The sequence below is a fragment of the Pseudomonas sp. B21-021 genome (genome assembly GCF_024749205.1).
GTDB classification, from domain to species: domain Bacteria; phylum Pseudomonadota; class Gammaproteobacteria; order Pseudomonadales; family Pseudomonadaceae; genus Aquipseudomonas; species Aquipseudomonas paraglycinae.
The window spans coordinates 757,663-812,500 of record NZ_CP087192.1; the positions used below are offsets into that span (position 1 = coordinate 757,663).

Genomic DNA, 54,838 nt, shown 5'->3' on the forward strand with positions numbered 1-54,838 from the left:
GCCGCGGATACGGGATGTACAACACGGTGCCGATCGTTCGTACCTACCAGGAACAGGTCGTGGTGGTGCGGGTCGATCTGTTCGACGCCGGCAGTGGCCAGCCGGTCTGGAGCGCCAGCGCCGAAACCGGCACCCAGGGCAAACAAGGTGATCGCACCGATGCGATTCGCGAGGCTGTCGAAAAGGCCATGTCGGCGTATCCTCCCAGTTAGCTTCCTGCAATTGAGAAGCTCCCTCAGGTTCATGTCTTCCACCGGAGAAAAACCATGTTCCGCCGTCTCGCTTTACTGGCCGTGGCCGCACTGCTCAGTGCCTGCGCCGCCAACCAGGTCAATCATGATTTCGACGCCAGCCGCGACTTTGCAGCCTATCGCAGCTGGAGCTGGAAAGACCCCGCCCTGCAATACCGCCCCGACGATCCACGGATCAAGAGCGACCTGACCGAACAACGCATCCGTCAGGCGGTCGCCGACCAACTGGATCAGCGTGGTCTGCGCCCGGCCGCTTCGGGTGCCCGAGGCGATCTGTTTGTGCAGACCTACCTGATCGTCGAGGACCGGCAGCAACAGGTGACCACCAACTACGGCGGCGGTTGGGGTGGCCCGTGGAACGGTTTTTGGGGTGCGCCGATGTACAACGAAACCCGCAACATTACCTACAAGGTGGCGACCATCCAGGTCGATCTGCTCGACGGCAAGGACGGCAAACTGGTGTGGCGCGGCAGCGACGAGCAAATGCTCAGCCGCACGCCGAACCCGGCGGATCGCAGCAACGCTATCCGCGAGACGGTGGCGCGGATCCTGTCGAATTACCCTCCGCGCTGAGCCTGTGCAAAAAAACGGGAGCCCATGGCTCCCGTTTTTTATGGGCGGATGAAACTGGCGCCTTGCCAGCAGTGTCGGTGCAGCGCGTCTACACTCAAATCCATCAATGGAGGTTGCGCCCGGCAGTGCGCCGGCAAAGGAGTGCGCCATGTCGCGTCATCCGCAGTGCGGCGGGCCAGCCCGGCAGCGCGGGGCCATCGGCCTGATGGCGGCCGCCACCCTCAGCCTGGCGCTGGTGTTGATGCTGCTGGTCGTGGACAGCGGCCGCCTGTACATGGAACAACGCAAACTGCAGCGCCTGGTGGACACCGTCGCCCTCGAAGCCGTCAGCCGTGGCGGCAATTGCCTGCCGGGCCTCACCGCCGCCAGTTACGCGGGGCAAAGTGCGACGCGCAACGGCTTTGTTGCCAACGCCACCAACGTTCTTGTGATCGATTGCGGAAAGTTGGCGACAGCCGCTACCGGCCTGCGCACGTTTACGGTGGACGCAACGCAATCAGAGGCGGTCAAGGTCGCGGCCAATCGTACCGTCACCACCAGTTTTGCCGGTGGCGTGCAGGCGTTGTTCAGTGGCACACCGGTCAATCTCAACACGGTACTTTATGCTTCGGCGGTGGCGGCCAAACCCAAGCCGACCGTCGCCCAATTGAACATCCGCAGTAACCTGGCCAGCATCAACACCGCCCAATCGAACATCCTCAATCCGCTGTTCTCGGGGCTGCTCGGGGGCAACGTCAACCTGACGGCCCTGGGCTGGAACGGTCTGCTTAACACCGACATCAATCTGCTCAGCTACCTGAATCAACTGGCGATCAACCTCAACGTCGCCGCCGGCAATTACACCCAGCTGCTCAATACCCAGGCCACGGTGACCCAATTGATCCAGGCCGCGATTACGGCGGTGCAGCTCAATGGCGCCACCGCTGAAGTGATTACCGCGCTGGGCCAGCTGCAAGTGGCGGCGATCAATGCCGCACCGGTAAAACTCGGCGACATCCTGCAATTGCAGACCGGCACCACGGCCGCGGGGCTGGATGCCAATCTGCAGTTGTTGCAACTGGTCCAGGGCGTGATTCAGCTGGCCAACAGCAAGAGCGCGGTGGCCGCGACCCTGCCGATCAGCGTGCTGGGACTGGCGAATGTCACAGTGCGGGTCAAGGTCATCGAGCCGCCGCAGTTTTCGGCGATTGGCGATCCGGCGCTGGCGAAGGCCAACCCCACCGGGCCAAACCGGATTTATGTGCGCACTGCGCAGATTCGCACGCTGCTTTCGGTAAATCTGCCGGTGTTGTCCGGGGTGACCGGGCTGGCCAATGCGGTACTAGGGTTGGTTGGCACGCTGACGCCGACGCTCAATGCGCTGTTGAGCCTCAATCTGGTCGCCACATTGAACTCGGTCGGTTGCCTGCTCGGTGCCGGTTGTGAACAACTGGACCCGAAGCTGTTGCCCTCGCCGCAAATCGACATCAGTCTGGATGCCGGCGGCGCCATCAGTTACGTCACCGACTACAGTTGCCCGACCGGCAACACCGGTACCAAAAGCCTGACGGCCCGCACCATCACCTCGATTGCCGATCTCAAGCTGGGCAAGATCGACCCGACCAACGCTTTTTCATCTGCCGCAGAACCCACCGTCACACCCTTGCCGCTGGTGGACCTGGGCACGGTGACCTGCCACAAGATTCTGGGGATCGGCAGCTGTGACCCGAGCACTCATGTGCCATACGGCGCCGGCGGCATCGCGATCATGGTCAACACCAGCGTGGCGCAGAACACCCAGAATCTGGTGTTTTCCAGTGGTACACCGTTCGCCACACCGCCCAACCTGAAACTGCCGCCGAGCGTGATTGCCGCCGCGCCCTCAACCAACATCGTCAGCAGCCTGGCAAGCACCCTCGCCGGGATCAATCTGATCGTCTACAAACCCCAGGGCAGCAACCCGCTGGGGGCGATCGTCACCGGCGTCGCCAGCCTGATCAGCGATGTCACGACGATCCTGCAACCGCTGATCACCAACCTGGTGAGCCCGCTGCTGGATCCGCTGCTCAACAATTTGCTCAAGGGGCTGGGGATCAATCTGATGGATGTCGACGTTGGCGCCAACATGACCTGTGGCCAGACCGGCAAGGCGTATCTGGTGATCTAGTCGTCGGGGGCGATCGGCAGTTCGATGCAGAACCGTGCACCGTCCGCCGAGTTGCGCACGCTCAAGTGGCCGCCCATGTTCTCGATGATCCCGTAACTCACCGACAACCCCAGACCGGTGCCGACGCCTATCGGTTTGGTGGTGAAGAACGGTTCGAAAATCCGCTCCAGCAGCCGCGGGTCAATACCGCCGCCGTTGTCCTCGACCCACAGCCGCACCTTCTGCTCGTCGCGCTCGGCGTAGATCGAAATCCACGGCTTGAACGTTGGGTCGCACTCGCGTTTGCCCAGCAGCGCATCCCGGGCGTTGACCATCAGGTTGATCAACACCTGTTCAAGCTGATCGACGTACCCGCGCACCTGAACCTCGAACGCGGTTTCACTGATGCGCAAATCCACGCCTTTGCCGCGCATGCCTTCGGCCAGCAGCGACAGCGTGCCTTCGATGGCGCTGGCCGGGTTGAACAGCTGCTGCTCGATTTCCGAGCGGCGACCGAACACCCGCATGTGGTCCACCACTTTCGCGGCGCGCTGCACCTGAGCGTCGATGCGATTGAGTTTGTCGGTCAGGTAATCGATCTGCACATCGCCGTTGCTCAGGCGCTTCTGCACGTTGACGATGGCCATGCGCATGACGTTCAGCGGCTGATTGATTTCGTGGGCCAGACCGGTGGCCATTTCGCCAAGGGTGGCCATTTTGGCGCTTTGCGTGAGTTGCTGCTGGGAGCGGCGGACTTCGGTGTTGTCGCGGCCAACGGCTTGGACTTCGATCAGTTTGCCGTGCTCATCGAACACGCCGCGATCCGACCACACCCACCACGCATGTTCGCGCCCCGGCAATTGCAGGTTGATTTCGGCGGTGCTGACAGGAGATTGCGGGGTCAACTGCGCCAGGCGCTCAACGAAGGCCGCGCGCTGAACGTCGGACATCCAGCTGCCCAGATCGACCCCCGCCAAGTCTTCGGGAGCACATTCCAGATAGGTCGCCAGCGGCCGGTTGCCGAACGTCAGGATCAGGTCCGGGCGGTAGCGGCAGATCATCGCCGGCGAGTCCTCCACCAGAATCCGGTAGCGTTCCTCGCTCTGTCTGACCTGCTCGGCGGCCAGCGTCGCTTCGGTGACGTCCAGCCACAAACCGACGGCCTCCACCGGCAGGCCGAGGTCATTGCGCAACAGCCGGGCTTCGTCGAGCAGCCAGTGGTAATCGCCGTGACTGTCGCGCAGGCGATAGCGGGCGCGCACCGACCCTTCGCGCAGCAGTTGCCGGGTGCGCTCGAAATACAGGGCGCGATCATCCGGGTGAATCCGCTCTGCCAGCGCACTGGCGTCACAGTCCTCCAGGCTCCAGCCCAGCAGCGGTTGCAGACTGGCGCTGAAAAACGCCGGCAGCAAGGCGCCTTCGACGTAGTGCTGGACGTAAATCACCGCCGGCGAACTGGCGATCAGGTTGTCCAGCCGCGCATGGGCGGCGGCGGCCAGTTGCTGCTGGTTCTTGATGTCGCTGATGTCGAGCATGAAACCCACCAGCCGCCGATGCTCGCCGGTGCCGGTGACCTGCCCCTGAAGGCGATACCACACCGGCGTCTGGCTGGCGTCGCGAGCATGCAGGCGCACGCACAGGTCGAGAATTTCCCCGTGCATTTGCAAGGCTTGCAGGCGACTGCGGACTTCTTCGCGATCGGCGGGATGGATCAGCGTCAGCCAGGTGTCGAGCATCAGCGTCGAGCCGTCCTGTTGCAGAGTGGCGGCCAGCGTCGGGGCCAGTTGAATCTGCTCGCTGGTGCTGATTTCCCACCAGCCTGTGCCGAGCAGCGACTGCAACGACTCCAGCCGTTCCAGTTGCAGTTGATGCTGTTGTTCGCGCAAGCGCCCGAGCAGTGGGCCGGCCAGTGCGCCCGCCAGCATCAGCCAGTCGCGGTCGGTCAGATACGGCGCGGTCTTGTCCACCGCGTAAAAACCGCAGAGCAGCCACGCCATCACGCCTCGATCATCGCTATAAGGCACGGCGAAGCCTTCGGCATTGCCGAACAGGCCCTGAACCCGCGAGTGTTCATACTGGCCGTAATGCTCACCCAAACGTTGCGGGCCGGTGCCGTTGAGACTGTCGAGCGGCGTGCCCAGACGCTGGCCGTCGTGCCACAGCGCCGGGGCGTCATGAGCGTGGAATTGTTGATGGATCTGCCAGCCTTGTTCCTGTTCATCGAGCAGGGCGAGCGCCAGGCACGGGATCTGCCAGCGCTGGGCGATCACCTGCAATTGTTCGCTGACAAGCATCGGTAACCGGCCCAGGCTGCAGCTGCGCAACTGCTTGCTGATCTGCTCGGCGATCATGTGGCACGCCTCGCGCTGATGCGCTTGCTGGCGTTCGGAAAGCAGGTCGGCGATGTCGATCAGTTGCAGCAGCCAGCCGTTGCCCAGCGGCTGGACCCAGCCGCGCAGGTGCAAGGTCTGGTCGCCGAGGCCGGGAAAGTCCAGATCCAGCAGTTGGCCTTGCCAGTCCTGCGGCCGGCCCTCGATGGCCAGCGTGCTGTGTGCCAGCAGGTAGTCGTGCAACGGCAACGGTTTGTCACGGGGCGTCTGTTGCGCCAGCAGCAAGCGCAGCGGGCCGGCCATTTGCAATACGCCGCCGTCGTTGTCGAGGTGGATGTGCAGGCCCGTCAGCGGGGTGCCGAGCACGTCCGGCAAATCGCTGGCGACCATGCTTCGCTTGAGCAGGCGGCCGAGCAGGTTGTCACCCGGAGTCAAAATTTAAGGCTCGAAATGGCGGTCAGGTTGGTGGGCAGGCTGGGGACAGCGCCAATGCCCGGCAACACCAGAAACGGGATGACCCGATTGAGTTTGCTCACCGGGTAATTGACGCTGACGGTGAGCGTGCCCTGAGTCGGGTCGTAGACCGTTGTCGTATCCGTGCCGACCACCACGTTCAGCGACGACGGCAGCACCGACAATTGCTGGGTCAACGCGGTATTCGCGGTGCTGACCAGCACGCTGGAATAGTTGGGAATCGCGGGATCGACCGCCACGGCGCGGCGGATGGCTTCGGCGGTGACCTGGTTGAACGTCTGCATCAGCACGAACGGCAGGCTGTAGCTGACCAGGCCATAAAACACCGCGAAAAAGATCACGAACACCAGGGCGAACTCGATCGCCACCGCACCTTTTTGCGCCTTCCGAGAGCCGGTTTTCATCCGTGCGTCTACCCTGACAGTCAATGCGTAGTATCAGCATAGAATCATTCAGCAAAAACGGACGGTTTTTACCGCATGCAAAGCCTTGTCCTTCTGATCTGGTTGACGGCGTGCGCGGCTCAGGATGCCCGGCAACGAAGGATTGCCAACGTTCTGACGCTGGGTGCCGCCGCTCTCGCGCTGGTCTATCTGCTGTCTTTCGGCACCACCTGGATGGGCGCCGAAGCCGGGCAGGGCGGCTGGGCCTGTGTCGTGGCGCTGGCGTTCACGCTGCCGGGGTATTTCATGGGGCGAATGGGCGCCGGCGATGTGAAATTAATGACAGCTCTCGGTCTTTCGACGGACGGCCTGTCGCTGCTCGGGATATTCATCGGCGCCGGTGCGGCGAGCCTGCTCTGGATTCTTCTGGCGCCAAGACTCTGGCTGCATATGAGTCAAGGGCTTAGGCATCGTCTTCGATATATGGCGCCATCCATGTCAAAAAAGCTGCCATTTGCGCCGTTCGTGCTGATCGGTTTTGTGCTTGCGCTACCTTGGATCCATTAGTCGCCGAACGCCACTAGTCTTATGTACATAGTCGGAAAGTGGGTCTACTTTCAAAGGTAATGGTTATACAGCCGACGGCTGACAGTACAGGAATGGTCAGCTTTGGCCTGGGCATGGAGTGGCACGTGAACAAGCTTACATCTGCGGTAAAAGTCCTCGTTGTCGACGATCAGCCTCTGATCGTCGAAGAACTCTGCGAATTTCTCGAGAGCAGCGGCTACCGCTGTGTGCCGTGCGAGTCCAGTAAAGAGGCGATCGAGCGTTTTTCGGACGACCTCGCGATCGGACTGGTGCTGTGCGATCTGCACATGCCGGACATGGACGGCATTCAACTGGTGCAGGAACTGCAACGGCTGGCCGGCAAACACCGGGCGTTCGAAGCGATCATGCTCACCGGCCGCGCCGACAAGCAGGACGTGATCAAGGCCTTGCGCGCCGGGATTGCCGACTACTACCAGAAACCGGTCAATCTCGATGAATTGCTCGAAGGCCTGCAACGCCAGGAAACGGTGCTGCAGGAGCGGCAGAAAACCCTGCAACTGGGCCATCTGAACCAGAAGCTTCAGGACCTGTCTTCGTCCATCGACGATCTTTATCAGGATCTGGACAAGGTGCGTCGAGGGCCGGCGCCGGTCAGCGACGAAACCGCCCGCGAGACCGGTGAACTGGAGATCCCGGCGATCTTCAATCAGCTGTCGCCGCGGCAACTGGACGTGGCGCGTCTGGTGGGCAAGGGGCAGACCAATTATCAGATTGCCTGTGAGCTGGGCATCACCGAAAACACCGTGAAGCTCTATGTTTCGCAGGTGTTGCGCCTGACCCACATGCATAACCGCACGCAGTTGGCGCTGGCGTTATCACCGGGCAATTCCGGTTTGCGTCAGCGGGTAACTGCCCACTGAAACGGACTGCCGGGCATTCTCTTTACCCGGCATTCACCTTTGGCTTGGGAAACAGGTTGTCGAGGGTTTCCAGCAGCCGCACGTGATAGATCGGCTTGCGGAACAGGTCCAGCACCTGCAACCGCAGCATGTCGCTCACGTCTTCCATGTCCGCATGTCCCGACGTCACGATCACCGGCAGATGCTGGCGCGAGGTGTGCTCGCGCAAGCGCTTGATCAGCGACATGCCGCTCTCTTCCGGCATGCGCAGATCGGTGATCACCAGGGCGATATCGGGATGGCGGGTCAGGTGATGCAGGGCGAGTTTGACCGATGTGGCGGTATGACAGATGAAGCCTTCGCCTTCCAGCAACTCCGCCAGCTCCAGCAACGCGTCCTCTTCGTCGTCAACCAGAAGCAACTGTTGGCGTGGGGAAGAAGACACGTTCATGGGCAGTACCTGAAAGCTGAATGGAAGATCGAGTGTAGCCCGACATCAGCAAGGTGCTGGCGCAACTTCGATTACGGAGTTGGCCGGGTTTGCGCAGTGCCGCCCAGCGACACCAGGACGTTGTTGAAGATCGCCAGCATACGATCACCCAGCGGAGTGACGAAAACGACAACCACCACGGCGACCATGGCCACGACGATGGCGTATTCGATCGCCGAAGCACCGTCTTCACGTTTGTACAACAGCAGGGCTTTGGCCATTAAATAATCAACGATCATTCGAAACATGTGCCCACTCCTTTGCGCTCCTGGCGCCGATGTAACGGCAGCGGCAAAGCGTTCGCCGTGCCATTTGAGCATTGTCAACAAACCCCCTCCCAACAACTGTAAGAACGGATTAGTCATAAAGGATTAGTCGCTTCGTCCCTCCCGGTATTTCGACTGCTAATTGGCCAACACCCATACTTTCGTGGGTTATTTGCCTGTCAGTAATGGCGTTTTGGCTTGTTTCAGCTAGCGTGGAAATAGCGAAATAGTTGGATGTTCATAGCTGCCTGATTGCGATGTTCCCTTGGTAGGAAGTGCGGGCTGGTAGTGCAGCAGGAAAGGGAGAGCCGTCATGAACAGTCGTGTGACCATGGGCCTTGCAGCGGTGCTTTTACTGGGCGCCATCGTTGTCGGATATTGGGGCCTGGTGCTCAGCCGCCAACCCGCTCCGGTGGCCGAGGCTCCCGCGCCGACGGTGGTCACCGTCGAAAAAACCGTCGCTGCCGCCGAAGACCAGACCCGTCAACCTGTCGTGGTGCTGGTGCGTGACGTCCCGCCATTCACCCCCCTTACTGCCGCCGATCTGGCCGTTGAAAAACTGCTCAGCGCCCCCGCCGGCAGCCTCGGCACCATCGAGCAGGCCGTGGGCCGCACGCCGTGGCGCCACCTGAGCGCCGGCACCTGGCTCAACGAAGAAAGCTTCGAGGCTGGCGGCACACTGGCGCGCATGATCCACAGTGACGAGCGCGCACTGGCCGTGTCGGTCGATGAAGTGATCGGTGCGGCCGGGCAGTTGATCCCCGGGGATTACGTCGACGTGCTGTTGTACCTGCGCCAGGACGCCAGCAATCCGCAGCAGTCGGCACAGATTGTGGTACCGGCCATGCGCGTGCTGGGAGTCGGCGAACAGTACGGCCTGACCAACGACGGTCAGCCGTCCGCTCCCGCAATGAGTGCCGACGACAAGATCAAACAGGACCAGCGCCGGCTCACCGCGCGCACCGTGGTGCTGGCGGTGCCTGAACAATTGTTGAGTCGACTGATGCTCGCCACCCAGGTCGGGACGTTGCGCCTGGCCGTGCGCAGCAGTGAAGAACAGCGCCTGGCCAAGTACTGGGCCGGCGAAAGTCAGGCACCGGACAAACTGGTTGCCGCCAACAGTCAACTCTTCCAGTTCACGCAGCTGGCGCTGGGGACAGCGCCGAAAGCGTTGTCGAGCGGCGACCAAGCTGTGGCGGCACGGCCCGCAGTGGAAGTGATTCGCGGCAATCAGACCAACCAACAAAACCCATGACTGAGCAAGGATCCAAGTGCATGCAGAGTCGTTCCTGGCCGACCTTCAATCCCGTGCTCCGGGCCTTGCTGCTGATGGGACTGTCAATCAATGCCGCGCACGCGGCTACCGGCAACTGCGCGGCCCTCGGGCGCTTGCCGCCGGTGATCGAAATCAACGAAGGCTGGCAGCAGGACATGCAATCACCGGTGGCGATCACACGCCTGGCCATCGGTGATCCGAAAATCGCCGACGTGCATGCCAATGGCAATTCCTCGTTCCTGCTCACTGCCGTGGCGCCGGGCGCTACCAGTCTCATGGTCTGGACCGGCTGCTCCAGCGAGCCGCGTCAGAGCATGGTCTTCGTCAAGGGCGCCGCCACTTCGGCCCTCACCAACACCAGTGCGCTGCCGTCGGATGATGCGCTGTTGCCCTCGCAGGTCCAGACCGACATTCGCTTCGTCGAAGTCAGCCGCACCAAGCTCAAGCAGGCGTCGGCTTCGCTGATCGGCACCCGCGGCAACTTCCTGTTCGGCTCACCCGGAACCCTGCCGCCCATCGACGGCGTCCCGCAACCGCGATTGCCGGTGGACAACGCGCTGTTCAACTTCTCGTGGATCGGCGGCAAGACCATGGCGATCATCAATGCCCTCGAGGGCAGCGGCTTCGCCTACACCCTGGCGCGGCCAAGCCTGGTGGCTCTCAATGGGCAAAGCGCAAGTTTCCTCGCGGGCGGGCAGATTCCGATTCCGGTGCCCAGCTCCGGTAGCGACAACGTGTCGATCGAATACAAGGAATTCGGCATCCGCCTGACCCTGACGCCCACCATCATCAGCCACGATCGCATCGCCCTGAAAGTGGCACCGGAAGTCAGCGAACTGGATTTCAGCAAAGCGGTGAACATCGCCGGCACCACGGTGCCGGCCCTGGCCATCCGTCGCACGGACACCAGCATTTCCCTGGCCGATGGCGAGAGTTTTGTCATCAGCGGTCTGATCAGCACCACCAACTCATCCCAGGTCGACAAGTTTCCGGGGTTGGGCGATATCCCGGTGCTCGGGGCGTTTTTCAAAAGCTCGCAGATCAAACGCGAAGAGCGTGAGCTGCTGATGATCGTCACCCCGCATCTGGTGCGCCCGCTCTCGGCGGAGGCACAACTGCCGTCGTTGCCGGGTGAAAAACTGCGCAACTACGATCCGAATTTCTACCGCATGTTCTTCCTGGAAAACGGTAACTTCGACAAGCGCAGCGGGTTGTCCCAATGAGCCAGAGCCTGAGTCAGACCTTCCTCGCCATCACCCGCAACAACACTGATCTGGAGTGGCTGCAAAGCGCGCTTGCGCCGTTGGGTCAGGTGGTCAGTGCCGGTGGCGGCAGCCTCGACGAATTGCTCGCGCTGGTGGACGTCACCTTCGCCAGCCTGGTGTTCGTCGGTCTCGACCGTGAACACGTGGTGGCCCAGAGCGCGCTGATTGAAGGCGCGCTGGAGGCCAAGCCGATGCTGGCGATCGTTGCCCTCGGCGATGGCATGGACAATCAGCTTGTACTAAATGCGATGCGCGCCGGGGCACGGGATTTCGTCGCCTATGGTTCGCGCTCCAGCGAAGTGGCCGGGCTGGTGCGGCGCTTGAGCAAGCGCCTGCCGCCGGTGACTCATAACGCACAACTGGGCGGTCTGACGGTGTTGTACGGTGTACAGAGCAGTTCCGACGGCGCGCTACTGGCCAACCATATGGCACTGGTGGTGCAAAAGAGCGGACAGCAGACGCTGCTGCTGGATCTAGGTCTGCCCCGTGGCGACAGCCTGGCGTTGCTGGGGCTGGAGAGTTCGTTTCACTTCGGCGATGCCTTGCGTCACCTGCGCAGGCTCGACGCCACGTTGATCGACAGTGCGTTCACCAGCGCCGAAGCGGGGCTGCGGATTCTGGCGTACGCCGACAACGACGAGCCGCTGGAAAGCACCAGCGCCGCCGAGCTGTACATGTTGCTCAGCGCCTTGCGCCAGCACTTCCAGCACATCGTCGTGAACCTCACCGGCCAGCCCGACAGCGAAGCCCTGCGCACCTTCGTCAGTCATTGCGACAAGCTGCTGTGGTACACCGACCAGAGCGTTCTCGATTGCCGGCGCAATCTGGCGGTGTTCAATCTGTGGCGGGAAAAAGGCATGAAACTCGATCACGGACGGCTGCTGGTCGACCGCTATCTGAGCAACGTCGCGCCGGATGCGGACACCCTCGGCAAGACCTTCAACCTGGAAGTGATCGCCGTGCTGGCCTTGAGTCCGGAGCTGCGCATGAACGCCAAGAACCAGGGCGTCAGCCTGTTTGAACTGGCCCCCCGGGAAAAACTCACCCAGAGCCTGCGGGTGCTCGGCGAACGGCTGGCCAAACGCTCCGAAGGCCTGGCCAAACCCAAGGTCACCTGGTTCGACCGGTTGCGAGGCACCTCATGAGCCCGGAAAAACTCTTCGGTGCGCCGGCGCGTGGCCAGTCGGGCAACACCGACCACGAAGGCCTGAAACTGGTCCTGCATCGGTACATCATCGATGCCATCGAGGAGTCCGGGAAAAACCTGCTGGAAGGCTCGCGGCAGTTGCTGGCGCAATTTGTCACCGACAAGGTCGCCGAATACATCGCCCGTTTGCATCTGGCGATTTCACGTTACGAGATGGAGCGGCTGGCGGAAGAAATCGTCGATGAGCTGACCGGATTCGGCCCTCTGGAAGTGTTGCTGCGTGACAGCGCCGTGACCGAGATTCTGGTCAACGGCCCGCACCGGGTGTTCGTCGAGCGCGACGGCGTACTGCATCAGAGTGACCTGCGTTTCATCGATGCCCATCACGTCGAACGGGTCATGCAGCGCATTCTGGCGCCGCTCGGGCGCCGGCTGGACGAGTCTTCGCCGATGGTCGATGCACGCCTGCCGGACGGCAGCCGGGTCAACGCGATCATCCCGCCGATTGCCCTCGACGGTCCGTGCCTGTCGATTCGAAAATTCCGCAAGGACATGCTCAAGAGCAGCGACCTGATTGCGATGCAGACCATCGACCTGCCGATTTTCGAGTGCTTCCAGGAGGCCGTGGGCAAACGCTGCAACATCCTGATCAGCGGCGGCACGGGCACCGGCAAGACCACGCTGCTGAACATTCTCAGCCAACTCATCAACCCCCACGAACGGTTGGTGACCATCGAAGACGTCGCCGAACTGCAACTCGGCCATCCTCACGTGGTGCGCCTGGAAACCCGGCCGCCGAATGCCGAGGGCCATGGCGAGGTCAAGGCCAGCGACCTGATCCGTAACGCCCTGCGGATGCGTCCGGACCGGATCATTCTCGGCGAGATCCGCGGCGTCGAAGTGCTCGACGTGTTGACGGCGATGAACACCGGTCACGACGGCTCGATGAGCACGGTTCACGCCAACAACGCCCAGGATGCATTGCTGCGTCTGGAAACGCTGGTCGGCCTGACCGGGCGCACGGTGGCCGAACGCACCCTGCGGCAGATGATCTGCGCGGCGCTCGACGTGATCATTCAATTGACCCGGATGCCCGACGGCCGCCGCTGTGTCAGTGAAGTGGTGGAAGTGGTCGGCGTGCGCGAAGACGTGTACGTCACCAACACCCTGTTCCGTCTGGATCGGCGCACCGGTTTCGGCTTCCTGCGCGAGGCGGTCAATCCGGCCGGTGACAAGTTGCGGCACGAGTCGAGTCTGGGCTGAGCGCATGGAGCCTTCGTCATGATCGGACCGGTGATCCTGATCGTCCTCTGCCTGCTGTTGCTGGGGCTGTCGATTCGCCTGTTCCTGCAGGGTGTGCGCAAGACCGCCAACGAACGGGTGCTCTCGCGCCTCGCCGCCGGGCAGCCCCAGGGCGTTGCCGAAAAAACCTCGTGGACCGGGCTGGAGCGGATGTTTTTGCGGGCCGGCCTCGGCCGGCCGAACGAGCACTTCGGGCTTTGGCTGTCGTTGTGGGTTGTGGCCATGATGCTGGGTTACCTGCTGGCCGACTGGATCGGTCTGCTGGTGCTGATACTCGCGCCGCCGCTGATTCTGCGGCTGTACATCGCGTGGCGATATCGGCGTCGGCTCAATCGGATGATCGAACAGTTGCCGCAGTTGCTCGACCACACCGTGCGCAGCCTCAAGTCCGGCCGGACCCTGAGCGATGCAGTGATGGGCGGCATCGAAACCAGTGAGGACCCGTTGAAAGCCGCGATGGGCCGGGTGCAGCGCAACGTGCAGCTGGGGGTGAACCTGCCGGACGCGGTCAGCGATTTCGCCGAGCTCTACGAGCAGGACGAACTGCGCATGTTCGCCTTGGGCCTGAAGGTCAACCACCGCTACGGCGGCAACGCCAGCGAGTTGCTGGAGAACCTGATCAAGCTGATTCGCGAACGCGACCAGGGTGCCCGGCAACTGCGCGCGCTGACCGGCGAAACCCGGATGACCGCGTGGGTGCTCGGATCGCTGCCGGTGATCCTGGTCAGTTACTTCATGCTGACCAATCCCGGCTACATGCTCGGTATGTGGAACGACTCGGGCGGTCGGACCATGCTGATTATCGCGGTGGTGTTGCAGGTCTCCGGTTGCCTGGCGCTGTGGCGCATGTTGAGGAGTGTCTGACATGCTGATGCTCGCCAGTCTCATGCTGTTGCTCGGGGCGCTGTTGCTGGTCGGCAATCACCTGCTGACCGAGCGGCGTCGAGTGCGTCAGGTCAACCAGCGTCTGCAGGGGCACCTGGTGCGCGAGAACCGTTTCGGCAACTGGCTGCGGGCATTGGGCAGCAGTCGGTTCGGCCAGCGCTCGGTGAGCATCGACAGTGAAACCCAGACCCTGCTCAGCCGTCTTGGCTGGCGCCGGGCCAGCGAGCGCTCGCTGTTTGCCGCCTGCCAGATCGGCACGCCGCTGCTGACGCTGGGGCTTGGCCTGTTTCTGAAGGAAGTGTTTTTCCCCCTCGCCCCCAACGGCTGGCTGGTGCCGATGATCGCCACCGGCGTTGGTTATCTTGTGCCCAAACGCCTGCTGGCGTACGCCGCTGGCCGGCGGCAGAAAATCATCGCGGTGGAAGTGTCGACGTTCATCCCGCTGCTGCGGATCCTGTTCGAATCCGGCATGGCTGTCGAACAGGCCCTGCGTGTGCTCAGCATCGAGGGGCAGAAACTGCTGCCGGAGCTGACCAGCGAACTGCGCCTGATTCTGGCCCGCGTCGACTCGGGCCTGGAGCTCGGACAGGAGCTGAACAAGGCGGCCGCGATGCTGGCGGTGGATGAGTTCACTGACACCTGCGTGATCCTGCAACAACTGATTCAACAGGGCGGCGGGGCGATGAAATCGCTGCTGACGCTCAAGCAACTGCTGGATGACCGACGCCTGACACGCTTGCAGGAATACATCTCGAAGATGTCGGCGAAGATGTCGGTGGTCATGATGCTGTTGCTGTTCCCGGCCTTGCTGATCGTTCTGGCGGGCCCGGGTTTCACCGCAATCACCCGGGCGTTTGCGTCCTGACAATGAAAATGACTATGGCGATGGAGAGCGATGGATGAAAGCACTGATGGTTGTGGCAAGTCTGTTGCTGCTCGGCGGTTGCGCAACGGACGGTCAGGCGCCGTGGACGACGATGCTGGCGCCGGCCAGTTGCAGCAAGCTGAGTTCCGAACAGGAGCTGTCGCTGAACCTGGCCGATGATCTGGTCAACGACGGCAAGCTGCACGCCAGCCTGGCCAACCTGCAGGGGCTGCCCGACAACCTCGTCGAGGTACGCCTGCGCAAGGCCAAGGTCTATCGCCTGCTGGGACGCAGCGAAGCCGAGCCGTTGTATCGCAGCCTGCTCGGCACGTGCCTGAATGCCGACGCCGAACATGGCCTGGGCCAGTTGTATGCCGCCCGTGGCGACAACGGTCAGGCGCAGGCCCACCTGCAACGGGCGGCGCGGCTGGCGCCGACCAATGAAGACATCCGCAACGATCTGGGCGTGGTGTACCTCAATCAGCTGCGGCTCGAAGACGCTCGCTTCGAGTTTCTGACGGCCATCGAGTTGAAGCAGAACAATCAATTGGCGACGCTGAATCTGGTGACCCTGCTGCTCTACCAGAACAACTGGCAGCAAGCTGCGGAAGTGGTCAGCCGCGCGCACCTGACCCCGGAACAGTTCACCGATGCCCAGGAACGCGCGGAGAAACTCAAGTCACCGGTCAAGGCCAGACCTGTCGCTGGCAATCAGGTCGCGGTGGCGGTGGATGCGCAACCGGCGACGATCAAGTGAGCCTCAAGGAGCTGCCATGAACACGTTCAAGACTCTGTGCTGCCTGAGCCTGCTGAGTCTGCCGCTCGGCGCACTGGCCATCGATGCCGGCCCGGCCTCGGCCCAGCAGCAGGAAACCGAAGGCTGGCTGTTGCTGCAAAGCCGCAACAAGGCTGCGTCCCCCGATCCGCAGGCGGCCACGGCCACCGAGCGTGAGCTGGCGATGCAGCGCTGGCTGAAGAAGTACAAATATGAGATTCCCGATTTCTACGACCCGGATGCGGGTGGCAAGATCGAGAAGCAGTAGTCGCGCTTCGCAGGCCACCGCCGTTGCCTGCGGCAGCGGCCTATAACTGATAGCTGAAACTGATGCTGTAGCGCGGCCGACGGTTGAACGTATCGAACGCTTCATCGGACATCGCCTTGGCGGCTTCCAGGGCGATGTTGTAGTACTTCGCATCGCCAAATCTCAGGCCGAACGCCGCCGATGACAGGTTGTTGGCCTGCACCGGCAATTCATTGAACCAGCTGCGCGAGCGGTCGAGCACGAAGTACGGTTGCAGGATGCGCACCCAGTTGCCGTCGCGGTTGAAGCTGTAGTTGATCTCGTAAGCCACGCCCCAGCCCTTGTCGCCGGATGCCTGATCGTCGGGATATCCGCGGCCGAAATTCTGCCCGCCGAACACCGCGCGCTCGCTATCGGGCAGGGTGTCGCGGCTCCAGTACAACGCAGCCGACAGCACCCCTTGCCAGTTGTCGAGGAACTTGTCGCTCTGTACCCCCGACAGGCGCACTCGGAAGAAGTCGAGGTCGATGGCGCTGTTGTTGGTGTGTGCACCCAGGCTGTCGAAGCCCTGATAGACGCCGCCACTGAGGATGCGCAGCTGTCGGGCATCGGCCTTGCGCCAGTCGCTTTCGAAGGCGAGGGCGCGGATGTCGGTGCGTTCTTCGACGCTCAGCGGGTAGCCGATCACCTTGTAGCGGGTCTTGTCGTTGACGGCGTACAGGCGCGATCCGGCGGTCAGCAATTCATCCGAGGCGGCAATCAGCGGGAGGGTGAAACCGAGCGAATAACGATCGTTTTCACGGTGCGGCTTGAGTTCCAGTCCGTTGTTCAACAGCACGTTGGTGCCGGGGTCGGCGCGATAGCGTGAGGCCGACAGGCTCAGTTGTGCGCCTTCATCGTTGATGAACTGGTTGTAGTCCAGCCGGTAGTAATGCTCGTGATCATCTCCCGGTGGAAACAGGCCGCTGAGGCTCAACTGTTCGCCCATCGACGTTTGTGAATTGCTGCTGACGCCGAGCAGGGCCTGGGTGCCGTTGCGGTTGTCTTCGGTGGTGCTCAGGGTGCTGGTGAACGGTTTGCGGCTGGCCTGGGCAACCAGTGTCGTTGCACCGTCGGTGGTGCCGGGCGGCGGCACCTGGGCCTGGATCGTCACGCCGGGAATGCGGGTCATCAGCGTGGTGTAGCGCTCGAACGTCTTGCGCGTCAGCGGGCGTTCGGCCTGGAGCTTGGCGGCCAGTCGGTCGAGCAGGGCTTTGACCCGTCCGACGTCGCCGGCGATCTGCACGTCGCGCACGTAACCTTCCACCAGCACCACGCGCGCCACGCCGTCATCGAAGGTTTGTTGTGGCAGGAAGGCGTAGGACAGCAGATAACCGTCCTGCTGGTAGCGACGGGTGATCGTGCGGGTGGCTTCGATCAGGTCGGCGAGGCTGCTCTCGCGGCCGATCAGGGGTTTGTAGATTTCGGCCAGTTCGTTCAGTGGATAGAGCGTGCCGCCTTCGATCTGCACGGTCCTGAGGTTGATCTTCGTGCCCATCAGCAACGGCTGGGCGGCCGTGGCGCCGGGATCCGGCACTTGCAGCGGCGCGGCGTTCGGCCGGTAGGCGTCGGCGGGCAGGTTCGGCACCGGCAGGTTGCGAATGGTTTCGTTGCTGTTGAGAAAGCTGGGCAGGGTGTCGGCGAGGGCGGTGGAACTGAGACTGAGCAACATCAGGGATGCCATGACGCGCATAGGACACTCCATGTTCAAACCCGCAGCACGGGGCAGGGTTTCTCCTAAGAAAAAAGCGGAAGACTCGTGGGAATCTTCCGCCCTCAACCAAGCGTAGGCGCTGTAGGTAAGGCCGTCGAATCGGCCAGGTGCAAATCAGCGATTGTTCCCTCCCAGGGCGCCGGTCAGGCCGCCGAGAACGCCGCCCAGTCCGCCGCCAGTCCCGGTGGCAGTGCCACCGTTGACCAGTCCGCCGACTGCTGTGACCGTGTTGCCCACCGTAGTGACGGTATTGCCGACCGCGGTGACGACAGGATTGGCATTGGTGCTGGCAATCGTGTTGCCGAGATTGCCGACGGCGCCGCCAACCTGGCCGGTGAGGCCGGCGACTGGAGAGCCGAGCCCGGTGGCGGCACCGACATTCTGGGTCAGGCTGGTGACCGCAGTGGTAACCGGTGCAAGTCCGGCACCCAAGTTGTTGCCCAGGGTGGCCAGTGGAGTGGTCGGGCTGGTGATCGGCGAGCCCGAGCCGCCGAGCACGGTGTTGAGCGAGGCCACGGTGTTGCCGGCCGCTGCCAGCACGCCACCGGGTGCGGCGAGAGTGCCATTGCCGTTGCTCAAGCCGGCGCCGACGTTCACGACTGCGCCGCCGACGGTTTGCAGCAAGCCATTGTTGCCCAGACCACCACCGACGCCCGTTCCCGAACCGGTGCCGTTGGCGACCAGTCCACCGGCCTTGCCGACAGCGGTGCCGACATTGCTCAAGGCACCGCCGACAGTGTTGGTCAGGGCGTTGCCGTTGCCGGCGTCGGTGACTTTGTCGCCTACTCCATCGACGGTGCTGCCGACTTTCTGCAGCAGGCCGTTGACGGGAGCACCCAGCCCCGTAGCGCTGCCGAGTTTGTCCGTGGTGCTTTCGACCATGGCAATCACCGGCACCAGTTTGCTGCCCACTTCTTTGGTAACCGAGCCGAGCGGGCCGGTGGTGGTAGCGGTGCTGAGCGTGTCACCGAGCATGGTGACTTTTTCACCGACTCCGTTGAGCAGTGGAGCGACTTTGGTCACCACACCGCCGACCACTGGAACGCTGCCGGTGGCAGTCGCCAGTTTGCCGCTGAGGTCGGACACGCCGTTGCCCACATCCTGCACCACGCCGCCGACAGCCGAAGCGGTGACGCCCAGACCGTTGTCGGTGGTCGCCAGTTTGCCGATGCCGTTGGCTACGCCGTCGCCCAGCGTGGTCACCACGTTGCCGGCGGTTTTGGCGGCACTTTGCACCACGCCACCGACAATCGGCACGCCGCTCAGGGAGTCGCCGACCTGGCCGACACCATCGCCGACGCCGCTGACGGTATTCCCGACGTCCTGCACCAGTGTGGTGGTAACCAGAGGGGTCGGAGTGCTCGGATTGGTTGGGTTGGTCGGATCCGTCGGGTTGGTCGGATTAGTTGGATTGGTCGGATCTGTCGTCCCTCCAGTGCCACCAGTACCGCCAGTGCCTGCGGTATCTCCGGTACCACCGGTGCCACCGGTGCCGCCAGTACCCGCAGTCGAACTGTCGGGGGAAGAACTGTCGGAGCTGCTGTGATGACCGCCGCCGCCACTGCTGCAACCGGCCAGACCGAGAGAGAGAATAAGGGCCAGTGCTGTTGCCGACTTGCACCACGCCTGAGCTTTCATGTGGGTTTTCATGAGGGTTATTCCTTGCACCTGTGACAACGTTCGTTGACTTCGACGGCTCGCCGGTTCTGTTGCCGGCAATGCCTTCGTCCGTTGTGCTCATATCAGTCGCAAGGCTGGATCCACGCCATTCTCAAGTTGGTATTAACGCCTTTATGCAGGGGGCGGCGAGTGCCGCCTAACGACTAATACCGAGGATATAGGCGCGCAAAAAAAAGCCTTGAAAATCAAGGCTGGGTTTCGGCGAGGGACGTTTGTGCGGCGCGGGAAAACTTAAGTGATATATACACAATTGAGCAGGTTTTCCCGGCCTCGATGTCAGGCTACCGGCTGCCAGTTGCCCACCATGTGCTCCAGATCCCCGGCGCCGATCAGGCGTAACTCACCGCTGGAACCGGCCGCGCTGGCGAACAGGCTCACCTCGCTCGGCAGGCGCACCGGTTTGCGAAAATGCACGGTGACCTCAAGGTTGGCCTTGGGCAGATGATCCGCCAGTGCCGCCAGCGTCCGGGCCTTGTTCCACAAACCATGAGCGATGGCGGTTGGGAAACCGAACAGTTTGGCGCTGGCCGCACTCAAGTGAATCGGGTTGTAGTCGCCGGAGACTTTGGCGTACTGCCGGCCGATGTCTGTCGGCGCCTTCCATTGCGCCACTTGCGCGAGGGGCAGCGTCGGCTCCCAGGTCTGTTCGACCGGGTCGCCTTCGAGCTTCACGCCACGACAGAGCATCCGGCTTTCGGCTTCCCACAACGGGCCGAGTTGATCGTCGAGGGTGGTCAGCAGATCGAAGGTCGCGCCCTTCGGATGCGGTTGCAGGTTATGCACCCGGACGCTGACTTGTGCGCGACTGATCCCGCCCATCGGCCGCAATACGCGGATGCGGTTGCTCAGATGAATCAGCCCCAGCAGCGGAAACGGAAACTCCTTGGCCGTCAGCAATTGCATCTGCAGGGCGAACGCCAGGATATGCGGATAGGTCGGCGGCAGCAGGCCGTCATCGGCGAAACCGCAGACCTTGCGATAGGCCGCCAGCCGTTTGCCATCCACCTCGACGGCGCAACGCAAACCGCTGTCGAGCAGGGTGGTGCCGGTGATCTTGCGTCGGGTCGCCGCCCGGGCATACAGCCCCGGCAGGCTCGGCTCGTGGTGCAGCGTTTGCCATTCGATGGTCATGTTCAGGCCCCCAGCACACTTTGGCCGCACACCCGCAGCGCTTGCCCGGTGAACGCGCCGGTGCCCGGTTGGGCCAGCCAGGCCACGGCTTCGGCGACGTCTTGCGGCAAGCCACCCTGGCCCAGCGAACTCATGCGCCGTCCGGCTTCACGCAGGCCGAACGGGATGTGCGCGGTCATCTGGGTCTCAATGAACCCTGGCGCCACGGCGTTGATGCTGATGCCGCGTTCGAGCAATGTCGGCGCCCAGGCCTGGGCCAGCCCGATCAGCCCGGCCTTGCTCGCCGCGTAATTGGTCTGCCCGCGATTGCCGGCGATGCCGCTGATCGACGCCAGCAGGATCACCCGCGCGTTATCGCGCAGGGTGCCGCTGTCGAGCAGGGCCTTGGTCAGCACTTGCGGGGCGTTGAGGTTGACCGCCAGCACCGCGTCCCAGAACTCGGGCGTCATGTTGGCCAGGGTCTTGTCGCGGGTGATGCCGGCGTTGTGCACCAGAATGTCGAGGCCGTCCGGCAACTGTTCGATCAGTTGCGTAGCGGCGTCTTCGGCGCAGATGTCGAGGGTGATGGCGCGCCCGCCGAGGCGAGCGGCCAGGGCTTCGAGATCGGTTTTCGCGGGCGGCACGTCGAGCAGGACCACCTCGGCGCCGTCACGGGCCAAAGTTTCGGCGATGGAGGCGCCGATGCCGCGCGCCGCGCCGGTGACCAGCGCCTTGCGCCCGGCCAGCGGGCGGGTCCAGTCGGTGAAATGAGTGGCGCAGGCCGTCAGACGAATCACTTGCCCGGACACGAAAGCGCTTTTCGGCGAGAGGAAAAACCGCAGCGGCCCTTCGAGCTGATCCTCGGCGCCTTCGCCCACGTAGATCAGTTGCAGCGTGCCGCCGCTGCGCAGCTCCTTGGCCAGTGAGCGGGAGAAACCTTCAAGCGCTCGTTGCGCGCTGGCGGCAAACGGTTCGCGCAGGGTTTCCGGGGCGCGGCCGAGAATCACCAGGTGCGCGCTGCTGTCGAGGTTCTTCATCAGCGGCTGGAAGAATTCGCGCAGCTGCTTGAGCTGGTCGGTGTGCTGCAAATCGCTGGCGTCGAACACCACGGCCTTGAGTTTCGGGCCATGGCCGGGAATCCATTGGGTGGCAGTTGCCGGCTGGTCGCCGTAGCGGTAGATCGCGTCGGTCAGGCGATTGGCGAATGCACTGACCCGTTCGGCCAGCGGCCCGCCGCCGATCAGCAGCGCACCGTCCACCGGCCGCAGGCGCCCGGCCTGCCAGCGTTCCAGCCGCACCGGCGACGGCAGGCCCAGGGCCCCGACCAGACGGTGGCCGATGGACGAGTTGGCGAAGTCGATATAGCGGTCAGACATGGAACGCTCTCCAGAAGATGGGGTTCAAAGTGTGGACTGCGAAGGGCAATCAATCGTTCGATCCACGCAATAAGGCCTACGCTAGAACAGCAGAGTAGTTTGCCCTCGGCGCTTTTGTGGCCCGACCGGGTTTTCAGCGCTCGATTTTCAGACCGGATATTTCACAAGGAGCATTTCATGAGTCAGCTGCGCCGCGTCGCGATCATTGGTGGCAACCGCATTCCGTTCGCCCGTTCCAACGGGCCGTATGCCACCGCGAGCAATCAGGTGATGCTCACCGCCGCCCTCGAAGGCCTGATCGAACGCTACAACCTGCACGGCCAGCGCATCGGCGAAGTGGTCGCGGGGGCGGTGCTGAAATTGTCACGGGATATGAACCTGACCCGCGAATGCGTGCTCGGCTCGCGCCTGTCACCGGCGACCCCGGCCTATGACATTCAACAGGCCTGCGGCACCGGCCTGGAAGCGGCGTTGCTGGTGGCAAACAAGATCGCCCTCGGCCAGATCGATTGCGGCATTGCCGGCGGCGTCGACACCACGTCCGACGCGCCGATCAGCGTCAGCGAAGGCCTGCGCAAGATCCTTCTGCAAGCCAACCGCGCCAAGACCACCGGCGACAAGCTCAAGACCTTCCTGCAATTGCGCCCGAGACACCTGATCCCCGAGTTTCTGCGCAACGGCGAACCGCGCACCGGCCTGTCGATGGGCGAGCACTGCGAGTTGATGGCGCAGACCTGGAACATCCCCCGCGAGGAACAGGATCAATTGGCCTTCGAAAGCCATCACAAACTGGCGGCGTCCTACAGCGAAGGCTGGCACAACGACCTGATGACCCCGTTCCTCGGCCTCACCCGCGACAACAACCTGCGCCCGGACCTGACCCTGGAGAAACTCGCGACCCTGAAACCGGCCTTCGAAAAAAGCGCCAAGGGCACGCTGACCGCCGGCAACTCCACGCCGCTGACTGATGGCGCCTCGGTGGTGCTGCTGGGTAGCGAGGAGTGGGCGAAGGAGCGTGGTCTGCCAATCCTCGCGTATCTGCGCGACGGCGAAGCGGCGGCGGTGGATTTCGTCAACGGCGCCGAAGGGCTGCTGATGGCTCCGGTATATGCGGTACCACGGTTGCTGGCGCGCAATGGTTTGACCTTGCAGGACTTCGACTACTACGAAATCCACGAGGCCTTTGCTGCGCAGGTGTTGTGCACGTTGAAGGCCTGGGAAGATCCGGAATACTGCAAGACCCGGCTCGGGCTGGACGCGCCGTTGGGGTCGATTGATCGTAGCCGTTTGAACGTCAAGGGCAGCTCGCTGGCGGCGGGGCATCCGTTTGCCGCGACGGGCGGGCGGATCGTGGCGAACCTGGCGAAGTTGCTGGATGCGGCGGGGCAGGGGCGGGGGTTGATTTCGATTTGTGCGGCGGGGGGGCAAGGTGTGACGGCGATCATCGAGCGCTGAAAGAACAAGAATCCCCTCTCCCAAAGGGAGAGGGGATTCCAAAGGTTACTCAGGTACGGAACCGCCGCACCAACCCATCCAGCTCATTCGACAACCCCGCCAGACTCTGCGAATCCAGCCGCGCCGAATTCGCCAGCTCCGCCACCAGTTGCGCATCACCATGAATCTGGCTGATGTGCCGATTGATGTCCTCGGCCACCTGATGCTGCTCTTCCGCCGCAGTCGCAATCTGCGTGTTCATGTCGCGAATCACATCCACCGACTCACGAATCTGCCCAAAGCTCTCCCGCGCCTCGCCAATGCGTGCCACCGATTGCTGCGACACATCAAGGCTGGCGCGCATCTGCTGAGTCACCGCGCTGGTGCGTTTGGCCAGGTTGCCCAGCAGCCCGTCGATTTCCGCCGTCGAATCCGCCGTGCGTTTGGCCAGTGCGCGAACCTCATCGGCCACCACCGCAAAACCACGGCCTTGCTCACCGGCCCGCGCTGCTTCGATGGCCGCATTGAGCGCCAGCAGGTTGGTCTGTTCGGCGATGGAACGGATGGTGCCGAGGATCGACTGGATGTCGTTGCTGTCGCGCTCCAGTTGTTGCATCGACTGCGCCGACTGCTCCAGTTCCTGGCTCAGTTGATCGACGCTGTGCACCGCCGCATCGATCTGCTGCTGACCTTCGCGGGCCTGGCGCTGGCCGCTGTCGGCCGACTCCGCTGCCTGGCTACAAGAGCGGGCGACTTCGTTGGCGGTGGCGACCATTTCGTGGAACGCGGTCGAGACCATGTCCACCGCTTCGCGCTGGCGTCCGGCGGCTTCGGCCATGTCGCCGGAAACCCGGGTCGAACTCTGCGAAGTGGCGAGGATTTTCCCGGCCGCGCCGCCGATGTGCTGGATCAGGCTGCGGATCGCGGTGAGGAACTGGTTGAACCAGTTGGCCAGTTGCGCGGTTTCGTCGCTGCCACGGATGTCGAGGTTCTTGGTCAGGTCGCCTTCGCCCTGGGCGATGCCTTCCAGACCGCTGGCCACGCTGCGGATCGGCCGCACGATGAGGCTGGCGAAACTGGCGCCGACCACGGCGAAGAACACCGCCAACACCGCAGCGATGATTGCGATCAGCCAGGTCAGTTGAGTGGCCGAACTCATTACGTCGTTCTGTTTGATCAGGCCGATGAAGGTCCAGCCCAGTTGCTCCGAGGGCCAGACGTTGGCCATGTAGCGTTCGCCGTTGAGCTCGATGTCAACCAGGCCTTTGCCGGCCTTGGCCAGTTGCGCGTAGCCGTCGCCGAGGCTGTCGAGTCGTTTGAAGTTGTGCTCCGGTTGCTTCGGATCGACCAGCACCGTGCCGGTGTTCTCCATCAGCATCAGGTAACCGCTTTCACCGAGCTTGATCTGTTTGACGATCTCGGTCAGTTGCTTGAGCGACACGTCAATGTTGACCACGCCACCCTGGGCGCCCAACTGGTTGGCGACCGCGCGCACGGTGCTGACCAGAACCGCGTCGTCGCCGGCCCAGTAATAGGCCTCGGTGCGCAGGGTCTTGCCCGGGTTGGCCATGGCGGTCTTGTACCACGGGCGGGTGCGCGGGTCGTAGTTGGCCATCTTTGGATCGCCCGGCCAGAAGGCATAGCCGCCGCTGTTCAATCCATAGGACACGTAGGAGTAGGCCGGGTGGGATTTGGCCAGCCCTTCGAACAGTGCAAACAGTTGCTTGTCGATCTCGCCATCGGAGGTATCGGCGGCGTTGGCGCTCATGCGGCTGCGAACGCTGCCGTCGGCGTTCTTCACCAGCGGTTGCGTCGCCAGGTAATCGACGTTCTGGCTGATGCCGTCAAAGAAAAGCTGCATGGCGTTGCTGACCTGACGGATCTCGCGCCCGCTGCTGTCGACAAAATCGTCCCGGGCATCGCTGCGCAGGTTCAGTACAACCAGCGTGGCGACCAGCACCACGGGCAAGCAGGCGATGATTGCAAACGCCCAGGTCAACTTCTGTTTGATGTTCATCCGCGCTCCAGATTTTCTTGTAGGCCCACGCAGTGCAGATGACTCGCGGTTATTGGCAGCCGAAAAACGTTGTTTTCCACCCGTTTCCTTGAGTGCGACATCGAAGATTTTTTTGGAACGATTGTCGGACAAATTCCTCTGTCTCTGAGGAATTCGGCTGCCGGAGGGGGAAATTGAGGCCGGAAGAGAAAATTCTTACGAGCTGCGTGCAACGGGATGTCAGATTCTGTCGCAAATGCCCTCAAGTCCTGTCGCCAACAACCTCGACAGCCTCGGCTATGATTCGCAGCGGCCGATAAAGCGGCGGATCGGCCCGGTTTATCCGGCACAGTGTGTGCATCCACAGGTTCACAGGTCGGCAACCCCTCCCCGTGATGCGAGGATTGCCGTATAACGAATGACATTCGCGTGTTTGGTAATAAAGGACCCACAATAAAAGCTGATGAAGACTCCAAAACGCATTGAACCCCTGATCGAGGACGGTCTGGTCGACGAAGTGCTGCGTCCACTCATGAGTGGCAAAGAAGCAGCTGTTTATGTGGTGCGCTGCGGCAATCAGTTACGTTGCGCAAAGGTCTACAAGGAGGCGAACAAACGCAGTTTCCGCCAGGCGGCCGAGTATCAGGAAGGCCGCAAGGTTCGCAACAGCCGACAGGCCCGGGCGATGGCCAAGGGGTCGAAATTCGGTCGCAAAGAGACCGAAGACGCCTGGCAGAATGCCGAGGTCGCGGCGCTGTTTCGTCTGGCCGGCGCGGGTGTGCGAGTGCCCAAGCCCTACGACTTCCTCGACGGCGTGCTGTTGATGGAACTGGTGGCCGACGAATTCGGCGATGCCGCCCCGCGTCTGAACGACGTGGTGCTGGAGCCGGATCAGGCCCGCGAATATCACGCGTTCCTGATTTCGCAGATCGTGCTGATGTTGTGTACCGGTCTGGTGCACGGTGACCTCTCGGAGTTCAACGTGCTGCTGACACCGACCGGCCCGGTCATCATCGACCTGCCGCAAGCGGTGGACGCCGCCGGCAACAACCACGCGTTCAGCATGCTCGAGCGTGACGTCGGCAACATGGCTTCGTATTTCGGCCGCTTTGCTCCGGAGTTGAAGAAGACCAAATACGCCAAGGAAATGTGGGCGTTGTACGAAGCGGGTACGTTGCACCCGGCCAGCGTGCTGACCGGCGAGTTCGACGATCCCGAGGACCTGGCCGATGTCGGCGGGGTGCTGCGCGAGATCGAAGCGGCGCGTCTGGATGAGGAGCGCAAGCAAGCCATCCGCGCGGCGGACGACGAACCCAAGGGCAAGTCCGACGAACCGCCTCCGCCACCGTGGATGCAGTGAGCATCTGAAAAAGAAAACCCGGCTTCGGCCGGGTTTTACACATTCAAGGATTGATTGTGACCACCACTTCCCGCAATGCCCGGCTGATCATTACGGCGCGGCTGATTTCCGATTTCGGCGCGTTCCTGAACATGGTGGCGCTGGCCACTTATGTTTACCTGCTGAGCAACAGCGCGATGAGCGTGGGGATTTTTCTCGCCAGTCGCGTGGGCGGCGGGATTTTCGCCAGCCTGATCGGCACCGCGTTTTATCGTCGATGCAGTGGCCGTCTGCCGTTGATTGCCTTCGATCTGCTGCGCGCCGCTGTGCTCGGATTGTTGCTGATCGTGCCGGTCAGTCAGCAGGCGTTGTTGCTGCCGCTGATCGCGTTCGGCCTGGGCTTAGGCAATTCGATGTTCGCCATCGGCCTCAACAGCCAGTTGCCGCGCTTGATCGAGCCGGCGCAGTTGCTCAAAACCAATGCCTGGATCACGTCCGCCTCGTCCATGGCGATGGTCGGCGGCAGTCTGGTGTCCGGGTTGCTGGTCGCCGGGTTTGGTTTTGAAACGGTGTTCGCGCTGAACGCGGTGACCTATCTGTTGGCGGCGGTATTGATTGCGCCACTGCGGTTCAGCGCACCGGACCCAGTGGCCGAATCCAGCGCTAAACAGGGTGAATGGTCGGCATTGCTGCAAGGCCTGCGCGGCGCTCCCGTGGTGGCGGCGATGCTCGCTGTCACGATGGCCGACACCTTGGGGAGCGCTGCTCACAACGTCGGTTTTCCGATCATCTCCAACCTGCTGACACCGGACTCGGCGAGCACCACGCTGGGCCTGATGCTCGCGGTGTGGGCCGCCGGCAAGCTGCTCGGCGCGCGGATCGCCAGTCGCCTCAACGGCTCGGAAAACATCCATCTGGAGCGCCGCTATTTCGGCGGTGTGCTGCTGATGTCCTGCGGCTTCATCCTGATGTTCCAGCAGCACAGCGTCGTCGGCCTGTTGCTGTTTTCGCTGCCGGCCGGATTGGGTGACGGATTCTCGGAAGTCGGCCTGATGTCACGGCTGCAACGGGAACCAGAACCCCTGCGCCTGCCGATCTTCAGTTTCCTGACGCTGTTGCAGATGACCGGGTTTGGCGTCGGCATGCTGATCGCCGCACCGTTCTATTCGTGGTGGGCGCCGGGTGCCGTGGTGCTGCTGTTCCACGGCATTCCTCTCGCCACAGTGTTGTCGATGAAAATCCTGCTGCTCAGGCGCGAGCGGGTTGCGCGCAGCAGCCCGACGCCAGTTTCTTGAGGATCGGGCAGTCCGGGCGATGGTCGCCGTGGCAGTGCTCGACCAGATCCTGCAGGGTGTCGCGCAGTTCGCCGAGTTCGCGGATCTTCTGATTCAGCTCGTCGATGTGCTGGCGGGCCAGGGCCTTCACATCGGCGCTGGCGCGCTGGCGATCCTGCCAGAGTGTCAGCAGCTTGCCGACTTCCTCCAGCGAGAAACCCAGGTCCCGCGAGCGCTTGATGAACGCCAGCGTGTGCAGGTCATCGTCGCCGTAGACGCGATAGCCGCTGTCGGTGCGATGGGCGGCTTTAAGCAGACCGATCGACTCGTAATAACGGATCATCTTCGCGCTCAGGCCACTGTGGCGGGCCGCTTGGCCGATGTTCATCGGTTGTCCTCCAGATCCTCGGGTTTCCAGGTTTTCAACAGTAGCGCATTGCTCACCACGCTGACGCTCGACAGGGCCATCGCCGCGCCGGCCAGCACCGGATTGAGGAAACCGAACGCCGCCAGCGGAATGCCGATCAGGTTGTAGACGAAGGCCCAGAACAGGTTCTGCCGGATCTTCGCATAGGTCTTGCGGCTGATCTCCAGCGCGGCCGGCACCAGCCGAGGGTCGCCGCGCATCAGGGTGATGCCGGCGGCGTGCATGGCCACGTCGGTGCCGCCGCCCATGGCGATACCGATGTCGGCGGCCGCCAGCGCCGGTGCGTCGTTGATGCCGTCGCCGACCATGGCCACGACCCCGGTTTTCTTCAGCTCGGCGACAGTGGCGGCTTTCTCCGCCGGCAGCACTTCGGCATGGACGTTTTCGATGCCCAGCGCTTCGGCGACCACCCGGGCGCTGCCGCGGTTGTCGCCGGTCAGCAGGTGGCTGTGGATATGCTGGGCCGCCAGTTGTTGCACCGCGTGCAGCGCGCCGGGCTTGAGGGTGTCGCCGAAGGCGAACAGACCGAGTACGCGGGGCTGCGGACTTTGCTCGATCAGCCACGACAGCGTGCGGCCTTCGGTTTCCCAGGCCTTGGCGGATTCGCTCAGGTTTGCGGCGTTCAGACCGCTTTCTTCCAGCAAGCGCCGGTTGCCCAGCGCCAGGCGCCGACCGTCGAGGCTGCCGGCGATGCCGCGCCCGGTCAGGGACTGGCTGTCGCTGACATCCGGTACGTTCAGACTGCGTTCGGCACAGGCATCCAGCACGGCTTTGGCCAATGGGTGTTCGCTGCCGCGTTGCAGTGCGCCGGCCGCTGTCAGCAGGGCGTTTTCGTCACCGTCGATCGCACTGAAATGCGCGATGCGCGGCGTGCCGGAGGTCAGGGTGCCGGTCTTGTCGAACACCACGGCGCTGACTTCATGGGCACGTTCCAGGGCTTCGGCGTCCTTGATCAGAATCCCGTGCCGAGCGGCCACGCCGGTGCCGGCCATAATCGCGGTCGGTGTCGCCAGACCAAGGGCACACGGGCAGGCGATTACCAGCACCGCGACGGCGTTGATCAACGCGGTTTCCAGCGGCGCGCCGTACAACCACCAGCCGATCAGCGTGGCCAGGGCCAGTAGTAACACGGTCGGCACAAACACCTGACTGACTTTATCCACCAGTTTCTGGATCGGTGCTTTCGCCGCCTGAGCGTCCTCCACCAGACGGATGATCCGCGCTAGCACGCTTTCCGCGCCGAGCGCCGTGGTGCTCACCAGCAAGCGACCTTCGCCATTGATTGCCCCGCCGGTGACCTTGTCGCCCGGCTGTTTGGGTACCGGCAGGCTTTCGCCACTGATTAACGCTTCGTCAGCGTGGCTTTGGCCTTCCAGCACTTCGCCGTCCACCGGGAAGCGTTCACCGGGTTTGACCAATACGAGGTCACCGAGGCGCAGGGCGCTGATGGCGACGTCCTGTTCGCGGCCATCGATGACTTGAATCGCCCGCTCCGGGCGCAACGCTTCCAGTGCGCGGATGGCGCTGGCGGTCTGGCGTTTGGCGCGGCTTTCCAGGTATTTGCCGAGCAGCACCAGAGCGATGACCACCGCCGAGGCTTCGAAATACAGGTGCGGCATGCGCCCGGCAGCGGTCGCCCATTCATAGAGACTCAGGCCATATCCGGCGCTGGTGCCCAGCGCTACCAGCAAGTCCATGTTGCCGGCGCCGGCGCGCACAGCTTTCCACGCGGCCACATAAAAACGTGCACCGAAGATGAATTGCACCGGGGTCGCGAGGGCGAATTGCGCCCAGGCCGGGAGCATCCAGTGAATGCCGAACGGTTGCAGCAGCATAGGCAGCACCAGCGGCAAGGCGAGGGCGATGGCGCAGATCAACGCCCAGCGTTCATGGTTCAGACGTCGCTGGCGATTGTCTGTTTGCGGGTGTTCGAGTTCGAAGAGACTGGCCGAATAACCGGCCTTGCTCACGGCGGCGATCAGGGTTTGCGGGTCGACCGCGCCGAGCAACTCCAGATGAGCGCGTTCGTTGGCGAGGTTGACGCTGACGCTTTTCACCCCCGCAACCTTGTTCAGGGCGCGTTCGACGCGACCGACGCAGGAGGCGCAGGTCATGCCGTCGATGTTCAATTCCACGGTGTGCTGCGGCACGCTGTAACCGGCGCGTTCGACCGCTTCCATCAGCGCCGGCAGGCTGTTGCCGGGGGCCTGCACCCGGGCCTGTTCGGTGGCGAGGTTGACGCTGACGGCACTGGCGCCGCTGACTTTGCTCAACGCCCGCTCGACACGACCGGCGCAACTGGCGCAGGTCATGCCGCTGATGGGCAGATCGAACGTGATGGAATCGGACATCGGTCGTACTCCCTGTAGTGGATGCCTACAGGATCAACCTTGCCATGCTGGCAAGGTCAAGCGCCAGTTTCCCCTTCCGGCTACCCGCTACCGCTCGCCCGCCCGATCGTTCCCACGCTCCGCGTGGGAATGCAGCCGGGGACGCTCTGCGTCCCAAAGCGTGACGCAGAGCGTCACAAGAGGCATTCCCACGCAGAGCGTGGGAACGATCAGCGCGATCAGAGGGAATCAGTAACCGAGGCCGGTCGGCTTGAGGTACATGCCTTCCTGGTTCATCGCGATGCGGAATTTCAGGATGTCGCCGGCATGCAGTCTGATCTCCTGCGAGCCCGGCGCGAGCATGCCGGGGTTGCAGCCCGGCATTTGTCCCGGCAGCAGTTTCAGGCGCAGCGAGACATTGCCCGGCGGCAGGTTGAACGACGTGCTTTGCTCCTGGAACAGGCGCGCCGACAGTTGATCCTGGATGTACACGCCGATTTCGCACGAAGTAGCGACTTCCAGGCGCTCGCGGGAAATGATCAGCACCCCGTAATCTTCCCGGCGGCATGCACCGAAGGGATCGCGGCAAAGAGGCTGAGAAAGCCAAACAGGCTGAAAGCTGACCAGCGCATGGCTGAATCTCCTGAATTCATGTCATTGATGCATGCAGCTTGGCCGAGCGCGGCGACGATTGCCAGCCCGGCAGTTTTTTGCAGAACTTGACCTTGCCATCGTGGCAAGCCCGAAACTGCCGGCAACCTCACTCAAAGGAGTCATTCCATGCAAGTGTTCACTGTTGAAGGCATGTCCTGCGGTCACTGTGTCAAAGCCGTCACTCAGGCGGTGCAGAGCAAGGATCCGGCCGCCAGCGTGCGGGTCGATCTGGCGGCGAAGGAAGTCGGCGTCGAAAGTGCGTTGAGTCCCGAGCAGGTCATCGAGGCGATCAGCGAAGAAGGTTATGCGATCAAACTCGCCTGAACTTTTTAATAGTTAGCGAGCTACCGGAATGTTCAAGGCGTCTTCGCGCGGCTAGACTGTCGGGCTGCACTCTCTATTAAAGTGCCCTCCCAATGCCTGCCGAACGTGGACGCCTGATGAACTTCCGTACCCTTCTGATTCTCGGTGCCCTGACCGCTTTCGGTCCGTTGGCGATCGACTTCTATCTCCCCGCGTTTCCCACCATGGCGCTGGCGTTCGGCACCGACGAGAAACACGTCCAGCTGACGCTGTCGGCCTATTTCTTCGGCCTGTCCATCGGCCAACTGGCTTACGGGCCGGTAGCGGATCGTTTTGGCCGGCGGATTCCGCTGCTCATTGGTCTGACGCTGTTCACGCTGGCGTCAGTGGCCTGCGCCTATGCGCCGAATCTGGAATGGCTGATCGGCGCGCGGCTCGTGCAGGCGCTGGGCGGTTGTGCGGGGATGGTGATTGCCCGGGCGGTGGTCAGCGACAAGTGCGACGCAGTGGGTTCGGCGAAAGTCTTCTCGCAACTGATGCTGGTGATGGGGCTGGCCCCGATTCTGGCGCCGATGCTCGGCGGTCTGCTGGTCAACACGACGGGGTGGCAGTCGATCTTCCTGGTGCTGACCGGTTTCAGCGCCCTTGCCGGGCTGGCGGTGGCCCTCGGCCTGCCGGAAAGTCTGCCGGCGCATGTTCCGCGTCAGCCGCTGTCCGGCGCTTTGCGCCAGTACGGCCGGCTGCTGGCGGATCCGGTCTACATGGGCCATGCCCTGACCGGCGGCATCGCCATCGCCGGGATGTTTGCCTACATCGCCGGTTCCCCGTTCATTTTCATCAAGTTGTATGGCGTACCGGCCGAGCACTTCGGCTGGCTGTTCGGCACCAACGCGGCCGGGTTCATTCTGGTGGCACAGGTCAATGCGCGACTGCTGGCCAAACGTGGTCCGGCGTTCCTGCTGTCGCGGGCGGTCTGGGTTTACCTGGGCGCCGGGCTGACGCTGCTCGCGGTCAGCGCCTTGCACACCGAGATGCTGTGGCCATTGCTGATTCCATTGTTCATCTGCGTGGCCAGCCTTGGCTGCATCAGCCCCAATGCGGCAGCATGTGCGATGAACGGGCAGGGCGGTCGCGCCGGCAGTGCTTCAGCGTTGCTCGGCAGTATGCAGTTCAGTGTCGCCGCCGGGGCTTCGGCGCTGGTGGGGATCCTGCACGATGGCACCGCCGTGCCGATGGCCATCGTCATCAGCTTGTGTGGTTTGCTGGTGGTGTGCGCAGCAATGCTCACCCGGCGCATGCAGAATGCCCGGGCTCTCGCAAAGGCGCAGGCCGAAGTCTAAACGGAAAAACTCAGCCGACAGCGCGTTGCTGGCCGAGGTCGGGAATCTGGTGGGGCGCGCAGATACGCGCTTCGAGGGTGCGAGTGAAGGCGCGAGCTTCGGCCTCACTGCGGAAGGTCACGGCGTGCTGGTCGAGACGAACTTGCCACTGGGACTTTGCCACTTCTTTTATCAGGATCTTCATTGCTGACCTCCCGTACGTAAAAGATTGCATCGCAGAGGACTCGATTGTAGTCCTGAATACGATCGCAATTGTGACAAGGGTCAAGCATCTGACTGACGGCAAAAAAACACCGCAGCCCCCGAGCCAGCCACATCGGAGGCTGGAGAAGGCTGCGGTCTTGCAGATTTTAGAAACCTTCTAAAACAATTTTCCCCTTGGCCTTGCCGCTTTCCAGCAATTCATGGGCGCGGCGCAGGTTGCTCGCGTTGATCGTGCCGAAGTGCTCGCCGACCGTGGTTTTCAACGTCCCGCTGTCGATCAGCCCGGCCACCCGGTTGAGCAGTTTGTGCTGCTCGATCATGTCCGGCGTTTCGAACAGCGAGCGGGTGTACATGAACTCCCAGTGCAGCGACAGGCTTTTGCGCTTGAGTTTGGTCACGTCCAACGCCTTCGGATCGTCGATCAGTGCCAGTTTGCCTTGCGGCGCAAGGGCTTCGACCAGTTGATCCAGGTGGTGGTCGGTCTGGGTCAGACTGGCAACGTGGGTCACGTGGGTGACACCGGCGCGTTTCAGTTCTTCGCTCAACGGCTGGCTGTGATCGATCACCAGGTCAGCGCCCAGCTCGGTCACCCAGTCGCGGGTCTCCGGGCGGGAGGCCGTGCCGATCACCTTGAGCCCGGTCAACTGGCTGGCGAGTTGGGTGAGGATCGAGCCAACGCCGCCGGCCGCACCGACGATCAGCAGGCTCTGGCCTTCATCGGTGTTGCCTTCGCGAATCTGCAGGCGTTCAAACAACAGCTCCCAAGCGGTAATCGCGGTCAGCGGCAGGGCGGCGGCTTCGGCGAAGCCGAGGGTTTTCGGCATATGGCCGACGATTCGCTCATCGACTACGTGCAATTCACTGTTGCCACCGGCCCGGGCGATGGAGCCGGCGTAGAACACCTTGTCGCCGGCCTTGAACAAGGTCACTTCACTGCCGACCGACTTGACCACACCGGCCACGTCCCAGCCCAGCACCTTGGCGGCGCCGTCTTCCGGCGCGACGTTCTGGCGCACCTTGGTGTCGACCGGGTTTACCGAAATCGCTTTGACTTCCACCAGCAGGTCGCGCGGGCCGGCTACCGGCTCCGGCAGTTCGATGTCTTGCAGGGATTTTTCGTCGTTGATCGGGAGCGAGGCGTAATAGGCGATGGCTTTCATGGAGAACTCCGAAAGTGAATAAAGGAAGGCTTCAGGCGATGACGCGCAGGCGCTTGAGTTCGAAGTGTTCGAGGAACGCCTCGGCCTGGCTGCGGAAATGCTGGATATGAGCGCTGGCATCGTGGGCTTGCAGGGCTTCGTCGCTGGCCCACTGCTCGATCATGTAGAAGGCCAGCGGATTGGCCAGGTCCTGATGCAGTTCGTACTGGCCGCAACCGGCTTCGGCGCGGGTCGGTTCGATCAGGGCGCGCAGGTGCTGTTCGAGGGCGTCCTGCTGGCCAGGTCGGGCGATCAGGGTGGCGATGGCGGTGAAAGGCTGGGACATGTTCGACTCCGGGACGGGATGAATTCGATGGATGGCATGATTGGCTATTTCTGCCGGAGATAAAACCGGCTAAAAGAGCAGTCTCTTTCAATATTTTTTTGATAATCGGGGCTGACGATGCTGCGTTTCGATGACTTGCAGTTGTTTGTCCGGGCGGCGGATCTGGGCAGCCTGTCGGCGGCGGCGCGGGTGATGGATATGTCTGCCGCCGTGGCCAGCGCCGCGCTCAAACGTATCGAACAGCAACTGGGCGCGCGGTTGTTGGCACGCTCCACTCGTAGTTTGCGGCTGACGGCCGAAGGTGAAGGGTTTCTCGAGTACGCCCGGGCGGCGCTGAGCAACCTTGATGAGGGTCGGCGTCTGCTGGCCAGCGGGCAGGATCAGGTCAGCGGGATTTTGCAGCTGTCGGCGCCTTCGGACTTCGGGCGCAATCTGCTGTTGCCGTGGCTCGATGACTTTCAACGTGAACACCCGAAACTGACGGTGCGCCTGTTGCTGGGTGACCGCATCGCCGACCTGTTTCGCCAGCCGGTGGACATCGCCTTGCGCTATGGCGAGCCGGAGGATTCGAGTCTGGTGGCGCTGCCGATTGCCCCGCACAACCGACGGGTGCTGTGCGCATCACCGGCCTACCTGGCCCGGCACGGCGAGCCGCTGCATCTGGAACAGCTCGCTCAGCACAACTGCCTGCTGTACATGCTCGGCGGCCGGGTGCACGACCATTGGAGTTTCCACGACGGCAAACGCGAGGTCGGCCTGACCGTCAGTGGCGACCGCTTCAGTGACGACGCCGATGTGGTGCGCCTATGGGCGGTGGCGGGAGCCGGCATCGCCTACAAGTCGTGGCTCGATGTGGCCGGTGATGTGCTGGCGGGGCGGCTGAAAGTGCTGTTGCCGGAGCTGCTCTGCGAACGCGCTCCGCTGAATCTGCTGTGCGCCCATCGCGCACAATTGAGTAAGCCGGTGAACCTTCTGAGGGAGATGCTCGCCAGCCGTTGCGCCGAATTGAGTAGCCGTTTTCCCGTTTTCCAGAAGTCTGACCATTAGTCGCAGGTAAATAGCGAAATTTCTCTCAGGAACAATCACCAACCACGGCCGCTCCGGCGCAGGACGCCGCGAGCAACCCGCTTATACTAGCGGCCGCCTGATGCCCGCACCAAAAGGCCGATGCGAGAACGATCAGACCGCAACCGGCCGGGTAGGGACGAGGGTCGCGACAGTGCTGCGGTTTCCTTGCTGCGGCGCGCTGCCTCGCTTGGGCTCAAGGTATTTTGCGCGCCTTGGCCGACGACTGATTACTGGTCAAGATGTCTATGAGCTGTAGACGATACGATTCAACAGGGAGTGAATAGATGGAACATGCACCTTGCATCAGCCAGATCGCCACGTTGCTGGCCGATCCCAAACGCAGCGCAATGATGTGGGCGCTCATGGATGGCTCGGCGCGGCAGACCGAGGAGCTGGCGTTGCTGGCGGGGCTTTCGCCGTCATCGGCCAGTGCGCATCTGGGGCGCTTGTCCGCTGGCGGTCTGTTGAAGGTCGAGGCGCGCGGTCGCAAACGCTTCTTCCGCCTGGCGGCTCCCGAAATCGGCGCGGCCATCGAAGCGCTGGCCAGCGCCACGTTGGCCAGCGCTCCGCGAGAAATCCCCGACGTGTTCAAGCGTGCCTCGCCGGTCGTCAGACCCCAGGCCGCGCCTTCGTCACTGCTGCGCGCGCGTTTTTGCGACGACCATCTGGGTGGAACGCTGGCCGCCGACCTGTACCAGCGCCTGCTCGACGCCGGCTGGATCGAGCAGCTTGAGCATAGAGTGGTGGTCACGCACAAAGGCTCGACACAACTGGCCGGGCGCGGGGTGTACATCCAGGCGCTGGCCCACCGCAACGCCCAGGTGGCATGCGCCTGTCCGGACTGGAGCGAGCGTCGCCCGCACATGGGGGGCTCGCTGGGCGCGGCGTTGCTGCAGCTGTTCATGCAGTCGGGCTGGCTGGTACTGCCCAACGATTCCCGCGCCCTGCAACTGACGGCGGCGGGCCAGCGGGAAATTCATCGATTTGCCTGTGAAACCGAGCTGGAAATGGCGTTGTAGAGCGCTTTCTTCCACGGAACAGCAACTGAACGTCGCCAACGGCTGCGAACACGTCGCATCTGGCACAGGCGCGCAACCGCTATCGCGCACACTCGATCCGGGGACTTTTCGGATTGAGGAGGTGGCATGGACACGGGAAATTTCAGCGCGGCAGATCGACTGGAGCGCCTGCCAGTCAGCGGTTATCACCGGATCATCTTCATCATCATCGCCCTGGCGTTTTTCTTCGACTCCATGGATCTGGCGATGATGACCTTCCTGCTCGGCTCGATCAAAGCCGAGTTCGGCCTGAGCAGTGCGCAGGCCGGCCTGCTGGCCAGTTCGAGTTTTTTCGGCATGGTGCTGGGGGCGTCGCTGTCCGGATTGCTGGCGGATCGGTTCGGTCGCAAACCGGTGTTCCAGTGGAGCATCGTCCTGTGGGGGCTGGCCAGTTACCTGTGCTCCACGGCGCAGACGGTCGAGAGCCTGACGCTGTTTCGCATCCTGCTGGGAATCGGCATGGGCATGGAGTTTCCGATTGCCCAGTCGATGTTGTCGGAGTTGATTCCTGCACAGCGTCGGGGTCGTTACATCGCCTTGATGGACGGTTTCTGGCCGCTGGGTTTCGTGGCTGCCGGGGTATTGTCGTATTTCCTGCTGCCATTGATCGGCTGGCGCGACATCTTTCTGGTGCTGGCGGTGCCGGCGGTGTTCGTACTGGCGATCCGCTTTTTCATTCCTGAGTCGCCGCGCTGGCTGGAACAGGCGGGCAAGCATGACGAGGCGGACAAGGTTTTACGCGGGATCGAGGCGCGGGTACAAGCCTCGCTCGGTGGTGCTGCATTGCCGGAGCCGGTTCGTTTGCCACGCAGCGTGACACCTCCGGGCCATTTCCTTTCGGCACTCAAACAGATCTGGTCGCCGCTGTATCGCCAGCGCACGACGATGATCTGGAGCCTGTGGTTCTTCGCGTTGCTCGGTTTTTACGGCCTGACCTCGTGGCTCAGCGCGTTGTTGCAACAATCGGGTTTTGCCGTGACTCAGTCGGTGTATTACACGGTGCTGATTTCCCTCGGCGGGATTCCCGGCTTCCTGATGGCGGCCTGGCTGGTGGAGCGTTGGGGACGCAAGCCGGTGTGCATCGTCACGTTGCTCGGCGGCGGGGTGATGGCGTTTCTGTACGGACAAAGCGCGGTGTTTGGCGGCAACGTGGCGCTGCTGATCGGCACGGGGCTGCTGATGCAGTTTTTCCTGTTCGGCATGTGGGCGGTGCTCTACACCTACACGCCGGAACTGTATCCGACCTCGGCGCGGGCGACGGGCTCGGGATTCGCCTCGGCCATTGGACGCGTAGGTTCGCTGCTCGGGCCGTTGGTCACCGGACTGGTGTTCCCGATTACCGGGCAGGGCGGGGTGTTTGCGCTGGGGGCGTTGTGTTTTGCGATTGCGGCGGGGGTGGTGTGGCTGTTCGGGATGGAGACGCGGGGTAAAACCTTGGAGGAATTGACCGAAGCAGAAGTTATTGGCTGAACCCTGAACCAACTGTGGGAGCGAGCTTGCTCGCGAAAGTGGTGTATCAAACAACATCTTCGTTGAATGACAGACCCTATTCGCGAGCAAGCTCGCTCCCACATTGGTTATGCGCTGTTGCTTATGGTTTCACCAACCGCGCATCCAGGCTGTTCTGCGCCAGGCGCTTGGCCTGATCCTGGGTCATGCCCAGGTGGGTGTGCAGCGCATGGAAGTTCTCGGTCACGTAACCACCGAAGTACGCCGGGTCATCGGAGTTCACCGTGACCTTCACGCCGCGCTCAAGCATGTCGAGGATGTTGTGCTGCGACATGTGATCGAACACGCAGAGTTTGGTGTTCGACAGCGGGCATACCGTCAGCGGGATCTGCTCATCGATGATCCGCTGCATCAGGCGCTCGTCTTCGATGGCGCGCACGCCATGGTCGATACGCTGGATTTTCAGCAGGTCGATGGCTTCCCAGATGTACTCCGGCGGGCCTTCTTCGCCGGCATGGGCGACGGTCAGGAAACCTTCGTGACGGGCACGATCAAACACGCGCTGGAACTTGCTCGGCGGGTGACCCATTTCGGAACTGTCCAGACCTACGGCGACGAATGCATCACGGAACGGCAGCGCCTGGTCGAGGGTTTTCTGCGCTTCGTCTTCGCTCAGGTGGCGCAGGAAACTCAGGATCAAACCGCTGGTGATGCCCAGTTGCTGCTCGCCATCTTTCAGCGCGGCGGCGATGCCGTTGAGCACCACTTCGAACGGGATGCCACGGTCGGTATGGGTCTGCGGATCGAAGAACGGTTCGGTGTGAATCACGTTCTGTTCTTTGCAGCGCAGCAGGTAGGCCCAGGTCAGGTCGTAGAAATCCTGGGAGGTGCGCAGCACGTCGGCGCCCTGGTAGTACAGGTCGAGGAACTCCTGCAGATTGTTGAAGGCGTAGGCCTTGCGCAGGGTTTCGACGTCGCTCCACGGCAGGGCGATCTTGTTGCGTTCGGCCAGGGCGAACAGCAGCTCGGGCTCCAGCGAGCCTTCGAGGTGCAGGTGCAGTTCGGCCTTGGGCAGGGCGTTGAGCCAGTCGTACATATTCTTTTCTCATCAGGTGCAATGACGGCATTCTACAGATGCCCGCCGAAACAATTGGCAAAACCTGACCAACCGATCCATCACACCGCTTCTTGCTCCCGTCGATAGGCGTAGGTATCGGCGAAGCGCGACAGCAGGAATTCGGCGCAGGTGGTGGTCGGATATTTCGCCGGATGGTGTGCGTCCTGGCAACCGGGCAGGCACTCGATACGGGTGTCCGGGTGCGGCTCGGCGAAGAACGGCATCGAGTAGCGATCCACGCCGAGCGGGCTGATGACCCGATGTGGGGTCGAGCGATATCGGTCATTGCTCCAGCGCGCCATCATGTCGCCGAGGTTGACCACGAAGGTGCCGTCGATGGGCGGTGCGTCGATCCACTGGCCTTTGACGTTTTTCACCTGCAAGCCGCCGGCGGTGTCCTGATACAACAAAGTGATGCAGCCGTAATCGGTGTGCGCGCCGGCACCTTGCTGCTCGGCGGAACTGGCGGTGTGGCGCGGCGGGTAATGGATCATTCGCAGCACGCTGACCGGCTCGTTGAAGCGCGTGTCGAAGAAGTCGCGCTCGATGCCCAGCGCTAACGTCATGGCCCGCAACAGGGTTTGCGCGAGTGCCTGCATGTCGAGGTAATGCTGCTCCATCAGCGCTTCCCAGCCGGGAATGGCCGGATGACGGTTGGGGCCACGCAAGGGTTTTTCCGCCAGCACCTCGGGATGATCGGCCGGCAGGTTCAGGCCCATGTCGAAGGTTTCCTTGAGGTCGCTGGGTTTGTCCGGGTCGAGCTGTTCGGTGGCGATGGCGCCGTAGCCGCGGTGATGGACAGTCTGGGTGATGTCGATCTTGAGTTTTTCTTCTGCCGGTTGCGCAAAGAAGCGCTGTGCGTGATCGAGCAGGGATCCGATGCGCTGTGCAGAAATCGGGTGACCCTTGATATAGAAGAAGCCCCATTCGCGGCAGGCGTGGTCGATCTGTTCGGCGACGGCGGGCCAGGCGTTCTGGTCGGCGGAGTAGAGCGGCGAGATGTCGATGATCGGAAGGCTGTTCATGCACAATCCTTGAATACGCAGAGATCCAACTGTGGGAGCGGGCTTGCTCGCGAAGGCGTCGTATCAGTTGATACATGAGTTGCCTGATAAAACGCTTTCGCGAGCAAGCCCGCTCCCACAAGGGAATGGTGGTGGGGCCGGGATTACTTCGGCATCTCGGCCTTCATGCCTTCGACGTAGTAATTCATCGACGCCAGTTCCGCATTGGTCGCGCTGACCCCCGCCGGGATTTTCTCGACGCCGGCCTGATCCTTGATCGGCCCGGTGAACGGTTGCAAAGCGCCGCTCTTGATGTCGGCGATGATCTGCTCGGCTTCGGCCTTCACCGGTGCCGGCACCAGGTCGCTGATCGGCAGTTCGACCGTGCCTTCCTTCAACCCGCCCCAGTAGTCCTGGGATTTCCAGGTGTGGTCGATCACGCTCTGGGTCGCCTGAATGTAGTGCGGCGCCCAGTCGTTGACGATTGAAGTCAGCACCGCTTTCGGGCCGAAGTGCGCCATGTCCGAAGCGTAGCCCACGGCATAGACACCACGTCGTTCGGCGGCCTGGATCGGCGCCGGGCTGTCGGTGTGCTGGAACACCACGTCCACGCCCTGATCGATCAGCGCGTTGGCCGCGTCGGCCTCCTTGCCCGGATCGAACCACGAGTTGACCCACACCACTTTTATCTCGGTGCCGGGGTTGTACTTGTTCAGGGCCAGCTGGATCGCGTTGATGTCGCGGATCACTTCCGGGATCGGGAACGAGGCGACGTAGCCGATCTTTTTGGTCTTGGTCATCTTCGCCGCGAGGAAACCACCGACGTAACGCCCCTCGTAGGTGCGCGCGAGATAGGTGCCGAGGTTCTTGTCCTGCTTGTAGCCGGTGGCGTGTTCGAAGGTCACCTTGGGAAACTGTTTGGCGACTTTCACCGTTGGGTTCATGTAGCCGAAAGAGGTGGTGAAGATCAGGTCGTACTTGTCCTTGGCCATGTTGCGGATCACCCGCTCGGCATCGGCGCCCTCGGCGACGTTCTCCACGTAGTTGGTGGTGATCTGCGTGCCGAGTTTTTCCGCCAGCGCCTTGCGCCCCTGTTCATGCTGATACGTCCAGCCGTGGTCGCCGATGGGGCCGATGTAGACGAAGCCGACTTTCAGTGGATCGGCGGCACTGGCGCTCAGGCTGAGGCCAAGGCCCATGGCGATGCACAGCAGTGTTTGCAGTGGACGTTTTTGCATGAACGCGAACTCCCTTTTGTTGTGTGTGGGGAGGGCAATGCAAAAGACTGACCAAGCGGACAACAAATCGAGTCGAAATCGCGGCGAGACCTTCGCGAGCAAGCTCGCTCCCACAAAAGCACCGCGATCCCTGTGGGAGCGAGCTTGCTCGCGATGAGGCCGGCCGGGCCGAAAAAAGTGCATGCCCGTACACGGACGCCATCCACTGGTGCGCTAAGGTGTAACGAACCATTAGCGCCGCCCCGCAGTCAGTAGCTCATTCGAACCCCTGCGCCAAAAGGCCCGCCATGCTCACGATTCTCAAGCAAGAAAGCTTTCTGCTGCTGGCCCTGATCGCGGCTTTTGTCGCGTATCCGCTGGAGCACTGGTTGCTGCACAGCGGCCAGATCGTCGCGCTGACGGCCGGGCTGGTGCTGATCGCGTTCATCGTCGCCGCCTCGATGCGCGTCGCCCATCAGGCCGAATTGCTTGCGGAAAAAGTCGGCGACCCGTACGGCACGATGATCCTTACCCTGGCCGCCGTGCTGGTGGAAGTGGTGATCCTGGCGATCATGATGAGCAACGAAGCCTCGCCGACGCTGGTGCGCGACACGATCTATTCGGCGGTGATGCTCGACATCAACGGCATCCTCGGCCTCGCCGCATTGATGGGCGGGATCAAGCATGGTGAGCAGTCCTACAACGACGACTCGGCCCGCAGTTACAGCGTGATGATCCTCACCGCCATGGGCGTGTCGATGGTGGTGCCGGAGTTCATTCCCGAGGCCAACTGGAAAATCTATTCGGCGTTCACCATCGGCGCGATGGTGGTGCTTTATGCGTTGTTCCTGCGCATGCAGGTCGGCCCGCACAGCTACTTTTTCAGCTACAGCTACCCGGACAAACGCCGCAAGAAAGAGCCTGTGGAAGAAGAGCCGAAACCGGTCAGCCTGGCGCTGTCGATCGGCATTCTGGTGTTCGGCGTGGTGGTGATCGGCGCACTGGCCGAGGTGATGTCCAAGACCCTCGATCTGGGCCTGGAAGGGACGGGCGCACCGCCGGTGATCACGGCGATTCTGGTGGCGGCGATTTCGGCAGCGCCGGAGATTCTGACCGCGTTGCGCGCGGCGTTGGCCAACCGGATGCAGTCGGTGGTCAACATTGCAATGGGCGCTTCGTTGTCGACGGTGATTTTGACGGTGCCGGTGATGGAAGCGATGGCGCTCTATACGGGGCAACCGTTTCAGATGGCGATGACGCCGGTGCAGACGGTGATGATCTTCATCACGCTGATCGTCAGCGCGATCAACCTCAATGACGGGGAGACCAATGCCATCGAGGGCATGACCCACTTTGTGCTGTTTGCGACGTTCATCATGTTGTCGCTGCTGGGCCTCTGAGAGCGAACAGCACCGACAGATCGTTCCCACGCTCTGCGTGGGAATGCCGCAAAGGACGCTCCGCGTCCTACGCTGGGACGCAGAGCGTCCCGGTATGCATTCCCACGCGGAGCGTGGGAACGATCAGAGCGGGGGAGATCAGGTGCCCGCGATCAACTGTCGAGCCGCCTGGCTGTGATCGGCAATCAGGCCTTTGAGATCCAGGCCTTCAACCTGCCCGTCAACCACACGCCACTTGCCGCCGACCATCACGCGATCCGCACGATCCGCGCCGCACAACAGCAACGCCGAGATCGGGTCATGGCTGCCGGAGAAGCGCAACTCATCGAGCTTGAACAACGCCAGATCCGCCTGCTTGCCCACCGCCAGTTCGCCGATATCGGTGCGACCCAACAGGCTCGCCGAACCCTTGGTCGCCCAGCCGAGCACACGCTCCGGGGTGATCTTTTCGGCGCCATAACGCAGGCGCTGGATGTACAGGGCCTGACGTGCTTCGAGGATCATGTTCGACGCATCGTTGGACGCCGAACCATCCACACCGATGCCGAACAACGCGCCGGCATCGGTCAGATCGATGCTCGGGCAGATGCCGGACGCCAGGCGCATGTTCGAGCTCGGGCAATGGCAGATGCCGGTGCCGGCCGCGCCGAGGCGGGCGATTTCGTCGGGGTTGAAATGGATGCCGTGGGCCAGCCAGGTGCGTGGGCCGAGCCAGCCGACGCTGTCCAGATAATCCACGGTGCGCAGGCCGAAGCGTTGCAGGCAGAAGTCTTCTTCGTCGAGGGTTTCGGCAAGGTGAGTGTGCAGACGCACATCGAGTTTGTTCGCCAGTTCGGCGCTGGCGGACATGATTTCCGGGGTCACCGAGAACGGCGAGCACGGTGCCAGAGCGATCTGGATTTGCGCGCCGTCACCACGTTCGTGGTACTCGTGAATCAGCCGCTGGCTGTCGTCGAGAATCACCTGGCCTTCCTGCACGGTCTGCTGCGGAGGCAGGCCGCCGTCCTTCTCGCCGAGGCTCATCGAACCGCGGGTGAGCATGGCGCGCATGCCCAGTTCGCGCACGGTTTCGACTTGCACGTCGATGGCGTTTTCCAGGCCATCCGGGAACAGGTAATGGTGGTCGGCAGCGGTGGTGCAACCCGACAACAGCAACTCGGCCAGCGCGACTTTGGTGGCGAGGGCGAGTTTTTCCGGCGTCAGGCGCGCCCAGACCGGGTACAGGGTTTTCAGCCACGGGAACAACGGCTGATTGACCACCGGCGCCCAGGCGCGGGTCAGGGTCTGATAGAAGTGGTGATGGGTGTTGATCAGGCCCGGCAGGATCACGTGCTCACGAGCGTCGAACACTTCATTGCATGGTGCGGAAGGTTGCTGGCCGGCGCCGAGCACTTCGGTGATCACACCGTCTTGCAGCACCAGACCGCCACGGGCATCGAGACCGTTGGCCGTGAAAATGGCGAGGGGATTTTTTAACCAGATACGGGTCGCAGGCATTGTGGCCGGCTCCTCTGAAAGTTGGGTTCAGGGTTGCCAGCTCAGTGTTGCCCTGTCTGCTGATCCAGGGTCGCCGCGAAGGACGAGGTGCGGAGTTTCGAACAAAATGTTGCGACGGGCAAGCCCAACCCGACCAGACACCGGGATAACCCTGTGGGAGCGAGCGCCCACAGGGTTCAGTGATTACCAGGGAATGGTTTCACCCTTGTAGTTCACGAAGTGATGGCCGCCCTTGCCGGCAAACGCGTCCACCTGATCCACCAGGCCACGGGTGCTGGTCTCCACGTCGATGTCGGCACCTTCGCCGCCCATATCGGTTTTCACCCAGCCCGGATGCAACGACAGCACCGTGAGTTTCTGATCGCCCAACTGAGTGACGAAGCTGTTGGTCATCGAGTTCAGCGCCGCCTTGCTGGCCTTGTACAGCGCCAGCTCCGGCGCGTCGGGCATGGTCACGCTGCCGAGCACCGAACTCATGAACGCCAGCACGCCGCTGCCGTCGCGGATCTGCCCGACGAAGCGCTGGGCCAGATTGATCGGCGCCACGGCGTTGGTGAAGAACAGTTGGCCGACTTCCGCCAGCGTCGCGCCGCCCGGGGTTTGCACGTCAGGGCCTTTGACTCCGGCGTTGACGAACAGCAGGTCAAAGGTCTCGCCCTTGAGCTGCTGACTCAGGGCGATCACGGCTTGCTGGTCGTCCATGTCGAGTTTTTCGATCTGTACGTTGCCCAGTGCTTTCAGCGCCTCGGCGTTCGCAGGATTGCGAACCGTGGCAGTGACTCGCCAGCCGTCGGCCAGCAGGGTTTTCACCAGGCCCAGGCCCAGGCCCCGGGAGGCGCCGATGATCAGTGCGTGCTTGGCAGGATTAAGTGCGGACATGATTGGCTTTCCTTGAAAGTTGAAAGATCACGGGTTCAATGGACAGCGTTGACCGAGCCGATGCTGCAACTCCTGGCGCAACTCACCGAGCTCGGCCATGCGGGTTTCGACCAGCTTGAGTTTGTCTTGCAGCAGTTGCGTGACGGTGGTGTCGGGATTTGGCGATTGCCACAGCGCGCCAACGCTGCTGCCGATCTCGCCGAGAGTAAAGCCCAGACGCTGCGCAGTCTTGATGTAGAGCACCAATTGCACCATCTCCGGCGGATAGTCGCGATAACCGTTGGCGCTGCGTTGCGCCGCGATCAATCCGCGCTCCTCGTAAAAACGCAGCGTGTCACGGCTGACATCGCAGGCCTGGGCCAACTCACCGATGCGCATCTTGCAGGTCTCGAAAGTGTTTGACCCTGGAGCATACTCCAGGCTTTACCGTGGTTGCTCCCTGAAATTTTGGAGCAAGGATGATGTGGACTTCAACGCAGTATCGGCAGTTGGTGCGCGGCAGTGCCTGGTATGACTTGATCGTGACGGCGGCGTTTGTCACGCCGTGGAGTTTTGCTGTGTTGCATGGGTTGCTGACGGCGCTGAGCCAGGCGCTGGAACTGCCCGGCGAGCTGCCGCCGTTCGAATCTGCGCATCTGCTGATAGCCAATTTGTTCGGTTCGGTGGTGTGCATGTGGGCGGTGCTGCGGATTCGTGATCCGCAGCCGGTTTATGGGCGCTATGACGCGGTGACGCGGTTTCTGTTCGCCGCGTGGATGACGTATGCCCTGGCCCACGGCGCCAGTTCGTTGCTGGTGGGTTTCCTGGTCTTCGAACTGGCGTGGGGCATTGCTCAGGCGTTGCCGGTTCGGCCGCTGTCGCGAGCCGTAACGGCTTAGCGCCCGGCCTGCCACGGCTGCCCCAGTGACACCGGCGCATACAACCGCGTACGCAGCGCATCCCGCGACAACAACACCAGCACCAGAATCGTCGCGACATACGGCAGCATCGCCAGCAGACTCGAAGGAATCGCCAGCCCCAACCCCTGCGCCACCAAGTGCAGGATGCTGGCGAGTCCGAACAGATACGCACCGAGCAACAACCGCCACACCCGCCAACTGGCGAACACCACCAGCGCCAGCGCGATCCAGCCGCGTCCGGCGGTCATGTTCTCGGCCCACATCGGCGTATACGCCAGCGACAGATAAGCCCCGGCCAGCCCGGCCATCGCCCCGCCGAACAGCACCGCCAGTGTGCGCACGGTCAGCACCGGCAGGCCCATGGCACTGGCCGCATCAGGATTCTCGCCGACCGCTTGAATGATCAGCCCGACACGGCTTTTCACGATCACCCACGCCACCAGCGCAAACAGCGCGAACGACAGGTACACCAGCAGATCCTGGGCAAACAGCATCCGCCCAATCAGTGGGATTTCGCTCAAGTAAGGAATCGCCAGCGGCTCGAATCCCGCCAGCGGTTTGCCGACCCACGCTGCGCCGACAAAGGTCGACAGGCCCACACCAAAAATCGTCAGCGCCAGACCGGTTGCCACCTGATTGGCGTTGAACACCAGCGCCACCAGGGCAAACAGCGACGACAACAGCATCCCGGCGAGCATCGCCAACACTACGCCTAGCCACAGATTGCCGCTGTTGAACGCGACGATGAAACCGATCACCGCGCCAAACAGCATCATCCCTTCCTGGCCGAGGTTGAGTACGCCGCTCTTCTCGCAGATCAATTCACCCAGCGCCACCAAGAGTAGTGGCGTACCGCAGCGCACCATGGCGTAGAAAATATTGCTCAGCAGATCGATATCCATCACAGCGCTCCGGCGGTTACGGCAGTGGTAGAAGTGCGCCGCACCCAGCGCAGGTTCAGGCGTGGCCGATAGAGGATCAGCACGTCACAGGCCAGCAGGAAAAACAGCATCATTCCCTGGAACAACTGGGTGATCGCCTGCGGCAGATTCAGCGTCATCTGCGCGCTCTCGCCACCGATGTACAGCAGCGCCATCAACAGGCTGGAAAACAGAATGCCGATGGGATTGAGCCGCCCGAGAAATGCCACGGTGATCGCCGCATAGCCGTAGCCCGGCGAGACTTGCGGCACCAGTTGGCCGATCGGCCCGGTGACTTCGCAGACACCGGCGAGCCCGGCCAATCCACCGCTGATCAACAGGGCGAGCCAGATCAGACGCTTCTCGCGAAACCCGACGAATCCTGCCGCACGTTTGTCCAGCCCCAACACTTTGATCTGGAAACCGACGAAGCTTTTCTGCAGCAACACCCACACCGCGACCAGCGCGAGCAAGGCGAAATACACGCCGATGTGCGCCCGACCGTCCTCCATCAACAGCGGCAGGCGGCTGGCATCGCTGAACATCGCCGACTCGGGGAAATTGAATCCGGCCGGATCTTTCAGCGGCCCGTGCACGCAGAACAGCAGCAGGTTCAGCGCGATGTAATTGAGCATGATGCTGGTGAGGATTTCGTTGGCGTTGAAGCGTGTGCGCAACCAGGCGGTGAGCCCGGCCCACGCGGCGCCGGCGAGGGTGCCGGTGAGCAGGATCAGCACCAGCGCCCAGCGGCTTTGCATATCGATGATATTTACCGCCAGCGCACTGCCGGCAAGGGCGCCGAGCAGTAACTGGCCTTCGGCGCCGATGTTCCAGATCCGCGCCTGATAGGCCACTGCGAGGCCCAACGCACACAACAGGATCGGCAGGGTTTTGACCAGAAGTTCGGAGACTCCATACAGATCGCTGACCGGGGCGATCAGCAAGGTGTGCAAAGTCTTCAGCGGATCGTGGCCAAGGGCGACGAACAGCAAAGATCCGCAGACCAGCGTCAGCGACGCCGCCAGCACCGGCGAGCACCACAGCATCAGGCGCGATTGCCGGCCACGGGGTTCGAGGGAAAGCAACATGGGAAAACTCCGTTAAACCGTGGCCGGTTGTGATTGAGGGGTGTCGAACTGGCCGGCCATCCAGCCGCCGACGTCGCTGAGGCGGGTTTGCGCCGTGTCCTGCAACGCCGACAGGCGCCCGCTGCACAGCGCGCCGAGGCGGTCGCTGATCTGGAACAGTTCGTCGAGGTCTTCGGAGATCACCAGAATCGCCGCCCCGGCATCGCGCAGGGCAATCAGCGCCCGGTGGATGGTGGCCGCCGCGCCGACATCCACGCCCCAGGTCGGGTGCGCGGCGATCAGCAGTTTCGGTTGCTGGAGGATTTCCCGGCCGAGGATGAATTTCTGCAGGTTGCCACCGGACAGGCTGCGGGCGGCGGTGTGGGTGTCCGGGGTTTTCACGCCGAAGCGCTGGATGATCGTTCGGGCGAGGGTTTCGACCTTGCCGCGCTCGATCAAGCCGTGGCTGACCAGGCCTTGTTGAAAAGCGGTGAGCAGGGCGTTGTCCGCCAGACTCATGTCCGGCACCGCGCCATGCCCGAGGCGTTCGGCGGGGACGAACGCCAGGCCGAGTTTGCGTCGCGCATCCGGTCGCTGATCGGCGACGGCGTGTTCTCGGAAACGGATGGTTGCCGCTGCATCGCGGGGCAGTGTCTGTTCGCCGCTGAGCAAGGCCAGTAACTCGTCCTGTCCGTTGCCTGCCACGCCGGCGATGCCGACGATTTCACCGCTGCGCACCTGCAGGTCGATGTCGCTCAGGGAGCAGCCGAACGGATCCGGGTTGTGCCAGTTCAGACCGCTGACCTGCAAAAACGCCGCGCCACCGGTGACCTTCGTGAACTCGCCGATCAATGTCACGGCTTCTCCGACCATCAATTGCGCCAGTTGCCGATCAGTACAGTCGGCCGGCACGCAATGGCCGGCCACCCGACCGCCGCGCAGAACTGTGGCGCTGTGACACAAGGCGCGCACCTCGCCGAGTTTGTGGCTGATGAACAGAATGCTGCAGCCCTCAGCCGCGAGCCGGCGGAGGGTGATGAACAGCTCGTCGGCTTCCTGCGGCGTGAGCACCGAGGTTGGCTCATCGAGAATCAGCAGGCGAATGTCCTGCATCAGGCAACGAACGATCTCGACCCGTTGCCGCTCGCCGATCGACAGGCTGTGGACAAGTCGCTGGGGTTCCAGCGCCATGCCATATCGGCGCGACACTTCACGGATTTTCCCCTCAAGCTGTTTCGGCGAACCGGCTCCTGCGCCCATCGCCAGTGCGATGTTTTGCGCCACGCTCAGGGTCTCGAACAGCGAGAAATGCTGGAACACCATGCCGATGCCCAACTCCCGCGCCTGGGCCGGGTTGCGCATGTTCACCGGTTGACCCTGCCACAGCATCTCGCCCGAATCGGCCTGGGTGACGCCGTAGATGATCTTCATCAACGTGCTTTTACCCGCGCCGTTTTCACCGAGCAGCGCGTGGATTTCACCGGGGGCGATGCTCAGGTCGATGGCGTCATTGGCGAGGCAACCGGGATAACGTTTGCTGATGTGGCGCAGTTGCAGGCGCGGTGTGGACGTGGGGTTTGGCATGACAGGCTCGGGTCGCTTGGAGTTGTGCCTGTGGATAAAGCAATTTCCTGGCCATTGAGTCAGGAACGCAGGCAGCCGCTGTTTGCCAGCCTGTGGCGTAGAGCCTTTGAAATGAATTCGACGTCTTGCGCGGCACCACTTGAGGGCAAAGCCCTTGATCAGGCTCCAGTTTTGCCCGCGCTTGGCTGATCAAAAAACGAGCAACCTCGTCGAAGCCATGCAGAACCTGCGACTGCGCCAGCCATGAACGGCTTATCCACAGGTTGCTCCACAGTATTTGTGCGCAAGACAAAATCCCGGGCATAAGCACTGGTGGGCTTTCTTCTAAAGGCGATAAACGACGCTAAGCGATTGTTTTTACGTGAAATTATTTGTTGTGGTGGGCGATTGGACGAAAAGTGAACAAATCCCGCAAAGCCACGTGACAGAAGGGTTACAGCATCCTGTGCTCAGGTTATCCACAGCCGGGTGCACAGCGGATGTGGGCAAGTCTCGGGCATAAGCAAACGGGCTGGTGCCCCAAAACATGGCGGGGCTTCAACGTTGCAGCAGGATTCGCCCACGGCTCAGGTCGGCCAGCTGATTCTGCAACTGCTCGATGTGCGCTTCGCCCACGGCCAGTTGCAGCTCGACACCATTGGCGGTGAAGTTTTCCTCCACCACCAATCCGCCCAGATCCGCGACCCGCAGCTTCACCAGCGCCAGTTCACTGAAAGCGCAGGCGCAACGCACGGGCACGCGACTGATCAACTCGATCTTCGGCGCGGCTTGCAGACATTTGTTGGCGCCGCCGCCATAGGCCCGGGCCAGACCGCCGGTGCCCAGTTGAATGCCGCCGTACCAACGGATCACCAGCACCGCGACCTGATCGCAGTCCTGCGCCTCGATGGCCGCGAGAATCGGCCGCCCGGCAGTGCCACCGGGTTCGCCGTCGTCGTTGCTGCGGTACTGGTCGCCGAGCTTCCACGCCCAGCAATTGTGCGAAGCGTTCAAGTCGCTGTGCTGCTCGATGAAGGCTTGCGCCTCGGCAGGGCTGCCGATCGGCGCGGCGAAGGTGATGAAACGGCTTTTGCGAATCTCTTCGCGGAATTCGCAAAAGCCGCTGAGGGTGAATGGCATAAAACGACTTATATAGAAGAAGTGAGGCCGCAGCCTTTGAGAATGATGCGGATCAGATTGTTGCCGGCGTCTTCCATGTCCTGTTTGGTCAACTTGCTGCGACCGGTCACCCGGCAGATCTGGGTGGCGAAGTCGGCGTAATGCTGGGTGCTGCCCCACAACAGGAAGATCAAGTGCACCGGGTCGACCGGGTCCATCTTGCCCGCGTCGATCCAGGCCTGGAACACGCCGGCGCGGCCCTGGAACCAGGCGCGGTAATCCTGGTTGAAATATTCGGTCAGGCATTCGCCGCCGCTGATCACTTCCATCGCGAAGATTCGCGACGCTTGCGGCTGGCGACGGGAAAATTCCATTTTCGCGCGGATGTAGCGGGTCAGCGCTTCGGCCGGATCGTCCTCGGCCGTGAGGGAGTTGAAGGTGCTGTCCCACAATTGAAGGATGTTGCTCAGCACCGCCACGTACAGTCCCAGTTTGTTGGTGAAGTAGTAATGCAGATTCGCCTTGGGCAGTCCGGCCTTGGTGGCGATGGTGTTCATGCTCGTGCCTTTGTACCCGTGACGGGCGAACTCGTCTTCGGCGGCTTTGATGATGGTCTCTTCGTTCTTCTGACGAATGCGGCTGGCAGGTTTGCCGCCGTGAGCGGGGACTTCAAAGGTCATAGGCACTTCCGGGTTTGTCTGTGGGGTGCAACCAGTTGCGTTGATAGCGCAACCACCGGCGCGGGACAAGCCCCGGGCGAATAAAACCCCGGTCGTCAGCGGGTGGCGGCGAGGCTTTCGAGAAAGCTTTCCAGTACCAGATGAGGGCGGCGACCCTTGCGGGTGACCGAGGCCAGGCTCAAATCATAGAAACGGGTGCTGGCCTTGAGTGCGCGCAAGCGACCTTGTTGTACCCAGAGACTGGCGTAGTGATCGGGCAAATAGCCGATGTAACGTCCGGTCAGAATCAGGAACGCCATGCCTTCACGGTCGGAAGCGCTGGCGGTGCAATTGAGGGCTTGATAGTGCGCCTGGATCTCCGCCGGCAAACGGAAGGTCGGGGCGATGGCGTCCTGACTGTTGAGGCGCTCGTCATCCAGCTGTTTATCGTCGACGTAAAACAGCGGATGACCCACCGCGCAATAAAGCAACGAACGTTCGCTGTACAGCGGCTGATATTCCAGTCCCGACAACGCACTGGCCTGCGGCACCACGCCGACATGCAGGCGGCCGTCGAGCACGCCTTGTTCGACTTCGTTGGGGGCGATCATGCGGATCTGGATCTGCACGTCCGGCCCGCGCTCCTTCAACTGCGCGAGCGCGTGGGTGATGCGCATATGGGGCAGGGTGACGAGGTTGTCGGTCAGGCCGATGATCAACTCGCCGCGCAAGTGCTGGTGCAGGCCGTTGACCTCGGTGCGGAAACTTTCCAGCGCACTTAGTAGCTGCAACGCCGATTGATAAACCTCGCGACCTTCTTCGGTCAGGGAGAAACCGGCGCGCCCGCGCTGGCACAGACGCAGGCCCAGGCGTTGCTCCAGATCGCTCATCTGTTGGCTGATCGCCGAGCGACCGATGCCGAGCACGGTTTCCGCCGCCGAGAAGCCGCCGCACTCCACCACGCTGCGAAAAATCCGCAGCAGGCGAATATCAAAGTCACTGACCTGGGCCAGTGGATCGGGGCGACGGCTGCTCATGCTGTTGTTCTCATTGTTTAGCAGAGTTCTAACTGAAGGTTAGAAGAGTTGAATTTCACCGACTTTATCCGCGTGGCAATTTAGCTGCAACAACGCTTTCTATCTCTCTGAAGCTTATTGCCCTGTGAGGTTTTGCCCGATGAACATGCCTGAAAACGCGTCGTCGCCACTGGCCAGCCAACTGAAGCTGGACGCGCACTGGATGCCGTACACCGCCAACCGCAACTTCCAGCGCGACCCGCGTCTGATCGTCGGCGCCGAGGGTAGCTGGTTGATCGACGACAAGGGCCGCAAGGTGTACGACTCGCTGTCCGGTCTGTGGACCTGCGGCGCCGGGCATACCCGCAAGGAAATCCAGGAAGCGGTGGCCAAGCAGTTGGGCACCCTCGATTACTCGCCGGGCTTCCAGTACGGCCACCCGCTGTCGTTCCAACTGGCTGAGAAAATCACTGACCTGACACCGGGCAACCTGAATCACGTGTTCTTCACCGACTCTGGTTCCGAGTGCGCCGATACCGCGGTGAAAATGGTCCGCGCTTACTGGCGCCTGAAAGGCCAGTCGACCAAGACCAAGATGATCGGCCGTGCCCGTGGTTACCACGGTGTGAACATCGCCGGCACCAGCCTCGGTGGCGTCAACGGCAACCGCAAGCTGTTCGGTCAGGCGATGATGGACGTCGATCACCTGCCGCACACTCTGCTGGCGAGCAATGCTTTCTCCCGTGGCATGCCGGAGCAGGGCGGTATCGCACTGGCCGATGAGCTGCTGAAGCTGATCGAGCTGCACGATGCTTCGAACATCGCTGCGGTGTTCGTTGAGCCTCTGGCCGGTTCCGCTGGCGTGCTGGTTCCGCCACAGGGCTACCTCAAGCGCCTGCGTGAAATCTGCGAACAGCACAACATCCTGCTGGTGTTCGACGAAGTGATCACCGGTTTCGGCCGGACCGGCACCATGTTCGGCGCCACCACCTTCGGCGTGACCCCGGACCTGATGTGCATCGCCAAGCAAGTCACCAACGGCGCGATCCCGATGGGCGCGGTGATTGCCAGCTCCGAGATCTACCAGACCTTCATGAACCAGCCGACCCCGGAATACGCCGTGGAATTCCCGCACGGCTACACCTACTCGGCGCACCCGGTAGCTTGCGCCGCTGGCCTGGCGGCACTCGACCTGCTGCAAAAGGAAAACCTCGTGCAGAGCGTGGCCGAAGTCGCGCCACATTTCGAAAATGCCCTGCATGGCCTGAAAGGTGCGAAGAACGTCATCGACATTCGTAACTACGGCCTGGCCGGTGCAATCCAGATCGCGGGCCGTGATGGCGATGCCATCGTGCGTCCGTTCGAAGCCGGTATGGCGCTGTGGAAAGCCGGGTTCTACGTGCGCTTCGGCGGCGACACCCTGCAGTTCGGCCCAACCTTCAACAGCAAGCCGCAGGACCTTGATCGTCTGTTCGACGCGGTCGGCGAAGTGCTGAACAAGCTCGACTGATTTTTCCTTCTATATAGATACGCCAATAGCAGGCGCCCCTTGCGGGCGTCTGCGCACAAGAGTTCAGGAGTTTCCCGATGAGCGTTATCCCGCATTTGATCAATGGCGAACTGGTGACCGAGAACGGTCGCGCGGTCGATGTGTTCAACCCGTCCACCGGTCAGGCTATCCACAAGCTGCCGCTGGCCAGCCGCGAAACTATCCAGCACGCCATCGATGCCGCCAAGGCTGCTTTCCCGGCCTGGCGCAACACGCCACCAGCCAAACGTGCTCAGGTGATGTTCCGTTTCAAGCAACTGCTGGAGCAGAACGAAGCGCGCATCGCGCAATTGATCAGCGAAGAGCACGGCAAGACTCTGGAAGACGCTGCCGGTGAACTGAAGCGCGGTATCGAGAACGTCGAGTTCGCCTGCGCAGCCCCGGAAATCCTCAAGGGTGAGTACAGCCGCAACGTCGGCCCGAACATTGATGCGTGGTCGGACTTCCAGCCGCTGGGCGTGGTGGCCGGCATTACGCCGTTCAACTTCCCGGCGATGGTGCCGCTGTGGATGTATCCGCTGGCGATCGTCTGCGGCAACTGCTTCATCCT

51 protein-coding genes and 2 pseudogenes (2 of these 53 running past the window's edge) are annotated in these 54,838 nt (G+C 62.3%); 25 read left to right on the top strand and 28 right to left on the bottom strand.

The window, feature by feature from the left end; translation table 11 throughout:
* From LOY31_RS03260 to LOY31_RS03270, 3 genes are all read left to right on the top strand, one after another.
* Positions 1-212 carry the final stretch of a DUF4136 domain-containing protein gene (locus tag LOY31_RS03260; RefSeq protein WP_007951007.1) on the top strand. It extends 403 nt beyond the left edge of the window, so the window shows 212 of its 615 coding nt (coding positions 404-615); its start codon lies off the left edge, out of view; it ends in the stop codon at positions 210-212.
* Between the two features lie 54 nt (positions 213-266).
* Positions 267-824 (top strand): DUF4136 domain-containing protein, encoded by a 558-nt coding sequence (locus tag LOY31_RS03265; RefSeq protein ID WP_258712819.1) that lies wholly within the window; start codon positions 267-269, stop codon positions 822-824.
* Positions 825-972: 148 nt separating this feature from the next.
* Positions 973-2,970 carry a pilus assembly protein TadG-related protein gene (locus LOY31_RS03270; protein ID WP_258712820.1) on the top strand — a complete coding sequence of 666 codons (1,998 nt, stop codon included), beginning with the start codon at positions 973-975 and terminating at the stop codon, positions 2,968-2,970.
* Here LOY31_RS03270 and LOY31_RS03275 read toward each other — a convergent pair.
* Both LOY31_RS03275 and LOY31_RS03280 read right to left on the bottom strand, forming a co-directional pair.
* Entirely contained in the window at positions 2,967-5,714 is a 2,748-nt protein-coding gene (locus LOY31_RS03275; RefSeq protein ID WP_258712821.1) for a PAS domain-containing protein, read from the bottom strand. The genes LOY31_RS03270 and LOY31_RS03275 overlap by 4 nt on opposite strands.
* Complete coding sequence (locus LOY31_RS03280) at positions 5,711-6,157, bottom strand: TadE/TadG family type IV pilus assembly protein (RefSeq protein ID WP_085609192.1); 447 nt, start codon at positions 6,155-6,157, stop codon at positions 5,711-5,713. The genes LOY31_RS03275 and LOY31_RS03280 overlap by 4 nt, the downstream gene beginning before the upstream one ends.
* 75 nt (positions 6,158-6,232) lie before the next feature.
* Here LOY31_RS03280 and LOY31_RS03285 point away from each other — a divergent pair, with 75 nt between their 5' ends.
* The gene (locus LOY31_RS03285) at positions 6,233-6,703 is read left to right on the top strand and encodes a prepilin peptidase (RefSeq protein WP_085609191.1); all 471 of its coding nucleotides are present in this window, start codon (positions 6,233-6,235) and stop codon (positions 6,701-6,703) included.
* 125 nt (positions 6,704-6,828) lie between these two features.
* Positions 6,829-7,605 (top strand): response regulator transcription factor, encoded by a 777-nt coding sequence (locus tag LOY31_RS03290; RefSeq protein WP_309475633.1) that lies wholly within the window; start codon positions 6,829-6,831, stop codon positions 7,603-7,605.
* Between the two features lie 22 nt (positions 7,606-7,627).
* Here the strand turns inward: LOY31_RS03290 and LOY31_RS03295 are convergent, their stop codons facing one another.
* Together LOY31_RS03295 and LOY31_RS03300 are read right to left on the bottom strand one after the other, a co-directional pair.
* Positions 7,628-8,035: a response regulator gene (locus tag LOY31_RS03295; RefSeq protein WP_258712822.1), complete on the bottom strand. Its 408-nt coding sequence runs from the start codon at positions 8,033-8,035 to the stop codon at positions 7,628-7,630.
* Positions 8,036-8,106: 71 nt separating this feature from the next.
* Complete coding sequence (locus LOY31_RS03300; RefSeq protein ID WP_007958452.1) at positions 8,107-8,322, bottom strand: Flp family type IVb pilin; 216 nt, start codon at positions 8,320-8,322, stop codon at positions 8,107-8,109.
* A 331-nt stretch (positions 8,323-8,653) separates the two neighbouring features.
* Here LOY31_RS03300 and cpaB point away from each other — a divergent pair, with 331 nt between their 5' ends.
* From cpaB to LOY31_RS03340, 8 genes are read left to right on the top strand one after another with little or no spacing between them, the layout of a single operon-like run.
* Entirely contained in the window at positions 8,654-9,595 is a 942-nt protein-coding gene (cpaB, locus tag LOY31_RS03305) for a Flp pilus assembly protein CpaB (protein WP_085609190.1), read from the top strand.
* A gap of 20 nt (positions 9,596-9,615) precedes the next feature.
* Positions 9,616-10,839: a type II and III secretion system protein family protein gene (locus tag LOY31_RS03310; protein ID WP_085609189.1), complete on the top strand. Its 1,224-nt coding sequence runs from the start codon at positions 9,616-9,618 to the stop codon at positions 10,837-10,839.
* Positions 10,836-12,026, top strand: a complete 1,191-nt coding sequence (locus LOY31_RS03315; protein ID WP_007958455.1) for a Flp pilus assembly protein, ATPase CpaE — start codon at positions 10,836-10,838, stop codon at positions 12,024-12,026. Before LOY31_RS03310 ends, LOY31_RS03315 begins: the two co-directional genes overlap by 4 nt.
* Positions 12,023-13,291 carry a CpaF family protein gene (locus LOY31_RS03320; protein WP_085609188.1) on the top strand — a complete coding sequence of 423 codons (1,269 nt, stop codon included), beginning with the start codon at positions 12,023-12,025 and terminating at the stop codon, positions 13,289-13,291. The genes LOY31_RS03315 and LOY31_RS03320 overlap by 4 nt, the downstream gene beginning before the upstream one ends.
* Before the next feature lie 18 nt (positions 13,292-13,309).
* Entirely contained in the window at positions 13,310-14,194 is an 885-nt protein-coding gene (locus LOY31_RS03325; RefSeq protein WP_085609187.1) for a type II secretion system F family protein, read from the top strand.
* Between the two features lies 1 nt (position 14,195).
* On the top strand, positions 14,196-15,080 hold the full coding sequence (locus tag LOY31_RS03330; protein ID WP_007958458.1) for a type II secretion system F family protein: 885 nt from the start codon (positions 14,196-14,198) through the stop codon (positions 15,078-15,080).
* 34 nt (positions 15,081-15,114) lie between these two features.
* A complete protein-coding gene (locus tag LOY31_RS03335; protein ID WP_007958459.1) occupies positions 15,115-15,837 on the top strand; it encodes a tetratricopeptide repeat protein in 723 nt (240 codons plus the stop codon).
* 16 nt (positions 15,838-15,853) lie between these two features.
* On the top strand, positions 15,854-16,123 hold the full coding sequence (locus LOY31_RS03340; RefSeq protein WP_007958460.1) for a DUF3613 domain-containing protein: 270 nt from the start codon (positions 15,854-15,856) through the stop codon (positions 16,121-16,123).
* Between the two features lie 40 nt (positions 16,124-16,163).
* Here the strand turns inward: LOY31_RS03340 and LOY31_RS03345 are convergent, their stop codons facing one another.
* The 4 genes from LOY31_RS03345 to LOY31_RS03360 form a co-directional block, all read right to left on the bottom strand.
* On the bottom strand, positions 16,164-17,834 hold the full coding sequence (locus LOY31_RS03345; protein WP_221534653.1) for a ShlB/FhaC/HecB family hemolysin secretion/activation protein: 1,671 nt from the start codon (positions 17,832-17,834) through the stop codon (positions 16,164-16,166).
* 135 nt (positions 17,835-17,969) lie between these two features.
* The gene (locus LOY31_RS03350; protein ID WP_258713585.1) at positions 17,970-19,493 is read right to left on the bottom strand and encodes a collagen-like triple helix repeat-containing protein; all 1,524 of its coding nucleotides are present in this window, start codon (positions 19,491-19,493) and stop codon (positions 17,970-17,972) included.
* 318 nt (positions 19,494-19,811) lie between these two features.
* Positions 19,812-20,666 carry a MaoC family dehydratase gene (locus LOY31_RS03355; protein WP_258712823.1) on the bottom strand — a complete coding sequence of 285 codons (855 nt, stop codon included), beginning with the start codon at positions 20,664-20,666 and terminating at the stop codon, positions 19,812-19,814.
* A 2-nt stretch (positions 20,667-20,668) separates the two neighbouring features.
* A complete protein-coding gene (locus tag LOY31_RS03360; RefSeq protein ID WP_258712824.1) occupies positions 20,669-22,021 on the bottom strand; it encodes a 3-oxoacyl-ACP reductase in 1,353 nt (450 codons plus the stop codon).
* Positions 22,022-22,198: 177 nt separating this feature from the next.
* On the opposite strand from LOY31_RS03360, the gene LOY31_RS03365 reads away from it, so the two are divergent.
* On the top strand, positions 22,199-23,476 hold the full coding sequence (locus LOY31_RS03365; RefSeq protein ID WP_258712825.1) for an acetyl-CoA C-acetyltransferase: 1,278 nt from the start codon (positions 22,199-22,201) through the stop codon (positions 23,474-23,476).
* 49 nt (positions 23,477-23,525) lie between these two features.
* On the opposite strand, the gene LOY31_RS29425 is transcribed toward LOY31_RS03365, so the two are convergent.
* A complete protein-coding gene (locus LOY31_RS29425) occupies positions 23,526-24,293 on the bottom strand; it encodes a methyl-accepting chemotaxis protein (protein ID WP_371850984.1) in 768 nt (255 codons plus the stop codon).
* Between the two features lie 90 nt (positions 24,294-24,383).
* A pseudogene (locus LOY31_RS29430) lies at positions 24,384-25,472 on the bottom strand (cache domain-containing protein); the annotation flags it as partial.
* Positions 25,473-25,914: 442 nt separating this feature from the next.
* Between LOY31_RS29430 and LOY31_RS03375 the strand changes: the two are divergent.
* Positions 25,915-26,811 (top strand): PA4780 family RIO1-like protein kinase, encoded by an 897-nt coding sequence (locus LOY31_RS03375; RefSeq protein ID WP_007958482.1) that lies wholly within the window; start codon positions 25,915-25,917, stop codon positions 26,809-26,811.
* Positions 26,812-26,867: 56 nt separating this feature from the next.
* Positions 26,868-28,085 carry an MFS transporter gene (locus tag LOY31_RS03380; protein ID WP_258712826.1) on the top strand — a complete coding sequence of 406 codons (1,218 nt, stop codon included), beginning with the start codon at positions 26,868-26,870 and terminating at the stop codon, positions 28,083-28,085.
* Here LOY31_RS03380 and cueR read toward each other — a convergent pair.
* The 3 genes and pseudogenes from cueR to LOY31_RS03395 all read right to left on the bottom strand — a co-directional run bounded on the left by cueR (position 28,039) and on the right by LOY31_RS03395 (position 31,453).
* Positions 28,039-28,452 carry a Cu(I)-responsive transcriptional regulator gene (cueR, locus tag LOY31_RS03385; protein ID WP_258712828.1) on the bottom strand — a complete coding sequence of 138 codons (414 nt, stop codon included), beginning with the start codon at positions 28,450-28,452 and terminating at the stop codon, positions 28,039-28,041. The genes LOY31_RS03380 and cueR overlap by 47 nt on opposite strands.
* Positions 28,449-30,842 carry a heavy metal translocating P-type ATPase gene (locus tag LOY31_RS03390; protein WP_258712829.1) on the bottom strand — a complete coding sequence of 798 codons (2,394 nt, stop codon included), beginning with the start codon at positions 30,840-30,842 and terminating at the stop codon, positions 28,449-28,451. The genes cueR and LOY31_RS03390 overlap by 4 nt, the downstream gene beginning before the upstream one ends.
* A 228-nt stretch (positions 30,843-31,070) precedes the next feature.
* A pseudogene (locus LOY31_RS03395) lies at positions 31,071-31,453 on the bottom strand (hypothetical protein).
* A 148-nt stretch (positions 31,454-31,601) separates the two neighbouring features.
* Between LOY31_RS03395 and LOY31_RS03400 the strand changes: the two are divergent.
* Together LOY31_RS03400 and LOY31_RS03405 are read left to right on the top strand one after the other, a co-directional pair.
* Complete coding sequence (locus LOY31_RS03400) at positions 31,602-31,799, top strand: heavy-metal-associated domain-containing protein (protein ID WP_085609267.1); 198 nt, start codon at positions 31,602-31,604, stop codon at positions 31,797-31,799.
* A 116-nt stretch (positions 31,800-31,915) separates the two neighbouring features.
* A complete protein-coding gene (locus tag LOY31_RS03405) occupies positions 31,916-33,118 on the top strand; it encodes a multidrug effflux MFS transporter (protein WP_085609273.1) in 1,203 nt (400 codons plus the stop codon).
* A gap of 10 nt (positions 33,119-33,128) precedes the next feature.
* Here the strand turns inward: LOY31_RS03405 and LOY31_RS03410 are convergent, their stop codons facing one another.
* From LOY31_RS03410 to LOY31_RS03420, 3 genes are all read right to left on the bottom strand, one after another.
* The gene (locus LOY31_RS03410) at positions 33,129-33,302 is read right to left on the bottom strand and encodes a hypothetical protein (RefSeq protein WP_011332306.1); all 174 of its coding nucleotides are present in this window, start codon (positions 33,300-33,302) and stop codon (positions 33,129-33,131) included.
* A gap of 166 nt (positions 33,303-33,468) precedes the next feature.
* The gene (locus tag LOY31_RS03415) at positions 33,469-34,482 is read right to left on the bottom strand and encodes a zinc-binding alcohol dehydrogenase family protein (protein WP_221535692.1); all 1,014 of its coding nucleotides are present in this window, start codon (positions 34,480-34,482) and stop codon (positions 33,469-33,471) included.
* A 31-nt stretch (positions 34,483-34,513) separates the two neighbouring features.
* Complete coding sequence (locus LOY31_RS03420; RefSeq protein ID WP_011332308.1) at positions 34,514-34,807, bottom strand: putative quinol monooxygenase; 294 nt, start codon at positions 34,805-34,807, stop codon at positions 34,514-34,516.
* 117 nt (positions 34,808-34,924) lie between these two features.
* Between LOY31_RS03420 and LOY31_RS03425 the strand changes: the two genes are divergently transcribed.
* The 3 genes from LOY31_RS03425 (at position 34,925) to LOY31_RS03435 (ending at position 38,403) form a co-directional block, all read left to right on the top strand.
* Positions 34,925-35,854 (top strand): LysR family transcriptional regulator, encoded by a 930-nt coding sequence (locus LOY31_RS03425; RefSeq protein WP_007958495.1) that lies wholly within the window; start codon positions 34,925-34,927, stop codon positions 35,852-35,854.
* Positions 35,855-36,159: 305 nt separating this feature from the next.
* The gene (locus LOY31_RS03430; protein WP_007958496.1) at positions 36,160-36,894 is read left to right on the top strand and encodes a helix-turn-helix transcriptional regulator; all 735 of its coding nucleotides are present in this window, start codon (positions 36,160-36,162) and stop codon (positions 36,892-36,894) included.
* A 126-nt stretch (positions 36,895-37,020) separates the two neighbouring features.
* A complete protein-coding gene (locus LOY31_RS03435) occupies positions 37,021-38,403 on the top strand; it encodes an MFS transporter (protein WP_221535691.1) in 1,383 nt (460 codons plus the stop codon).
* A 121-nt stretch (positions 38,404-38,524) separates the two neighbouring features.
* On the opposite strand, the gene LOY31_RS03440 is transcribed toward LOY31_RS03435, so the two are convergent.
* From LOY31_RS03440 to LOY31_RS03450, 3 genes are all read right to left on the bottom strand, one after another.
* A complete protein-coding gene (locus LOY31_RS03440; protein WP_007958502.1) occupies positions 38,525-39,478 on the bottom strand; it encodes an adenosine deaminase in 954 nt (317 codons plus the stop codon).
* Positions 39,479-39,558: 80 nt separating this feature from the next.
* Positions 39,559-40,524: an isopenicillin N synthase family oxygenase gene (locus LOY31_RS03445; RefSeq protein ID WP_258712830.1), complete on the bottom strand. Its 966-nt coding sequence runs from the start codon at positions 40,522-40,524 to the stop codon at positions 39,559-39,561.
* A gap of 143 nt (positions 40,525-40,667) precedes the next feature.
* Entirely contained in the window at positions 40,668-41,741 is a 1,074-nt protein-coding gene (locus tag LOY31_RS03450) for a BMP family ABC transporter substrate-binding protein (protein ID WP_258712831.1), read from the bottom strand.
* A 287-nt stretch (positions 41,742-42,028) separates the two neighbouring features.
* On the opposite strand from LOY31_RS03450, the gene LOY31_RS03455 reads away from it, so the two are divergent.
* Positions 42,029-43,120, top strand: coding sequence for a calcium:proton antiporter (locus tag LOY31_RS03455; protein ID WP_085609260.1), 1,092 nt, complete (start codon positions 42,029-42,031; stop codon positions 43,118-43,120).
* Positions 43,121-43,258: 138 nt separating this feature from the next.
* Here LOY31_RS03455 and LOY31_RS03460 read toward each other — a convergent pair whose 3' ends face one another.
* The 3 genes from LOY31_RS03460 to LOY31_RS03470 all read right to left on the bottom strand — a co-directional run bounded on the left by LOY31_RS03460 (position 43,259) and on the right by LOY31_RS03470 (position 45,874).
* Positions 43,259-44,617, bottom strand: a complete 1,359-nt coding sequence (locus tag LOY31_RS03460) for an 8-oxoguanine deaminase (protein ID WP_258712832.1) — start codon at positions 44,615-44,617, stop codon at positions 43,259-43,261.
* Positions 44,618-44,800: 183 nt separating this feature from the next.
* Positions 44,801-45,496: an SDR family oxidoreductase gene (locus LOY31_RS03465; protein ID WP_258712833.1), complete on the bottom strand. Its 696-nt coding sequence runs from the start codon at positions 45,494-45,496 to the stop codon at positions 44,801-44,803.
* A 27-nt stretch (positions 45,497-45,523) separates the two neighbouring features.
* Positions 45,524-45,874 (bottom strand): MerR family transcriptional regulator, encoded by a 351-nt coding sequence (locus LOY31_RS03470; protein ID WP_064593282.1) that lies wholly within the window; start codon positions 45,872-45,874, stop codon positions 45,524-45,526.
* A gap of 83 nt (positions 45,875-45,957) precedes the next feature.
* Between LOY31_RS03470 and LOY31_RS03475 the strand changes: the two genes are divergently transcribed.
* Positions 45,958-46,374: a hypothetical protein gene (locus LOY31_RS03475; protein ID WP_258712834.1), complete on the top strand. Its 417-nt coding sequence runs from the start codon at positions 45,958-45,960 to the stop codon at positions 46,372-46,374.
* Here LOY31_RS03475 and LOY31_RS03480 read toward each other — a convergent pair.
* The 6 genes from LOY31_RS03480 to LOY31_RS03505 all read right to left on the bottom strand — a co-directional run bounded on the left by LOY31_RS03480 (position 46,371) and on the right by LOY31_RS03505 (position 52,760).
* Entirely contained in the window at positions 46,371-47,297 is a 927-nt protein-coding gene (locus LOY31_RS03480; RefSeq protein WP_129974076.1) for an ABC transporter permease, read from the bottom strand. The two genes, LOY31_RS03475 and LOY31_RS03480, sit on opposite strands and share 4 nt — an antisense overlap.
* Complete coding sequence (locus LOY31_RS03485) at positions 47,297-48,403, bottom strand: ABC transporter permease (RefSeq protein WP_221535687.1); 1,107 nt, start codon at positions 48,401-48,403, stop codon at positions 47,297-47,299. The genes LOY31_RS03480 and LOY31_RS03485 overlap by 1 nt, the downstream gene beginning before the upstream one ends.
* Before the next feature lie 12 nt (positions 48,404-48,415).
* Entirely contained in the window at positions 48,416-49,966 is a 1,551-nt protein-coding gene (locus LOY31_RS03490) for an ABC transporter ATP-binding protein (protein WP_221535686.1), read from the bottom strand.
* Between the two features lie 537 nt (positions 49,967-50,503).
* On the bottom strand, positions 50,504-51,085 hold the full coding sequence (locus LOY31_RS03495) for a YigZ family protein (protein WP_221535685.1): 582 nt from the start codon (positions 51,083-51,085) through the stop codon (positions 50,504-50,506).
* Between the two features lie 8 nt (positions 51,086-51,093).
* Entirely contained in the window at positions 51,094-51,744 is a 651-nt protein-coding gene (locus LOY31_RS03500; protein ID WP_221535684.1) for a TetR/AcrR family transcriptional regulator, read from the bottom strand.
* A gap of 95 nt (positions 51,745-51,839) precedes the next feature.
* Positions 51,840-52,760, bottom strand: a complete 921-nt coding sequence (locus tag LOY31_RS03505) for a LysR family transcriptional regulator (protein WP_007958517.1) — start codon at positions 52,758-52,760, stop codon at positions 51,840-51,842.
* A 139-nt stretch (positions 52,761-52,899) separates the two neighbouring features.
* Between LOY31_RS03505 and LOY31_RS03510 the strand changes: the two genes are divergently transcribed.
* Positions 52,900-54,249 carry an aspartate aminotransferase family protein gene (locus LOY31_RS03510; protein ID WP_221535683.1) on the top strand — a complete coding sequence of 450 codons (1,350 nt, stop codon included), beginning with the start codon at positions 52,900-52,902 and terminating at the stop codon, positions 54,247-54,249.
* Positions 54,250-54,326: 77 nt separating this feature from the next.
* A protein-coding gene (locus LOY31_RS03515; protein ID WP_011332326.1) for a CoA-acylating methylmalonate-semialdehyde dehydrogenase crosses the window boundary here: on the top strand, positions 54,327-54,838 show its beginning. The gene runs 982 nt beyond the window's last position; the window shows 512 of its 1,494 coding nt (coding positions 1-512); it begins with the start codon at positions 54,327-54,329; the stop codon falls past the right edge of the window.

Coding starts and splice junctions, on each gene's coding strand:
- LOY31_RS03310 (WP_085609189.1), top strand. CDS start 9,616: ATGCAGAGTCGTTCCTGGCCGACCTTCAATCCCGTGCTCCGGGCCTTG.
- LOY31_RS03445 (WP_258712830.1), bottom strand. CDS start 40,524: ATGAACAGCCTTCCGATCATCGACATCTCGCCGCTCTACTCCGCCGAC.
- LOY31_RS03390 (WP_258712829.1), bottom strand. CDS start 30,842: ATGTCCGATTCCATCACGTTCGATCTGCCCATCAGCGGCATGACCTGC.
- LOY31_RS03345 (WP_221534653.1), bottom strand. CDS start 17,834: ATGCGCGTCATGGCATCCCTGATGTTGCTCAGTCTCAGTTCCACCGCC.
- LOY31_RS03335 (WP_007958459.1), top strand. CDS start 15,115: ATGAAAGCACTGATGGTTGTGGCAAGTCTGTTGCTGCTCGGCGGTTGC.
- LOY31_RS03375 (WP_007958482.1), top strand. CDS start 25,915: ATGAAGACTCCAAAACGCATTGAACCCCTGATCGAGGACGGTCTGGTC.
- LOY31_RS03435 (WP_221535691.1), top strand. CDS start 37,021: ATGGACACGGGAAATTTCAGCGCGGCAGATCGACTGGAGCGCCTGCCA.
- LOY31_RS29425 (WP_371850984.1), bottom strand. CDS start 24,293: ATGGCCGAAGCCGCCGGACGCCAGCGCGAAGCGGTGGACATGGTCTCG.
- LOY31_RS03350 (WP_258713585.1), bottom strand. CDS start 19,493: ATGAAAGCTCAGGCGTGGTGCAAGTCGGCAACAGCACTGGCCCTTATT.
- LOY31_RS03420 (WP_011332308.1), bottom strand. CDS start 34,807: ATGTCCCAGCCTTTCACCGCCATCGCCACCCTGATCGCCCGACCTGGC.
- LOY31_RS03320 (WP_085609188.1), top strand. CDS start 12,023: ATGAGCCCGGAAAAACTCTTCGGTGCGCCGGCGCGTGGCCAGTCGGGC.
- LOY31_RS03360 (WP_258712824.1), bottom strand. CDS start 22,021: ATGTCTGACCGCTATATCGACTTCGCCAACTCGTCCATCGGCCACCGT.
- LOY31_RS03465 (WP_258712833.1), bottom strand. CDS start 45,496: ATGTCCGCACTTAATCCTGCCAAGCACGCACTGATCATCGGCGCCTCC.
- LOY31_RS03500 (WP_221535684.1), bottom strand. CDS start 51,744: ATGACCTTTGAAGTCCCCGCTCACGGCGGCAAACCTGCCAGCCGCATT.
- cpaB (WP_085609190.1), top strand. CDS start 8,654: ATGAACAGTCGTGTGACCATGGGCCTTGCAGCGGTGCTTTTACTGGGC.
- LOY31_RS03300 (WP_007958452.1), bottom strand. CDS start 8,322: ATGTTTCGAATGATCGTTGATTATTTAATGGCCAAAGCCCTGCTGTTG.
- LOY31_RS03480 (WP_129974076.1), bottom strand. CDS start 47,297: ATGGATATCGATCTGCTGAGCAATATTTTCTACGCCATGGTGCGCTGC.
- LOY31_RS03510 (WP_221535683.1), top strand. CDS start 52,900: ATGAACATGCCTGAAAACGCGTCGTCGCCACTGGCCAGCCAACTGAAG.
- LOY31_RS03455 (WP_085609260.1), top strand. CDS start 42,029: ATGCTCACGATTCTCAAGCAAGAAAGCTTTCTGCTGCTGGCCCTGATC.
- LOY31_RS03410 (WP_011332306.1), bottom strand. CDS start 33,302: ATGAAGATCCTGATAAAAGAAGTGGCAAAGTCCCAGTGGCAAGTTCGT.
- LOY31_RS03325 (WP_085609187.1), top strand. CDS start 13,310: ATGATCGGACCGGTGATCCTGATCGTCCTCTGCCTGCTGTTGCTGGGG.
- LOY31_RS03280 (WP_085609192.1), bottom strand. CDS start 6,157: ATGAAAACCGGCTCTCGGAAGGCGCAAAAAGGTGCGGTGGCGATCGAG.
- LOY31_RS03505 (WP_007958517.1), bottom strand. CDS start 52,760: ATGAGCAGCCGTCGCCCCGATCCACTGGCCCAGGTCAGTGACTTTGAT.
- LOY31_RS03265 (WP_258712819.1), top strand. CDS start 267: ATGTTCCGCCGTCTCGCTTTACTGGCCGTGGCCGCACTGCTCAGTGCC.
- LOY31_RS03415 (WP_221535692.1), bottom strand. CDS start 34,482: ATGAAAGCCATCGCCTATTACGCCTCGCTCCCGATCAACGACGAAAAA.
- cueR (WP_258712828.1), bottom strand. CDS start 28,452: ATGAACATCGGCCAAGCGGCCCGCCACAGTGGCCTGAGCGCGAAGATG.
- LOY31_RS03440 (WP_007958502.1), bottom strand. CDS start 39,478: ATGTACGACTGGCTCAACGCCCTGCCCAAGGCCGAACTGCACCTGCAC.
- LOY31_RS03295 (WP_258712822.1), bottom strand. CDS start 8,035: ATGAACGTGTCTTCTTCCCCACGCCAACAGTTGCTTCTGGTTGACGAC.
- LOY31_RS03495 (WP_221535685.1), bottom strand. CDS start 51,085: ATGCCATTCACCCTCAGCGGCTTTTGCGAATTCCGCGAAGAGATTCGC.
- LOY31_RS03490 (WP_221535686.1), bottom strand. CDS start 49,966: ATGCCAAACCCCACGTCCACACCGCGCCTGCAACTGCGCCACATCAGC.
- LOY31_RS03315 (WP_007958455.1), top strand. CDS start 10,836: ATGAGCCAGAGCCTGAGTCAGACCTTCCTCGCCATCACCCGCAACAAC.
- LOY31_RS03450 (WP_258712831.1), bottom strand. CDS start 41,741: ATGCAAAAACGTCCACTGCAAACACTGCTGTGCATCGCCATGGGCCTT.
- LOY31_RS03365 (WP_258712825.1), top strand. CDS start 22,199: ATGAGTCAGCTGCGCCGCGTCGCGATCATTGGTGGCAACCGCATTCCG.
- LOY31_RS03355 (WP_258712823.1), bottom strand. CDS start 20,666: ATGACCATCGAATGGCAAACGCTGCACCACGAGCCGAGCCTGCCGGGG.
- LOY31_RS03470 (WP_064593282.1), bottom strand. CDS start 45,874: ATGCGCATCGGTGAGTTGGCCCAGGCCTGCGATGTCAGCCGTGACACG.
- LOY31_RS03475 (WP_258712834.1), top strand. CDS start 45,958: ATGTGGACTTCAACGCAGTATCGGCAGTTGGTGCGCGGCAGTGCCTGG.
- LOY31_RS03340 (WP_007958460.1), top strand. CDS start 15,854: ATGAACACGTTCAAGACTCTGTGCTGCCTGAGCCTGCTGAGTCTGCCG.
- LOY31_RS03405 (WP_085609273.1), top strand. CDS start 31,916: ATGAACTTCCGTACCCTTCTGATTCTCGGTGCCCTGACCGCTTTCGGT.
- LOY31_RS03425 (WP_007958495.1), top strand. CDS start 34,925: ATGCTGCGTTTCGATGACTTGCAGTTGTTTGTCCGGGCGGCGGATCTG.
- LOY31_RS03460 (WP_258712832.1), bottom strand. CDS start 44,617: ATGCCTGCGACCCGTATCTGGTTAAAAAATCCCCTCGCCATTTTCACG.
- LOY31_RS03430 (WP_007958496.1), top strand. CDS start 36,160: ATGGAACATGCACCTTGCATCAGCCAGATCGCCACGTTGCTGGCCGAT.
- LOY31_RS03330 (WP_007958458.1), top strand. CDS start 14,196: ATGCTGATGCTCGCCAGTCTCATGCTGTTGCTCGGGGCGCTGTTGCTG.
- LOY31_RS03285 (WP_085609191.1), top strand. CDS start 6,233: ATGCAAAGCCTTGTCCTTCTGATCTGGTTGACGGCGTGCGCGGCTCAG.
- LOY31_RS03400 (WP_085609267.1), top strand. CDS start 31,602: ATGCAAGTGTTCACTGTTGAAGGCATGTCCTGCGGTCACTGTGTCAAA.
- LOY31_RS03270 (WP_258712820.1), top strand. CDS start 973: ATGTCGCGTCATCCGCAGTGCGGCGGGCCAGCCCGGCAGCGCGGGGCC.
- LOY31_RS03485 (WP_221535687.1), bottom strand. CDS start 48,403: ATGTTGCTTTCCCTCGAACCCCGTGGCCGGCAATCGCGCCTGATGCTG.